The organism is Streptomyces sp. NPDC107521, from assembly GCF_055598485.1.
This window is the reverse complement of record NZ_JBVKAT010000012.1, coordinates 1-57,671: the sequence shown is the minus strand read 5'-3', so window position 1 is coordinate 57,671 and position 57,671 is coordinate 1. Positions and strand designations below refer to the sequence as shown.

At 76.1% G+C, this 57,671-nt stretch carries 38 protein-coding genes and 2 riboswitches (1 of these 40 running past the window's edge); of the genes, 18 read left to right on the top strand and 20 right to left on the bottom strand.

What is annotated here, in order from left to right; genetic code table 11:
- From ACZ7LB_RS19140 to ACZ7LB_RS19115, 6 genes are all read right to left on the bottom strand, one after another.
- Nucleotides 1-237, bottom strand: partial view of an ABC transporter permease gene (locus ACZ7LB_RS19140; protein WP_161224756.1) — the 5' portion only. 771 nt of this gene lie to the left of the window's left edge; the window shows 237 of its 1,008 coding nt (coding positions 1-237); it begins with the start codon at nt 235-237; its stop codon lies off the left edge, out of view.
- 69 nt (nt 238-306) lie between these two features.
- The gene (locus ACZ7LB_RS19135; RefSeq protein WP_471469605.1) at nt 307-2,058 is read right to left on the bottom strand and encodes an ABC transporter substrate-binding protein; all 1,752 of its coding nucleotides are present in this window, start codon (nt 2,056-2,058) and stop codon (nt 307-309) included.
- Nucleotides 2,059-2,117: 59 nt separating this feature from the next.
- Nucleotides 2,118-3,116 (bottom strand): ABC transporter permease, encoded by a 999-nt coding sequence (locus ACZ7LB_RS19130; RefSeq protein WP_471469603.1) that lies wholly within the window; start codon nt 3,114-3,116, stop codon nt 2,118-2,120.
- A gap of 744 nt (nt 3,117-3,860) precedes the next feature.
- A complete protein-coding gene (locus ACZ7LB_RS19125; protein ID WP_471469601.1) occupies nt 3,861-4,643 on the bottom strand; it encodes an enhanced serine sensitivity protein SseB C-terminal domain-containing protein in 783 nt (260 codons plus the stop codon).
- Between the two features lie 94 nt (nt 4,644-4,737).
- Nucleotides 4,738-5,508 carry an enhanced serine sensitivity protein SseB gene (locus ACZ7LB_RS19120; RefSeq protein WP_471469600.1) on the bottom strand — a complete coding sequence of 257 codons (771 nt, stop codon included), beginning with the start codon at nt 5,506-5,508 and terminating at the stop codon, nt 4,738-4,740.
- A gap of 144 nt (nt 5,509-5,652) precedes the next feature.
- Nucleotides 5,653-6,333 (bottom strand): AAA family ATPase, encoded by a 681-nt coding sequence (locus ACZ7LB_RS19115; protein WP_471469599.1) that lies wholly within the window; start codon nt 6,331-6,333, stop codon nt 5,653-5,655.
- A gap of 787 nt (nt 6,334-7,120) precedes the next feature.
- Nucleotides 7,121-7,215, top strand: a riboswitch (glycine riboswitch).
- Nucleotides 7,216-7,327: riboswitch (glycine riboswitch) on the top strand.
- A gap of 39 nt (nt 7,328-7,366) precedes the next feature.
- Between ACZ7LB_RS19115 and gcvT the strand changes: the two genes are divergently transcribed.
- The 4 genes from gcvT to ACZ7LB_RS19095 all read left to right on the top strand — a co-directional run bounded on the left by gcvT (nt 7,367) and on the right by ACZ7LB_RS19095 (nt 11,770).
- Nucleotides 7,367-8,485, top strand: a complete 1,119-nt coding sequence (gene gcvT, locus ACZ7LB_RS19110) for a glycine cleavage system aminomethyltransferase GcvT (RefSeq protein WP_471469598.1) — start codon at nt 7,367-7,369, stop codon at nt 8,483-8,485.
- Nucleotides 8,486-8,626: 141 nt separating this feature from the next.
- Nucleotides 8,627-9,004: a glycine cleavage system protein GcvH gene (gcvH, locus tag ACZ7LB_RS19105; RefSeq protein WP_471469597.1), complete on the top strand. Its 378-nt coding sequence runs from the start codon at nt 8,627-8,629 to the stop codon at nt 9,002-9,004.
- A 32-nt stretch (nt 9,005-9,036) separates the two neighbouring features.
- Entirely contained in the window at nt 9,037-10,299 is a 1,263-nt protein-coding gene (gene glyA / locus ACZ7LB_RS19100) for a serine hydroxymethyltransferase (RefSeq protein WP_471469595.1), read from the top strand.
- A gap of 103 nt (nt 10,300-10,402) precedes the next feature.
- Entirely contained in the window at nt 10,403-11,770 is a 1,368-nt protein-coding gene (locus ACZ7LB_RS19095; protein ID WP_471469593.1) for an L-serine ammonia-lyase, read from the top strand.
- 268 nt (nt 11,771-12,038) lie between these two features.
- On the opposite strand, the gene ACZ7LB_RS19090 is transcribed toward ACZ7LB_RS19095, so the two are convergent.
- Complete coding sequence (locus ACZ7LB_RS19090) at nt 12,039-13,268, bottom strand: outer membrane protein assembly factor BamB family protein (protein ID WP_471469591.1); 1,230 nt, start codon at nt 13,266-13,268, stop codon at nt 12,039-12,041.
- A gap of 428 nt (nt 13,269-13,696) precedes the next feature.
- Here ACZ7LB_RS19090 and ACZ7LB_RS19085 point away from each other — a divergent pair, with 428 nt between their 5' ends.
- Both ACZ7LB_RS19085 and ACZ7LB_RS19080 read left to right on the top strand, forming a co-directional pair.
- A complete protein-coding gene (locus ACZ7LB_RS19085) occupies nt 13,697-13,861 on the top strand; it encodes a hypothetical protein (protein ID WP_161224729.1) in 165 nt (54 codons plus the stop codon).
- 448 nt (nt 13,862-14,309) lie between these two features.
- A complete protein-coding gene (locus ACZ7LB_RS19080; protein ID WP_471469588.1) occupies nt 14,310-14,864 on the top strand; it encodes a glycoside hydrolase family 25 protein in 555 nt (184 codons plus the stop codon).
- Nucleotides 14,865-14,925: 61 nt separating this feature from the next.
- On the opposite strand, the gene ACZ7LB_RS19075 is transcribed toward ACZ7LB_RS19080, so the two are convergent.
- From ACZ7LB_RS19075 to lanM, 8 genes are all read right to left on the bottom strand, one after another.
- A complete protein-coding gene (locus tag ACZ7LB_RS19075) occupies nt 14,926-15,576 on the bottom strand; it encodes an ADP-ribosyltransferase (RefSeq protein WP_471469587.1) in 651 nt (216 codons plus the stop codon).
- Between the two features lie 171 nt (nt 15,577-15,747).
- Complete coding sequence (locus tag ACZ7LB_RS19070) at nt 15,748-16,248, bottom strand: ATP-binding protein (RefSeq protein WP_471469585.1); 501 nt, start codon at nt 16,246-16,248, stop codon at nt 15,748-15,750.
- Nucleotides 16,249-16,518: 270 nt separating this feature from the next.
- The gene (locus ACZ7LB_RS19065; RefSeq protein WP_471469583.1) at nt 16,519-17,286 is read right to left on the bottom strand and encodes an enoyl-CoA hydratase/isomerase family protein; all 768 of its coding nucleotides are present in this window, start codon (nt 17,284-17,286) and stop codon (nt 16,519-16,521) included.
- A 106-nt stretch (nt 17,287-17,392) separates the two neighbouring features.
- Nucleotides 17,393-18,661, bottom strand: a complete 1,269-nt coding sequence (locus ACZ7LB_RS19060) for a L,D-transpeptidase (RefSeq protein WP_471469582.1) — start codon at nt 18,659-18,661, stop codon at nt 17,393-17,395.
- Between the two features lie 212 nt (nt 18,662-18,873).
- Nucleotides 18,874-20,097 (bottom strand): L,D-transpeptidase, encoded by a 1,224-nt coding sequence (locus ACZ7LB_RS19055; protein WP_471469580.1) that lies wholly within the window; start codon nt 20,095-20,097, stop codon nt 18,874-18,876.
- A 397-nt stretch (nt 20,098-20,494) separates the two neighbouring features.
- Nucleotides 20,495-23,524: a helix-turn-helix transcriptional regulator gene (locus ACZ7LB_RS19050; RefSeq protein ID WP_471469578.1), complete on the bottom strand. Its 3,030-nt coding sequence runs from the start codon at nt 23,522-23,524 to the stop codon at nt 20,495-20,497.
- A 62-nt stretch (nt 23,525-23,586) separates the two neighbouring features.
- Nucleotides 23,587-23,784, bottom strand: coding sequence for a hypothetical protein (locus tag ACZ7LB_RS19045; protein WP_161224721.1), 198 nt, complete (start codon nt 23,782-23,784; stop codon nt 23,587-23,589).
- Nucleotides 23,781-28,166 (bottom strand): type 2 lanthipeptide synthetase LanM, encoded by a 4,386-nt coding sequence (gene lanM / locus ACZ7LB_RS19040; protein ID WP_471469576.1) that lies wholly within the window; start codon nt 28,164-28,166, stop codon nt 23,781-23,783. Before lanM ends, ACZ7LB_RS19045 begins: the two co-directional genes overlap by 4 nt.
- A 478-nt stretch (nt 28,167-28,644) precedes the next feature.
- Between lanM and ACZ7LB_RS19035 the strand changes: the two genes are divergently transcribed.
- Nucleotides 28,645-30,426 (top strand): AfsR/SARP family transcriptional regulator, encoded by a 1,782-nt coding sequence (locus ACZ7LB_RS19035; RefSeq protein WP_471469801.1) that lies wholly within the window; start codon nt 28,645-28,647, stop codon nt 30,424-30,426.
- A gap of 369 nt (nt 30,427-30,795) precedes the next feature.
- On the opposite strand, the gene ACZ7LB_RS19030 is transcribed toward ACZ7LB_RS19035, so the two are convergent.
- From ACZ7LB_RS19030 to ACZ7LB_RS19015, 4 genes are all read right to left on the bottom strand, one after another.
- Nucleotides 30,796-31,350, bottom strand: coding sequence for a flavin reductase family protein (locus ACZ7LB_RS19030; RefSeq protein WP_471469575.1), 555 nt, complete (start codon nt 31,348-31,350; stop codon nt 30,796-30,798).
- Nucleotides 31,351-31,807: 457 nt separating this feature from the next.
- Nucleotides 31,808-33,097, bottom strand: a complete 1,290-nt coding sequence (locus ACZ7LB_RS19025; protein WP_471469573.1) for an MFS transporter — start codon at nt 33,095-33,097, stop codon at nt 31,808-31,810.
- The gene (locus ACZ7LB_RS19020; protein WP_471469571.1) at nt 33,094-35,937 is read right to left on the bottom strand and encodes a class III lanthionine synthetase LanKC N-terminal domain-containing protein; all 2,844 of its coding nucleotides are present in this window, start codon (nt 35,935-35,937) and stop codon (nt 33,094-33,096) included. Before ACZ7LB_RS19020 ends, ACZ7LB_RS19025 begins: the two co-directional genes overlap by 4 nt.
- 104 nt (nt 35,938-36,041) lie before the next feature.
- Complete coding sequence (locus ACZ7LB_RS19015; protein WP_471469570.1) at nt 36,042-36,227, bottom strand: hypothetical protein; 186 nt, start codon at nt 36,225-36,227, stop codon at nt 36,042-36,044.
- A gap of 301 nt (nt 36,228-36,528) precedes the next feature.
- On the opposite strand from ACZ7LB_RS19015, the gene ACZ7LB_RS19010 reads away from it, so the two are divergent.
- The 11 genes from ACZ7LB_RS19010 (at nt 36,529) to ACZ7LB_RS18960 (ending at nt 53,510) form a co-directional block, all read left to right on the top strand.
- Nucleotides 36,529-37,605 (top strand): radical SAM protein, encoded by a 1,077-nt coding sequence (locus ACZ7LB_RS19010; protein ID WP_471469569.1) that lies wholly within the window; start codon nt 36,529-36,531, stop codon nt 37,603-37,605.
- 443 nt (nt 37,606-38,048) lie between these two features.
- Nucleotides 38,049-38,756: an iron-containing redox enzyme family protein gene (locus ACZ7LB_RS19005; protein WP_471469567.1), complete on the top strand. Its 708-nt coding sequence runs from the start codon at nt 38,049-38,051 to the stop codon at nt 38,754-38,756.
- Entirely contained in the window at nt 38,753-38,956 is a 204-nt protein-coding gene (locus tag ACZ7LB_RS19000) for an aroma-sacti cluster domain-containing protein (RefSeq protein ID WP_161224712.1), read from the top strand. The genes ACZ7LB_RS19005 and ACZ7LB_RS19000 overlap by 4 nt, the downstream gene beginning before the upstream one ends.
- 84 nt (nt 38,957-39,040) lie before the next feature.
- Nucleotides 39,041-42,874, top strand: coding sequence for an adenylate/guanylate cyclase domain-containing protein (locus ACZ7LB_RS18995; RefSeq protein ID WP_471469565.1), 3,834 nt, complete (start codon nt 39,041-39,043; stop codon nt 42,872-42,874).
- Complete coding sequence (locus ACZ7LB_RS18990) at nt 42,871-43,725, top strand: S8 family peptidase (protein ID WP_471469563.1); 855 nt, start codon at nt 42,871-42,873, stop codon at nt 43,723-43,725. Before ACZ7LB_RS18995 ends, ACZ7LB_RS18990 begins: the two co-directional genes overlap by 4 nt.
- The gene (locus ACZ7LB_RS18985) at nt 43,722-44,324 is read left to right on the top strand and encodes a GAF domain-containing protein (protein ID WP_471469562.1); all 603 of its coding nucleotides are present in this window, start codon (nt 43,722-43,724) and stop codon (nt 44,322-44,324) included. The genes ACZ7LB_RS18990 and ACZ7LB_RS18985 overlap by 4 nt, the downstream gene beginning before the upstream one ends.
- 218 nt (nt 44,325-44,542) lie before the next feature.
- A complete protein-coding gene (locus ACZ7LB_RS18980) occupies nt 44,543-46,501 on the top strand; it encodes an ABC transporter ATP-binding protein (RefSeq protein WP_471469560.1) in 1,959 nt (652 codons plus the stop codon).
- The gene (locus tag ACZ7LB_RS18975; protein ID WP_471469558.1) at nt 46,498-48,366 is read left to right on the top strand and encodes an ABC transporter ATP-binding protein; all 1,869 of its coding nucleotides are present in this window, start codon (nt 46,498-46,500) and stop codon (nt 48,364-48,366) included. Before ACZ7LB_RS18980 ends, ACZ7LB_RS18975 begins: the two co-directional genes overlap by 4 nt.
- Nucleotides 48,367-48,874: 508 nt before the next feature.
- A complete protein-coding gene (locus ACZ7LB_RS18970; protein ID WP_471469557.1) occupies nt 48,875-50,926 on the top strand; it encodes a M4 family metallopeptidase in 2,052 nt (683 codons plus the stop codon).
- Nucleotides 50,927-51,225: 299 nt separating this feature from the next.
- Nucleotides 51,226-52,878 carry a M4 family metallopeptidase gene (locus ACZ7LB_RS18965; RefSeq protein WP_471469555.1) on the top strand — a complete coding sequence of 551 codons (1,653 nt, stop codon included), beginning with the start codon at nt 51,226-51,228 and terminating at the stop codon, nt 52,876-52,878.
- Between the two features lie 122 nt (nt 52,879-53,000).
- Nucleotides 53,001-53,510 carry a DUF1990 family protein gene (locus tag ACZ7LB_RS18960; RefSeq protein ID WP_471469554.1) on the top strand — a complete coding sequence of 170 codons (510 nt, stop codon included), beginning with the start codon at nt 53,001-53,003 and terminating at the stop codon, nt 53,508-53,510.
- 224 nt (nt 53,511-53,734) lie between these two features.
- On the opposite strand, the gene ACZ7LB_RS18955 is transcribed toward ACZ7LB_RS18960, so the two are convergent.
- Nucleotides 53,735-56,359 (bottom strand): glycosyltransferase family 1 protein, encoded by a 2,625-nt coding sequence (locus tag ACZ7LB_RS18955; RefSeq protein WP_471469552.1) that lies wholly within the window; start codon nt 56,357-56,359, stop codon nt 53,735-53,737.
- Nucleotides 56,360-57,671 lie beyond the last annotated feature (1,312 nt).

Below are 57,671 nucleotides of genomic sequence, written 5' to 3'. Positions count from 1 at the left end.
GATCCCCTTGATGAAGTGCCAGTACTGGACGTAGAGGGGCTGGTCCAGGCCGAGGTTCTGCTTGACCGCGGCGATGTCGGCCTTCGTCGGACTCTTTCCGATGTACTGCTGGGCGAGCTGGTCGGCGCTCTGGCCGACGAGCCGCGGCAGCAGGAAGAAGATCGCGAAGGTGACCGCGGTGACGACCAGCAGCAGGATCACTGCCGCGAACGTCCGACGGAGGATGTACGAGATCACGGGGACCGGCGCTGGTGCCCGCGGGCCGCGAAGCCCGCGGGCACCAATGCCTTCACCTGCCTTCCGGGGCTACTTCTTGGTCGTGCCGATGTTGAGGTAGTCGTACTGACCGCTGAAGGCCGCCGTGGACACCAGGTTGGTGAAGGTGGTCGGGCGGTACAGCAGGACCTTGAAGTAGGTCAGCGGGACGAGCGCGGCCTGCTCCATCGCGCGCTTGTCGATCTCGGCGTAGAGCGAGTTGCGCTCGGTCTCGTCCTCGGTGGCGATGGCCTTGCCGAGCAGCTCGTTGATCTGCTTGTCGTCGATGTACGACAGGTTGGTGTTGCCCGAGGTGCCGATCGCGCCGCCGTTCAGGATCTGCTGCAGGAAGCCGTAGCCGGAGGGCCAGTCGGCACCCCACTGCATCAGGTGCAGACCGATGTTCTGCTTCTTGGTGAACGTGGGCACACCGGCGTAGTCGGTGAAGTACTTGCCCGACGGGTACTGCTTCAGGCTGGCGTTGATGCCGACCTTCTTCAGCGAGGCGATGATCGCGGTGGCCGCGTCGATCTCCTGCGGGCGGTCGCTGCGGGCGGAGATGTTGGTGGTGATGGTCTTCTTGCCGCAGGCCTCGAGCTGCTCCTTGGCCTTGGCCACGTCGCCCTTGTTGCCCTCGGTGGCGTAGACGTCCGCCTTGCCGTAGCCGACGACGTCCGGCGGCAGGACGGTGGTGGCGACCTCACCGCGGATCGGGCCGCCGAGGGCCGTCTGCACGGAGACCTTGTCGATGGCGTACTCGACGGCCTTGCGGCACTCGACCTTGTCGAACGGGGCGACCTGGTTGTTGATCGCCATGTAGACCAGACGGCCACCGTAGGTGTTGTCCGTGTTGGCCTTCAGCTTGGCGTCGTTGACGACCTTGGCCTGCGTCGCGGCCTGGACGCCGGTGCCGCCGAAGTCGATGGCGGTGCCGGACTGCACGTCCTGGTCGATCGTCTCGGCGTTGACCTTGAGCTTGACGACGATCTTGTCCGGGTACTGCTTGCGCAGCGGGTCGGTCTTCGGGTCCCAGTTCTCGTTGCGGACGAGGACGACCTGCTTGCCCTCCTCGTAGCTCTGGAACTTGTAGGAGCCGGACGACACGATGTTCTTGACGTAGTCGATGCCGGTGTCCTTGGCCTGCGGCACCGGCGCCGTCTGCGGCGTCGCGACCAGGTAGTCGAACTCCTGGAACGGGCGGTCGAGGTGGAAGACGACGGTGGTGTCGTCCGGCGTCTCGATCGCCTTCAGGCCCTCGGGGCTCTTGTCCTTGTACGGGCCCTTGTACTTGGCGCCGTCCTTGAGGAACTGCTGGAAGTAGTTCGGGCCCAGGGAGATCACGTCACGCGCGAAGTTGGAGCGCTCGACGGCGTACTTGACGTCCTTCGAGGTGATCGGCGTGCCGTCCTGGTACTTCAGGCCCGCACGCAGCTTGTACGTCCAGGTCTTGCCGCCGTCGCTCGGCTGGCCCTTGCTCTCGGCCAGGTCGGGGACGAGGTTGTTGCCCTTCTCGCCCGGACCGGGCGCGAAGGTCATCAGCGGACGGGCGTAGAGCCGGCTGAAGTTGTACATGTACGCGTAGTACGTGTTGCCGGGGTCGAAGGAGTCCGGCACGTCCGAGTACTCGTACGTGACCGTCCCGCCCTTCTGGGTGGAGGCGTTGACGACGCTCGTGGTCGCTGCGTTGGCCTCAGCCGACGTGTTGCCCTTGTTCTCCGAGTTGTCGTCGGCCTTGCTGCACGCCGAGAGCAGCAAGCTCGCACTGCCGACGGCCGCGATAGCGGCCAGCGTTGACCTTCGCATGATGGTCTGCTTCCCCTCCATTGGTGGTAAATCTGTAGGACTCTCTGCGCAGGCGCCGCTCAGCGGCTGCGCGGGTCGAGAGCGTCACGGAGACCGTCGCCGAGCAGGTTGAACGCCAGGACGGTCACGAAGATGGCAAGACCGGGAACGATCATGAACTGGGGATCGACCTGGTAGAAGTCGACCGCCTGGTTCAGCATGCCGCCCCACGAGGCCTGCGGCGGCTGGATGCCCACGCCGAGGAAGCTCAGGGACGCCTCGAAGAGGATGTTGGTCGGGATCAGCAGCGTCGAGTAGACGATGATCGGACCCACGAGGTTCGGCAGCAGCTCCCGGAAGAGGATGTACGGGCCCTTGGCCCCCATCCCCCGGGAGGCGTCGACGAACTCGCGCTCCCTCAGGGCCAGTGTCTGGCCCCGGACGATGCGGCCCAGATAGGGCCAGTTGAAGAAGCCGATGACGAAGACCAGCACCACGATGTGGAGCGGCAGTCCCTCCAGCCCGAAGGCACCGCCCTGCAGCGTCGCCGAGATGGCGATGGCGAACAGCAGGAGGGGGAAGGCGAGGAAGGTGTCCATCAGCCGGCTGATGATCGTGTCGACGCGTCCGCCGTAGTAACCGGCGACCACGCCGAGGACGGCGCCGATGGTGTTCGACAGGATCGTGGCGCCGAAGGCGACGACCAGCGAGACCCAGGAGCCCTCCAGGATACGGGTGGCGATGTCCCGCCCGAACTTCGGCTCCACACCGAGCGGGTGCTCCATGCTCATGCCGCCGAAGTCGCCCTTCGGCAGCGAGGTGTTGGGGTCGATCAGGTCCTGGTTGAGGGCGTTGGGGTCCAGGCCGAACATCGCCTGGATGGGACGGGACAGGATCGCGATGAGGACCAGCAGGATCACCACGACCCCGCCGGCGACGGCGACCTTGTCCTTCTTGAAGCGGGACCAGGCGATCTGGCCCAGGGAACGGCCCTCGATCTGCCCCTTATCGGCGCCGACCAGGACAGCCTCGGGCTGTGCCTCGGCTTGCGCCCCGGTGGTCTCGATCGGTGCGGTCACAGTGACCCGACCCCTCTCGCCGGTGGTGACCGGCCTTTGCCCGCCGTTGTCGGCGACTTGTTCCGTTTGCTTGCTGCCCGGCGGACGCGGTGTGACTCGGCCGTCCGCCGTCCGGCCTCCGGCGCACCTCATGGGCGCTCACTCACCGGACCGGCGGCCTTCCCCCGTGGAGGGGAGTCTTCAACGCCCCGGCGATCACGCGCCAGATCTGACGGGGAAAGTATGCGCAACCGTGACGCCGACCGCTGAGTTCCGTTATCCGAACGGCAGACAACTCATGCCGGACAGTGGCCTGTCCATCATGTCCGGTGAAATCAGGACAGAGCCCCTCGCCCCCCGAAAGCCTCGATCCCGGACACAGTGGCACAGGGGCGCGGAGCCCGTGCGGGGACCCCATCTCTTCACCCGGCCGACCGTACTCGCCGGTACCTTACGCGTCCGCGCAGGCCACGGGGCGGGGACGCGGGGCGGGCCCGTCGCGGGCGGGGGGCGGCGCCGGGCTCCGGACGGCCGGGAGGGCGGGGTGCCGGGGGCGCTCGGGGCGGGTGGCGGACGCGTGGCGGGCGCGCTCCGGGCGGGTGACGGGCTCCGGAGGCCGCGGGTGACCGCGGATGCCGGGGCGGCCCGGTGGGTTCCGCGCCGGGGGATGCCGGGTGGTGCCGGGCCGGCGGGGCGCCGGGCATGGAAGCGCGGGCGGGACCGGGGATTCGGACTCGGGACCGGGGCTCGGGACCGGGGCTCGGGTCAGTACGCGCCGCGCGGCGGGTAACCGTAGCCGGGGCCCGGGGCGGGCGCGTGGGCCTCGCGGTCGTAGAACGGACGGGCGTTGGCCCGCAGCCACATGGCGACCGGGTCGTGCGCGTCGGTCATGGCGACGGTGGAGACCGGCAGCCCCTCCGGGACCGCGCCCACCGACTGCTGCATCATGCCGCGCACCGCGTCCACGGCGGGCGGGGAGACGTCGTACACGTCCAGGCCGATGGCCAGGTACGGGGAGCCCAGGGCCGGCTGCACCCAGGCCCGGCGCAGGGCGCGGACGGCGGGGGTGCGGTGGGCGTTGCGCGCGAGCAGGGCGTAGAACTGGGGGATCTCGATGGCCGGGTCGGACAGGCTCAGCGGACCGGCGGGCTGACGGTCCAGTCCGGAGGCGATCCGGCGCAGATCGAGCCAGGGCACGCCGAGGCCGCCGCCGGGGGCGTGCGGGTTGAGCCAGAGGCCGAAGTGGTCCGGGTACAGGGAGCGGGCCACCTCCAGGACGTCGACGACCTCGTACGACCGGTTCCAGCCGCTGGCGGACAGCTCCTGGGCGGAGGTGACGCAGGGCGCGTAGCCGTGTCCGTCGACCTCCATGTTCCCGTACTGGGCGTCGGGGGAACCGGCCTGGCCGTGCCACAGCAGCATCCAGACCTGGCCGGACGTGGGGGCGGCGAGCGCGCGCAGAAGGGCCTCGTAGGCGTCGTAGCCCCCGGGCGTGACCTGGCGCAGCATGTGCTCGACCTGCCCGGTCGCGGTGCCGCTGGCGCTCACGTGTATCGCCCCTTCGAGAAGTTCCCCGGTAGTGCGACCAGCTTACGGCTCCCCGCGCAAGGGGAGCCCGAGTCCCGGCAGAGGTCTTTTCCGGTCAACGGTCCTGCTGGTAGAAGGGCCGCACCCGGTCGCGGAGCCAGTCGCAGACCGGGTCCTGGGCGGCCTCCAGGAGGACCAGGTTGACCGGCCACGGCGCCGGGGCGCGGCCGAGCGCGCGGCCGAGCGCGTCGAGGGGCCGGGTGGCGGCGTCGCCCTCCCAGTGGGCCAGTTCCACGCCGACGAACATGACCGGCTCGGCGGTCTCGACGGCGGCCAGGCAGCGGCGGGCGGTGCGGACCACGCCGGTGGCGTCGAACTCGGCGGAGGCGGCGGCCAGGAAGTCCACCGGGTCGTCCTGCCAGTCCGGTTCGAAGAGGCGGACCCGGCCGCCGGAGGCGGGGCCGTCCAGCGGGGTGAGGCCGGTCCGGCAGAGTTCGGCGACGGCGGCCGGGGGCAACGGGAGGCCGACGGCGCCGTCCGGGTTCACGGCGAGGCCGATCTGCGGGGGCAGGCCCCGGGCGAACTCGGCGGCGGGGGCGACGGTGTACCCCAGGTGGCCGCCGGTGGCGAGGCGGAGCTGCTCCTCGGAGCTGAAGACCGGGACGTAGGCCTGGCCGTCCAGCTCGACCGCGGGCAGGTCGAGGGCGCCGCTGTCCGGGCCGCCGCCGTTGGGCAGCGGTATCCAGAGGGAGCTGCGGCCGAGCACCTCCAGGAGCCGGGCCTCGGCGCCGGGCACGCCGAGGGAGGCGGACAACACCTCCTCCAGCTCGTTGCCGGGCCAGCCGCCGCCGGGCGGCCGGGACTGCTCCTGGGCCGGAATCTCCATCTGCCTACCGCCTGCCTCGTACCGCTCGTGTGCCGCCACAGGCTACCCGTCCGCACCGCCGGGCCCCAGGGGCCGACGGAATCGGGGCAACGGGCTTGCGGGCGGGGCCCGTCGGCCGTCACCGGGCGCCGGCGCGGGCCCGGCTCAGGCGGTGAAGGCGAGGGTGCGCAGGGCGGTGGCGGCGGGGCGGTCGAGGAGGGTGGCGGAGGCGCAGCCCGGGGGCGGTCCGCCGGCCAGGGAGCGCAGGAGGCGGGCGGTCGCCGCCCGGTGCCGGTGGAAGGCGTAGCGGGAGACGCCCCGGCCGCGGGCGCGCTGCCCGGCGAGGGCGGTGCCCGCGGCCACGTCGAGGACGACGAGGTGCAGGGCACCGCCCCGGCGGCGGGCCCAGCGGGCCAGCCAGCCGCGCACCCAGGGCTGGGTGCCGCAGTCGTGCACGACGACGCCCTCGCCGGAGCGCAGGGCGCGGCGCAGCCCGGCGTAGTGGGAGAGCCGGACCAGCGGGCGGTAGACGGCGTAGGGCAGGGCGCGCGGCACCCGGCGCTCCCAGCGGTCGCGGGCGTCCTGGGAGTCGATCCGCCGCCCCCGGACGGCGCGGCGCATCAGTGTGGACTTGCCGCTGCCGGGCAGCCCGGCGACCACGACCACGTCCCGGGGCCCGAAGCGGAGGGTGAACGGGGCGGGACGGCCGCCGGTGCGGAGGTCCCGGACGCGGGACGGGGCGGACGGCGGAGCGGGCGGGCGCGGGGCCGGGGTGGCGGCCGGGGTGCCCTCCGTCGGGACGGACGGGAGGGGAGCGCTCGGGTCCGGCGCGGGCGGGCCCGCCACGGCGGCCGGGGGCGCGGGCGGGCGCGGGGCCGGGGTGTCCCCCAGGGGGACGGACGGGAGGGGGACACGCGCGTCCCGCGCGGGCGGGGGCCTGCGGTCCGCGGCGCGGCGCGCTCCGGCGGCGTCTAACGGCCGGGGCGCGGGACCCGTGGCTTCCGGGGGGCCGCCGGGTTGGGGGTGCGGGGTTCCGGGGACGCCGGGGGTTCCAGGGGCTCCAGGTGTTCCGGGGACGCCCGGGGTTCCGGGAGCACCTGGGGTTGCGGGGACGCCCAGGGGCGCGGGCGTCGCCGCGGCGTCCGCTTCCGGTCGGCGCCCGGCACCCCCCTCGCGGGCGCCGGGCGGTTCCGCCCCGCCCGCGCCACCGGCTCCGTCCGCGCCGCCCCCGGGCGCGGCCCCCGGACCTCCGTGGCCGGCCCCCGGGGCACCGGGGCCCTTACCCCCGGGCCCCGGGAACGCCGGGTGCTCGCCCGCCGCCCCCGCCCCGTCCTCCCCGGGGCGCGCTCCCCCGCCGCTCCCTCTCTCCCCGCCGGCCGCGCCGCCGTCCGCGCGGGGCTTCGGCGGCAGCGCGGTGCCGGAGGTCGTGGCGCACGCCGTGGGCCTGTTCACCGTGGTCGTCCTCCCCCTGGGGCGTTTCACGCGTCCCCCTACCCCGCCGAGTGTAAAGAGAAGGTAATGCGGCAGTCTCGCGTTTCCGTGCGCGCGGTGCCACAGGTCGGTTACGGATCACGGTCTGCCACCAGTGCGCCCGGCGTGCGATGATGGCGACGCCAACTGCATACCGGCCGTTTGAATCCGCGCGGGAGAGTCCCCGGCCGTCGCCGGGGCGCCGAAGGAGCAAGTCCCTCCCTTGAATCTCTCAGGCACCGTTACCGCGCGGGCGAGGCACATCTGAAAAGCGGGCCGCCCCGGCGGCCCCACCCAAGGTGCAAGCCCTGATCGCCGCGTTCCGGTGGTCCCGGCGAACCTCTCAGGTTCCGATGACAGATGGGGAGGACCACCTCGCCCGTGCCGTCCTGTACCTGGGAGACGACCGATGAGCAGTACCGAACTCCGCCGCACCGCGCTCGATGCCACGCATCGCGCGCTGGGCGCCACGATGACCGACTTCGCGGGCTGGGACATGCCCCTGCGCTACGGCTCCGAGCGCGACGAGCACATCGCGGTGCGCACCAGGGCCGGCCTGTTCGACCTCTCCCACATGGGTGAGATCGCGGTCACCGGCCCGCAGGCGGCGGCCCTCCTGGACCACGCCCTGGTCGGCAACATCAGCAGCGTGAAGCCGGGCCGCGCCCGCTACACGATGATCTGCCGCGAGGACGGCGGCATCCTGGACGACCTGATCGTCTACCGCCTGGGCGGGACCGACTACCTGGTCGTCGCCAACGCCTCCAACGCCGGGGCCGTGCTGGAGGCCCTCACCGCCCGCGCCGCCGGCTTCGACGCCGAGGTCCGCGACGACGGCGACGCCCACGCGCTGCTCGCCGTGCAGGGCCCCGAGTCCGCGGGCATCCTGGGCGGCCTCACCGACGCCGACCTGGACGGCCTGAAGTACTACGCCGGGCTCCCCGGCACCGTCGCCGGCGTCCCCGCGCTGATCGCCCGCACCGGCTACACCGGCGAGGACGGCTTCGAGCTGTTCGTGCGGCCGGAGCACGCCGCGCGGGTGTGGGAGGCGCTCACCGAGGCCGGGAAGGACGCCGGACTCGTCCCCTGCGGGCTGTCCTGCCGCGACACGCTCCGCCTGGAGGCGGGCATGCCGCTGTACGGCCACGAGCTGAGCACCGCGCTGACCCCCTTCGACGCCGGGCTCGGCCGGGTGGTCAAGTTCGAGAAGGAGGGCGACTTCGTCGGGCGCGCCGCGCTGGCCGAGGCCGCCGAGCGGGCGGCCGCCGAGCCGCCCCGGGTCCTGGTCGGCCTGGTCGCCGAGGGCCGCCGGGTCCCGCGCGCCGGGTACGCGGTCGTCGTCGGCGGCGAGACCGTCGGCGAGGTCACCTCCGGCGCGCCGTCCCCGACGCTGGGCCGGCCGATCGCCATGGCGTACGTCGACGCGGCGCACGCGGCCCCGGGCACGCCCGGCGTCGGCGTGGACATCCGGGGCACCCACGAGCCGTACGAGGTCGTGGCGCTCCCGTTCTACCAGCGTCAGAAGTAGCCACCCGCCGGCCCGCGGCGGGCACCCCGGGCGTGCGGTCCGCCGCCCGCCGTGCCCGCGCGCGCCCGCGCCGCCCGGGGACATACCCGGTCGGGTCACCCCGTTCACCAGCACTCTTCCGCGTACAGGAGAATTCAGGCCATGAGCAACCCCCAGCAGCTTCGCTACAGCAAGGAGCACGAGTGGCTGTCGGCCGCCGAGGACGGCGTCTCGACGGTCGGCATCACGGAGCACGCGGCCAACGCGCTCGGTGACGTCGTGTTCGTCCAGCTCCCGGCGGTCGGCGACTCGGTGACCGCGGGCGAGACCTGCGGCGAGCTGGAGTCGACCAAGTCCGTCTCCGACCTGTACTCCCCCGTCTCCGGTGAGATCACCGAGATCAACGAGGACGTCGTCGGCGACCCCTCGCTGGTGAACTCGGCCCCCTTCGAGGGCGGCTGGCTGTTCAAGGTGCGCGTCACGGACGAGCCGGGCGACCTGCTCTCCGCCGACGAGTACGCCGCGTTCGCGGGCGCCTGACCGGTCCCGAGGTCCTGAGAGGTCACCCACGCATGTCGCTTCTGAACACCCCCCTGCACGAGCTGGACCCCGACGTCGCGGCGGCCGTCGACGCCGAGCTGCGCCGCCAGCAGTCCACCCTGGAGATGATCGCCTCCGAGAACTTCGCCCCGGTCGCGGTGATGGAGGCCCAGGGGTCGGTCCTGACCAACAAGTACGCCGAGGGCTACCCCGGCCGCCGCTACTACGGCGGCTGCGAGCACGTCGACGTGGTCGAGCAGATCGCCATCGACCGGGTCAAGGAGCTGTTCGGCGCCGAGCACGCCAACGTGCAGCCGCACTCCGGCGCCCAGGCCAACGCCGCCGCGATGTTCGCCCTGCTCAAGCCGGGCGACACCATCATGGGCCTGAACCTCGCCCACGGCGGGCACCTGACCCACGGCATGAAGATCAACTTCTCCGGCAAGCTCTACGACGTCGTCGCCTACCACGTCGGCGACGACGGCCGGGTCGACATGGCCGAGGTGGAGCGGCTGGCCGAGGAGCACCGGCCGAAGCTGATCGTCGCCGGCTGGTCGGCCTACCCCCGGCAGCTCGACTTCGCGGCGTTCCGCAAGGTCGCGGACGCGGTCGGCGCGTACCTCATGGTCGACATGGCGCACTTCGCCGGTCTGGTCGCGGCCGGGCTGCACCCCAGCCCGGTGCCGCACGCCCATGTGGTCACCACCACCACCCACAAGACGCTGGGCGGCCCGCGCGGCGGTGTGATCCTCTCCACGGCCGAGCTGGCCAAGAAGATCAACTCCGCCGTCTTCCCCGGTCAGCAGGGCGGTCCGCTGGAGCACGTGGTGGCCGCCAAGGCCGTCGCGTTCAAGGTCGCCGCGAGCGAGGAGTTCCGGGACCGCCAGCGCCGTACGCTGGAGGGTGCCCGCATCCTGGCCGAGCGCCTGGTGCGGGACGACGCGCGGGCGGCCGGCGTCTCCGTGCTGAGCGGGGGCACGGACGTGCACCTGGTCCTGGTGGACCTGCGCGACTCGGAGCTGGACGGCCAACAGGCCGAGGACCGCCTCCACGAGGTGGGCATCACCGTCAACCGCAACGCCGTCCCGAACGACCCCCGCCCGCCGATGGTCACCTCGGGCCTGCGCATCGGCACCCCGGCCCTGGCGACCCGCGGCTTCACCGCCGAGGACTTCGCCGAGGTCGCCGACGTGATCGCGGAGGCCCTCAAGCCGTCCTGCGACGTGACGGCGCTGAAGGCCCGGGTCACCGCCCTGGCCGACAAGCACCCGCTCTACCCCGGGCTGAGCGGCTGACCACCGCCGCACAGCACACGGCGCGGGGCGCCGGGCCCGTCACGAGCGGGCCCGGCGCCCCGTGCCCTCCCCTCCGCACCACCCCCGCTTCAGAGGAGTCCCCGTGGCCATCTCGGTCTTCGACCTGTTCTCGATCGGCATCGGCCCGTCGAGCTCCCACACGGTCGGCCCGATGCGGGCGGCCCGCATGTTCGCCCGGCGGCTGCGCAACGAGGGGCTGCTGGGCTCCGTCACCACCGTCCGCGCCGAGTTGTACGGCTCGCTCGGCGCCACCGGCCACGGACACGGCACGCCCAAGGCGGTACTGCTCGGGCTGGAGGGCGAGTCGCCGCGCACCGTGGACGTGGAGCGGGCCGACGAGCGGGTCGACGCGATCCGCGACTCGGGGCGCCTGCGGCTCCTGGGCGAGCGCGCCATCGCCTTCTCCTACGACGACGACATGGTGCTGCACCGCCGCAAGGCCCTGCCCTACCACGCCAACGGCATGACGATGCGGGCGTACGGCGCCGGGGGCGAGGAGGTCCTCGCCAAGACCTACTACTCGGTCGGCGGCGGCTTCGTCGTCGACGAGGACGCGGTCGGCGCGGACCGGATCAAGCTCGACGACACCGTGCTCAAGCACCCCTTCCGCACCGGTGACGAACTGCTGCGGCGCGCCGGGGAGACCGGGCTGTCGATCTCCGCGCTGATGCTGGAGAACGAGCGGGCCTGGCGCGACGAGGACGAGATCCGCGAGGGCCTGCTGGAGATCTGGCGCGTGATGCGGGAGTGCGTGGCGCGCGGCATGTCCCGCGAGGGCATCCTGCCGGGCGGCCTCAAGGTCCGCCGCCGCGCCGCGACCACCGCGCGCAAGCTGCGCTCCGAGGGCGACCCGCAGGCCCTGGCGATGGAGTGGATCACCCTCTACGCGATGGCCGTGAACGAGGAGAACGCGGCCGGCGGCCGGGTCGTCACCGCCCCCACCAACGGCGCCGCCGGGATCATCCCCGCCGTCCTGCACTACTACGTCAACTTCGTGCCCGGCGCCGACGAGGACGGCGTGGTCCGCTTCCTGCTGGCGGCCGGCGCGATCGGCATGCTGTTCAAGGAGAACGCCTCCATCTCCGGCGCCGAGGTCGGCTGCCAGGGCGAGGTGGGCTCCGCCTGCTCGATGGCGGCGGGCGCGCTGGCGGAGGTGCTGGGCGGCTCGCCGGAGCAGGTGGAGAACGCGGCCGAGATCGGCATGGAGCACAACCTCGGCCTGACCTGCGACCCGGTCGGCGGCCTGGTACAGATCCCGTGCATCGAGCGCAACGGCATGGCCGCCGTCAAGGCGGTCACCGCGGCCCGCATGGCGATGCGCGGCGACGGCTCGCACAAGGTGTCCCTGGACAAGGTCATCAAGACGATGAAGGAGACGGGCGCGGACATGTCCGTCAAGTACAAGGAGACCGCGCGGGGCGGGCTGGCGGTGAACATCATCGAGTGCTGAGCGCGGGGTGACGGGCGGGTCCGGCCGCGTGGTGCGCGCCGATGCCCTCCCGGGCGGGACGGGGTGGCGTGCACGTGGCCGCGGCTGCGGCTGCGGCTCCGGCTCCGGCTCCGGCTCCGGCTCCGGCTCCGGCTCCGGCGGGCACGGTGGTCACGGCGTCGCCGTGTGCACGCCACTGCCGTCCTCGCGCGCGGGGCCGAATCCTTCTCGTGGCGAGGGTCCTTGGGTTCGGGGGCCGGGGTTCGGGGGCCGGGGTCCGGGCGGGGTGTCAGACGGCCGGGAGGGCGTGGAGGCGGCGGCCGTGCAGTGCGGCGAGCCGCTCGCCCTCGCTCGCCACGTACCAGCGCTGGAGGTCACCGGACCCGTCGTTGTACGTCCAGCGCAGTTCGCCCGTCGCGGCGTCGAAGGCGTGGACCCCGCCGTCGTCGTCCAGTTGGCTCGCCCCGTACACCGTGTCGCCGACCTTCGTGAACTGCCAGGCGTAGGCCGCCCTCTCCAGCAGGTCCCGGTTGTGCCAGAGCGTCTTCCCGGACTCCGGGTCCACCGCCCGCATGCCGCGCAGCCGGTCGGAGACGTAGAGCACGCCGTCGAGGACCTGCGGGCCGTTGAAGAAGGTGTGGTCCCCGGAGTCGAGCGACCAGCGCTCCGCGCCGTCGGCCAGGGCCAGCGCGCGCAGCCGCCGTCCGTCGGCCACGATCACCAGGCCCTTGTGGACGGCGAACTGCTCCCAGTTGGCGTTCCCGATCTTCTTCGTCCACACCTGGCGGCCGGTGGCGGTGTCGCGGACGGTGACGTTCTTGCGGAAGTCCGTGTAGACGAGGCGGTCCCCGGCCACCCGGGCGGTGATGCCGTGCTCCTCGGTCCCCGCGTCGCGCCGCTCGCGCCAGGCCACCTTGCCCGAGGCGGTGTCGATCGCCGCGATCACGTTGTTCGGCGTCGAGAAGTCCTTCTCCAGGATGCCCGCCAGGACGTAGACATGGCGGTCGTCGGCGGCCGTGGGGCGCGGCTGGGCGTACTCGTCGCCGATCGCGCTGCGCCAGGTCTCCTTGCCCGTCGCCGGGTCGAGGCCGACCACGTCGCCGTCGTACTCCGCACTGGCCAGGTACAACGTCCCGCCACCGATGAGGAGTTGGGCCCCGGGAGTGGTGACGCCCCTGCGGGACCACTTCTCGCGTCCGCTGACGAGGTCACGGGCGACGAGCGGATCGCCGGCCACCAGGACGAGGCCGCCGCCGACCGCGAGGGCGCCGTTGCCGCTCAGGGTGGTGTTCGCGGTGTCGGCCGACCACAGCGGCTTCGGGGCTCCGCCGGGCGGTGGGGTGGTGGCGGGATCGACGTCCTTCGCGCCGCCGGGGGTCGCGCCGCCCCCGGCGGTTCCCGGGTCGTCCTCCGGCGAGCAGCCCCAGGCGCCCGCGCCCAGCAGGGCGAGGCCCAGTCCGGTACCGGCCAGCCGGAGCGCCCGCCGTCGCGAGACCGTCCCTGCGTCGTGTGCGCCCATGTCGTCCCCTGCCCCGTTCCGTGTGCGGTCGTCGGCGCCCCCGGTGGGCGCCGTGCCGCGCTCACGCTAACCGCCGGTTTTCGGCCGGTCGGAGGGTGGGGCCCAAACATGACAAGGCCGTGAACGACCCGCGACAACAGGCGCCGGACCGGAACCGGAGCGTGCCTCGACCGAGACCGCCGACGCCCGGGACTCGTATCCTTCAGCGGGAACCCGGGAACCCGGGAGCGCCGAATGCCCGAGACGCGCCAAGGGCCGGAATCAGAGGAAGTGGGTGAAATCCGCTCCCTTCCGAGACGAACCCGCAGCTCACGTCCTGGTAGTCCCCGCGCGTGCGGGGCTGGTCCCGCGAGCTACCCGGTCGGCATCCTCGTATTCGCCTATGCGGGGAAGCGCATGACAGCCCGTCCGAGACATCCAGGAGAGGCATGATGCATCCGTTCGTCCAGTACAGCGACGTGGTCAGTGTCGGCGCGGCGGGGACCGCCTTCGCCTTCGCCGGCGCATCCATGGGCGTCTGGGTCTTCTGGGGGGTCTGCGTCGCGATGGTCGCCGCCTCGCAGCTCTACCGCGCCCGTCTCAAGCGGCGTTGAGGCGATCCGTCACGGGGGTGGGACCGCCGCATCCGCACGCGTCCCGGCTCGGTCCACGGCGCGTGCGAACGGCCCGGCGGCAAGGACCGGTGCGCGGGGGCTGGACCGCCCCTTCCCCGACCGCCCCGCAGAACCGATGAACTCCGCCCCGGCGAAGGTTCCTTGGGTGCTTCCTCCCCGTGCCCCGGAGAGCCTCCGTCCACGCCGTCGCCACGCCACGCGCCCCCGTCCGCGGCTCGCGCCGGGTCCGTCGCCGGGGTGCGCGGGAGTCATGGGAGGGCGCTGTCCGGCCAACCTCCTCGCCCCGTACCCCTCTTGCGCGACCTCCGCGCGGAGGTGTGCTTCCGGACAACCCGAACGAGTGTCTGAAGTGCCGATTCCGCGTACTCCCTGGACGGGGAGGGCATGAACTAGCCACGTCCCCCGAGGCTCCACAAAGGGAGGCCCCATGCTGCGCGGCATCGACGTGAGCGCGTACCAGTCCTCCTCCTACGGCACCGACGGACTCTCCTTCGTCTTCGTCAAGGCGACGGAGGGCCGCACCTACGTCAACCCTCGGCTCGCGGCCCAGACGAAACGGGCCCGTGACGCCGGACTCGTCGTCGGCTTCTACCACTTCCTCTGGCCGGGCAACCTCACGGCCCAGGCCGAGTACTTCCTCGCCAAGGCCCCCGAGCGGCGGGGCGACATCCTCGCCGTCGACTGGGAGAGCACCGGTGACGGCACCCACGCCACCAACGCCGAGAAGGACCGTTTCCTCCGCAAGCTGAAGGAACTCCGCCCGCACCACCGGGTCGTTCTCTACTGCAACCGCCACTTCTGGCTGAACGTCGACACCACCTCGTACGCCGGGGACGGGCTCTGGATCGCGGACTACGTGACCGCGGGCAAGCCCCGCATCCAGGCCGGGTGGCGCTTCCACCAGTACACCGACCGTCCGCTGGACACCAACGTGGCCGACTTCGCCGGCCGCGCCGCGCTGCGGACCTGGGCCGCCGGGTAACACCACCCGCGGCCCCGGTGCCGCCCCCGGGGCCGGGCCTCCTGGAGCGGCACCGTGAATGTCAGTGCCAGGGCACGTAGTTCGGGTTGCCCTCGCACTCGCTCATGATCTCGGTCTTGGTCTGCTTGTCGACCGGGCAGACCCCGATGACGTACTGGCGCTTGATGCCGCCGGGGAAGGCGACCTCCACCTGGTCCGCCCACTTGTGGGTGCTGCCGATGGTCCTGTTGACGTCGACGCCGCCGGGGGCGTCGATGTAGTAGTTGTAGCCGGACTTGTACCAGGTCTTGTAGAGGTCGTGGTCGTAGGTCGTCGACACGTACGGCGAGGGCTGGTTGACCAGGACGTACTGCTCGATGTCGTACTGCCCGGTGACCACGTCCCTGGCGTGGAAGCCCTCCTCGAAGATCACCGCGGGGCCGCGGCTGTCGCTGCGGTAGAGGGTGCCGCAGGTGGTGCGCCAGGCCGGCTCGGGCGTGATGCGGTCGATGTCGACGTCCCGGTCGGCGGCGGCCTTGATCCGGTCGCGGAACTGGGGGCAGGCGGGCGCCGCCTTCGCGGCGGCGGGGGCGGCCGGTACGGCACCGGCCGCGGCGGCCGGGGACACCGACGCCCGGGCCGGGCCCGGCAACGCGGCGGCCGAGGTGGCGAGGACGGCGGACAGGGAGAACACGGCGACGGCGGTACGGCGCCGCACACGGGCAATGATCATGGCGGTACGATCCCCGCCGCGCACCGGCCGGACGGGGACCGTCACCCGTGGGCGGCGTGTTGCCCGAACGGGCTTGCGTCCATGGGCACATGGGCGCGCCGGCGGAGCTGCGGGGCCGGGGCGAGGCACCGGAACGGGGCGAGGCACCGGGACGGGGCGAGGCACCGGGGGTCAGCGGTCCGAGACGCGCATCTCGAACCACGTCGTCTTGCCCATCGGCAGCAGATCGACCCCCCACCGGTCGGAGAGCTTGTCGACGAGGAAGAGGCCCCGCCCGCTGATGTCCGTCTCCTGCACCGGCAGCAGACAGGGCAGCCCCCGGGAGGGGTCGCGGACCATGACCCGGATCCGTCCGGAGCCCTTGCGCAGATGGAGGCCGAAGCAGCGGGCCCCGGTGTGCCGCACGGCGTTGCCCACCAGCTCGGAGACGAGCAGCACCGTGTCCTCGGTGACCCGGGGGCCCAGCTTCCAGCGCAGGGCGACGATCTGGGCCAGCCGCCGCGCGGTGGCGGCGGATTCGGGAAGGGACCGCAGGCGCACCTCGCGCTCCGAGGGGTCGCCGAAGGACTCCAGCGCACGCAGCCCGTGCTCGTCCTCGACCGCCGGCGACCAGCGCGACGCGGTCGCACCTCCGGTTCCCCGCGGCTGATCCGTACCCTCCAGCCCCGACATGCCCCCATCATGGCCGTCCGGCGCGCACTCCGGGGCGGTTCCCGCGAATGCGCCGGTGCGAAGCCCCGGCACGGGACCACCCGTACGGCATGTGCCAGCGGCACCGCGTGACGGCGCACAACCTTCCTGACCTGCGGGAGGGGAGGGTTCGGCGGAACCCGGCGGATTCCCCCGGCGCGGCGCGCTCGAAACCGCCTCGGTGCGGACCCGAACCGCCCCATCGGGGGACGCGTGCGACACCGTCTCAACCGCGCCCGGCGCGCGCGGGGTTCACCGGAAGACCGCCTTGCCGGGGCCCTCCTCCACGAAGCTGCGCATCCCCGTCTCGCGGTCCTCGGTGGCGAACAGCCCGGCGAACCAGTTCCGTTCGATGGCGAGGCCGGTCCCGATGTCCGTCTCCAGACCCGCGTCGACGCACTCCTTGGCGGCGCGCAGCGCGATGGCCGGGCCCTTGGCGAGCCGGGCGGCCCAGGCGTGCGCCTGCTCGTAGACCTCGGCCGCGGGCACCACCCGGTCCACCAGGCCGATGGCCAGCGCCTCGTCGGCCCTGACCTGGCGCCCGGTGAAGATGAGGTCCTTGGCCCGGGAGGGGCCGACGAGGCGGGCGAGGCGCTGGGTGCCGCCGGCGCCCGGGATCAGGCCGAGCAGGATCTCGGGCTGGCCCAGCTTGGCGTTCTCCCCGGCGACGCGGATGTCGGCGCAGAGCGCGAGTTCGCAGCCACCGCCCAGCGCGTAGCCGGTGACGGCGGCTACGACGGGCTTGGGGATGCGGGCCACGGCGGTGAAGGAGTCCTGGAGGGCGCGGGCCCGCAGCACCATCGCCGCGTGGTCCATGGCCTGCATCTCCTTGATGTCCGCGCCCGCCGCGAACACCTTCTCGCCGCCGTGGATGACCACGGCGCGCACGTCCTCGCGGCGGGTGACCTCCTCGGCCAGTTCCCTGAGCCGGTCCTGGGTGGCGACGTCCAGCGCGTTCATGGGCGGGCGGTCCAGGCGCAGCGTGCCGACGCCGTCCGCGACTTCGAGATGTACGGTCATGCCCAGCAGGTTAACGGGGATTAACGGCGGGCGGCCCGGTGCGGTCGGTCACACCGGGCCGCCGTCCGCCCACGCGGACGGGAACAGGGTCGGGGTCGGGGTCGGCTCAGGCGGTCCACTCGTCCCAGGACATGTTCCAGCCGTTGAGGCCGTTGTCCGGGGCGATGGTCCCGTCCTGGGAGTTCTCGACCACGACCACGTCGCCGACGAGGGAGTTCTCGAAGAACCAGCGGCCGGGGGCCTCCTCGTCCCAGCCGCCCTGCACGTCGCGCAGCCCCACGCAGCCGTGGCTGGCGTTGCGGTTGCCGAAGGCGTCGCCACCCCAGTAGTTGCCGTGGATGAAGGTGCCGGAGGTGGAGAGCCGCATGGCGTGCGGGACGTCCTTGATGTCGTACTCGCCGCCGTAGCCGACGGTGTCGCCGTTCATCCGGGTCTCCCGGAGCTTCTCGGTGATGACCATCCGGCCGTTCCACGTGGCGTAGCCGGGCGCGCCGGTGGTGACGGGGATGGTCCTGACGGTCCGTCCCTCCCGGGTGACCTTCATGGTGTGGGCGGCGGCGTCCACGACGGAGACCTGGTCGCGGCCGATGGTGAAGGAGACGGTGCGGTTCTGCTTGCCGTAGACGCCCTCGCGGCCCTCGACGCCGTCGAGGTTCAGGGCGACGGTGACCTTGGTGCCGGCCTTCCAGTAGTGCTCGGGGCGGAAGTCCAGGCGGTCGTTGCCGAACCAGTGGCCGGCCACCTCGACGGCCGGTTCGGTGGTGATGGTGATGGCCCGTTCGACGGCCTCGGGACGGGTGATGCCCCGGGTGAAACGGAGGGAGAACGACATCCCGACGCCGACCTCGGAGCCGTCCTCGGGGGTGAAGGTGCCGAGGAAGGTCTGCTGCGGGGTGAGGGTGGTGAAGCGGGAGTCGCGGGTCACGGCGCGGCCCTCGGCGTCCTCGGCGACCGCGCGGACGGTGTAGGTGGTGGCGGCGGCGAGATGGGTGGACGGCGTCCAGACGGTGCCGTTCGCGGAGGTCCGCCCGGCGATCCGGCCGCCGTCGGGGTTCTTGACGACGACCTCGGTGAGCCTGCCGCCGGAGGCGCCGACCCGGAGGGCGCCGCTGGTGGTGACGGCGGTGGCGCCGTCCCCGGGGGCGATGGTGACGGCGGCCCGGGAGGGGCCCGTCGCCGTGGCGGAGGGGCCGGCCTCCTTGCCGCCGCCCACCGCGGCGGTGCCGGCGCCCGTGCCCGCGCCGTTGCCGGCACAGGCGGTGAGGACCAGCGCCAGCGCCCCGGCGAGCAGAGCGGGCAGCCCTCCGCGCACGCCTCTGCGGCTCCGTCCGCGGATGTTCTCCGACAGCGCCCCCGATATCGGACCCACGTTCACGTCGACTCCCCTCGCCGGACCTGCTCCGGCCCGCGCCCCGGCGCGCCCGCGCGCGCTTCGGCGCATCGTAACCGCAGGCCAGCGGGGACGGGCACGGGGGATTGTCACCGTTCCGTACCGAGTGCCGGGCCGGGGGCGCGGGGGGCTCGGAACAGGGGGCGCGCGGGGCGCGGAACGGGTGTCCACGGGAGCGCGGGAGGTGGCCCGCGGGGTCAGTGGACCGCGCTGCCCGCCGTCCATCGCCGCCACGGCATGTTCCAGCCGCCGAGCCCGTTGTCCGCGTCGACCGTGCGGTCGGCGCTGTGGACGACCTCGACGACGTCGCCGACCAGGCTGCGGTCGAAGAACCAGCCCGCCGGGGTGTCGGCGCCGCCGCCCCGGACGTCGCGCAGGCCCACGCAGCCGTGGCTGACGTTGGCCCGGCCGAAGGTGTCCCCGGGGGACCAGTAGTTGCCGTGCAGGAAGGTGCCGGAGGCGGTCAGCCGGATGGCGTGCGGCACGTCGGGGATGTCGTACTCGCCGCCGAAGCCGACCGTGCGGCTGTCCATGCGGGTGACGTCGAGCATCTCGCTGATCACCATGCGGCCGTTGTAGGTGGGGGTGGCGGACGCCCCCGCGGTGACCGGCAGGGTGGCCACGACGGTGCCGTCCCGGCTGACCCGCATGGTGCGTTCGGCGGCGTCGACCACGGAGACCTGGCTGCGGCCGACGGTGAAGGAGAACGTCCTGCGCTGCATCCCGTACACGCCCGGCGCCCCCTCCACGTCGCGCAGGTCCAGGGCGACGGTGACCTCGGTGCCGGGCGTCCAGTACGTCTCGGGGCGGAAGTCCAGTCGGTCGCCGCCGAACCAGTGCGGGCGGATCTCGACGGCGGGCTCGGCGGTCACGCTGACGCCGCGTTCGACGGCGGCGCGGTCGGTCAGCGCCCGGCTGAACTCCAGCGAGACGATCATCCCGGTGCCGACGACGGCGCGGTCCTCGGGGACGACGTGGCCGATGAACCGCTCGTCGGGGACCCGGGTGGTGAAGGTGGTGCGGCGGGCGGAGCGGCGTCCCAGCCCGTCCACGGCGACGGCGTCGACGGTGTACCTCGCGGCCGGGGCGAGCCGGTCGTCGGCGGGCCGCCAGCCCAGGCCGTCGGCGGAGACGCGGCCCGGCACCTCGCGCTCCCCGGCGTCCTGGGAGACCGTCACCCGCACCGACTCCAGCCGCCCGTCCGGCACCCGCACGGACAGCCGGCCGCCCGGCGGGACGTCCGCGGCGCCGTCGCCGGGGGTGACGCGGATGACCTCCCGGGCGGCGGGCGGCTTGCCGAACACCTCCCCGAAGCCGACGCCTCCGGAGCAGCCGGCGGTGCCCAGCAGGAGTCCCGTCCATGTCAGTACGGCGGCCAGAGCGGCCCCCGCGCGCCGCGCGCGCCCTTGTCGGTGTCTCATATCCCCCCGTAACGACCGCCCGGCCCCGGGGAAACGTGCGTGCGAGCCGTCCGGCGGTCGCCGGCCGGCCGGGGTTCCGGGGGACGGGGAGACGGCGGGCGGGGCGGGCGGCAGCGGGCGCGGTGGGTGGGGACGGCAGGGCGTGGGAGGGGGCGCGCGGGACGGGGGCGCGTCCGAACAGGCACCGTGAGGATGGCGGCGCACGGGAACGGGGGCCATGGGGACGGCGGCCCGCGGGGACGGGGCGCGGGGCCGGGGGCGCGCGACGCCAGGGGCGCGGGGAACGGCGGGGCGTGAGCGGCGGGGCGGGTGGCCGACCCCGGCGGCGTACGGCTCCGGCTCCGGCTCCGGCTCCGGCTCCGGCGGCGTACGGTCCCCGCGGCGTACGGCCCCGGGGTCAGCGGGGTCCGGCCGGGCCGGTCGCCTCGGCGGCGTAGTCGCACAGCGCCGACCGGTGGGGACTGCCGGTCTTCGCCAGCAGGCTCGCCACGTGCTTCTCGACGGTGCGGGCGGAGATGTACAGCCGCTCCGCTATGTCCTTGTTGCCGAGCCTCGGCACCAGGAGCAGGAAGACCTCGTACTCCCGGGGGGTGAGCCCGATGCGGCGCAGCGCGGCGGGGATGCCGGAGGCGCCGCGGCGGCGCTGGCGGACCGTCGCGCCCGCCCGGCGCAGCAGTTCCCGGCAGGCGCCCGCGACGGCCGGGACGGACGCCTCGTGGAAGTACTCCTCCGCCTCCCGGGCCCAGGCGACCGGGTCGCCCCAGCCGTCGGCCAGGGCCGCCTGGGCGACCAGCCGCAGGCCGATCCGGCGGCCCATCGGGAAGGGGCCGCCCGCCCGGACCGCCTGCTCCACCGCTCCCCCGGCCCGCAGGGCGTGCCCGGCCCGGCCCTCGTGGACGGCCAGGGCGAGGCGCTCGAACTGGCGGTTCCACGGCAGGGCGGCGGCGGGGTGGGCGGCCGCCGCCGCGTGCTCGGCGGGGTCGGCGCGCCCGGTCAGGGCCCGCAGCAGGGGGCGCAGGCCGTAGCGGCCGTTGAGGTAGAAGACGGACGGGTGGCGCTTCTCCCAGACGAGCGACCGGTCGAGTTCGCGCAGCGCCTGCTCGTGGTCCTCCTCCAGCAGCGCGCAGACGGCCCGGCTGCCGAACAGCACGGGCAGTTGCAGGGAGGTGTCCCCGTCCCAGCGGCGGAACTCGGCCAGCTCCCGCTCCATCTCACGGCGGTTGCCCCGGTGGGCGGCGAGCGTGGCGCGGGTGAGCAGCACGAACTGGTGGTTGTCGGTGTTGCGCAGCCGGGCGGTGGCCAGCACACAGCGGTCGGCCAGCTCCCGGGCGGCGGCGTAGCGGCCGGTGAGGACGGCCTGCATGGCGAGGCTGGCCTCGGCGTTGTGCATCAGCACCAGCGCGCCGTGGTCGACGGCGGCCCGGTGGGCGCGCTCCAGCAGGGCGGAGGAGCCGCCGCGCATGAAGTCGTTGCTGCCGAGCCGGAGCAGGGCGTCGATCTGGAGGGTGGTCAGTCCGTGCTCGGTGGCCAGCGCGAGGCCGCGCTCCAGACAGGCGTCGGCCCGGTCGAACCCGTGCCGGCGTTCCAGCATGGCCAGCAACTGCCATGCCTGACAGGCGACTTCGGGCAGTCCGGTGCGCTCCGCCTCCTCCGCCGCGCGGCGCGCGAGGCGTTCGGCCCGGTCGGCCCGGTCGGCTCCGGCCTCCGTCCCGGCCGCCGCCGTGTCCGTACCGGCCCCGCCCGCCCCGGGCGCGCCGGAGGGACCGGTGTCGGCGAGCGCGAGGTGGGCCTCGACCACGTCCACGGCGGGCGCGGGGCCGTCCCCGAGGCGGGCGAAGAGGCGGCGGGCGTGGTGGGCCTGGGCGGCGGCGTCGGCGTAGCGGGCGGCGGTGACGGTGGCCCAGGCGAGGCGGGCCCGCAGGGCGGCGGCGCGGGCGGTGTCCAGGGCGCCGGGGCCGGTGACGGGCAGGGTGTCGACGAGGGCGAGGGCGCGGTCCAGCCGCCCCGACTCCATCAGGGTGTACAGCAGTTGCTCGACGACGGGGGCGCGCTCGGTGGCGGGCAGCAGCTCCTGGGCGCGCTCCAGGAACGATACGGCGGAGTCGACGGCGCCCTCCCGGCGCGCGGCCTCCCCGGCCTCCGCGTACCGCCGGGCCGCGGCCGCGGTGTCCCCGGCGGTGAGGCGGAGCCCGGCGACGCGGGGGCACCATTCGCCGGGCAGTCCGGGGTGCGCCTGCTCGATGGCGTCGGCGGCCCGGCGGGCGAGGGCGGCGCGCTCGGTCGGGAGCAGCCCGCTGAGCAGGGCCTCGGCGGTCAGCGCGTGCCGGAACTCGTACCAGTCGGCCACCGGGCCGCTGGAGGAGATGAGCTGGGCGTCGATACCGGCCCGCAGATGGACCAGCAGGTCGCGGTCGCCCAGCCCGGTGATCCGCTGGAGCACGGACAGGGGGAAGCGGCGGCCGAGGACGGCGGCGCTGTCCAGCAGGGTCCGCCCGGCGGGGCTGAGCCGGTCGGCCCGGCGGATGACGCTGTGCACCACGGTCCGGGGGACGTCGATGCCGAGGTCGCCGCAGACCTCCCAGTCACCGGCGGGGCCGCGGCGCAGCACCCCGGCGGTGATCATGCCGCTGAGCAGTTCCTCGACGACGAAGGGGTTGCCCTCGGCGTCCCGGGCCAGTCGCTCGGCCACCGGTCCGGGCAGCGGCGGCGGGTCGGCGCCGGGCAGCGGGCGGGTGGCGTCCGCGGCGAGGGCGGCCCCGGCCATGGCGGTGACCTGCTCGGCGCTGAGCGGCAGCAGTTCGGTGAGGTCGGCGCTGCGGCTCCGGGCGGCCTCCCGGACCAGGGTGCCGGCGGCGCCCGCCTCCGACCGCAGGGTGCCCAGCAGGAAGACCGGCAGGCCGGCGAGGTTGCCGCAGAGGTACTCGACGACCGCGAGCGTCTCGGCGTCGGCGTCGTGCAGGTCCTCCAGGATCAACAGGCAGCCCGGGCGCGGATGGGACTCGCGGTCCCGGGCGACGGCGAGCAGCACCCGCAGCACCGCCTCGGCCGTCTCGATCAGCGAGGTCGGCTCGGCCGGGGTGCCGCCCTCGCGCCATTCGGGCAGGATGCCGGCGAGCGCGGAGCGGTAGGGCACGAGTTCGGGGGCGCGGGGCGGCCCGCTGACCCGGAAGAGGGAGAGCAGCGCCTCGGCGATGGGCCGGAAGGGGGCGGCGGCGCCCGCGCCGGGACCGGAGCGGCCCCGCAGCACGGCCAGGCCGCCGGTGACCGCCCGGTAGGCGCACTCACCGGCGAGCCGCGACTTGCCGATCCCCGCCTCCCCCAGCAGGAACACCGCGCGGCCCCGGCCCGCGCCGACGGCGGCGAGTCCGGCGTCGAGCAGTCCGAGTTGCTCCGCACGGCCGACCACCACCGGCGATGTCACCAACATGGCCAGATGCTAACCGCCGGTGGCGGGTGCCGAACAGGGCGTCAATTCGCCCTGGAATCGGATCAGATGATGCTGAGGCTGAAAGTGGTCTGGATGATGGTGCTCGGCTCGTTGTACTCGGTCATCCCGGCCAGGAGTCTGGCGCGCTGCCCGGCCGCCGGGGCCGCGGGCAACCGGATCTCCCCGGCCGGGTTCCCGGCGGGGGTGGCGGAGGTGTCCTCCGCGTCGTTCCAGCGCGTGGTGCGTACGCCATGGCTCATCGGACGTCTCCTTGGAGGGTGCGGTGAATGGGACGCGGTGCGGTGGTGCGGTCGTGTTCCCCCGCCGGAGCGGGGTGCCCGGCCCGCGGGTGCGGGCCGGCGGCGCGGGCGGACCCGGGGGTCGCGAGCAGGGTGACGGACGGGACGAGGGCCCCGCAGGCGGTCCTGAGCAGGGCGTACCCGATGCCGGCGAGTCCGGTCAGCAGCCCGGGGGTGCTGACCGCGTCGGGGGTGGCGCAGCGCGGGCCGAGCCGGTCGAGGGTGCTCAGCAGGGCCCCGGCGCGGGTGAGGACGGCGCCGGGGGCGGCGCGCCCGGCGGCGGTGGCGGTGAGCAGCAGGTCGAGGGCGCCCGCCTCGCCGTGGCAGAGGCTGTGGTCGGCCGTCGGGGCGGTGGCGGCGACGGACACGGCGCGGTCCAGCAGGGCGGCCGGGCCGGGGTCGAGGACCGCGCGGGGGCTGTCGGCGACGGCCAGGGCGGTCCCGGCGGCGCCGTCGCACCAGCCGGTGCCGACGGGGGCGGCGGCGTACCGGGCGGCGGCGGTGCGCAGGGCGGCGAGCCCGGGGGCGGTGTACCGGTCGTCGCCGGTGGCCCGGGCGTAGCGCAGCAGGGCCCAGCCGATCCCGGCCGCGCCCCTGTCGAGGCCGCCCGCGGGCAGGTGGCCGGGGTCCAGCGCGGCGAGCCGGACGGCGCAGCGGCGGGCGGTGTCGGCGGCGCGGGCGGAGCCCGTGGTGGACCGCACGGCGAGCATCGCGGCCAGCAGCCCCGCGTCGCCCTCCCGTACCCCGGGGTCCCCGTCGCCCGGGGCGGTGGCGGCGGCGAGGGCGGCGGCGGTGTCGGCCAGGTCCGCGAGGGCGGCGTCGTCGAGGAGGACGGCGAGCCGGGCGAGGGCGTAGGCGATCCCGCCGAGCCCGGCGAAGCCGGTGCCGATGACGGCGGCGTCGGCGGGCCGCCCGGCGAGGGCGGTGAGCAGTCCGGGCACGGCGGTGAGCGCCCGCCGGGCGCCGGTGGCGTAGCGGGCGGTGCCGGTGAGGCGGGCGAGCTGGGCGAGGAAGAGGGCGGTGCCGAGGTAGCCGTGGGCGAGCCCGGCGCCCTGCGGCAGGATCGCCCACACCCGGCCGTCCAGGGGTTCCAGACCGAGCCAGTTGACCCGTCGGCCGTCGTCCTGCGCGGCGGCCAGGACGCGGTCGGCGATGGCCCCGGCGGCGGCCAGCAGCCGCTCCTCGTCGGGCGCCCCGGCGGAAAGCGGCCCGTACGGGGTGGCCGCCGGGCCGGGCGCCGGGAACGGGAGCCGGTACGGCCCCGGTTCCCTCCCCGGGGGAGCGGCGGGCGGGACGGGGGGACCCGGCGGGGACGCGGCGGGGCCCGGGCCGGTGGGACCGGCTCCGGCGGGGCCCGGTCCGAGGGCACCCGGTCCGACGGGGCCGGTCCGGGGCTCGACGGGAAGGGGTCCCGTGGGGCCCGCTCCGGGCGCGCCGGGAGCGGGGGCGGGGGTGACGTGCGCCGTTCCGGACGCGGCCATCCCCGCATCGTACGGGCCGACGGCCGGACCGGACAGGGCGTCACCCGGGGCGGGCGGAGGGCCGGGCGGGTCGGCGGCCGCATCCGGCGGGACCGCCGACCGGGCGCCCCCGGGCGGGGGGGACGCGGTGTGCGCGGCGGGCGGGGTAGGCGGCGCGAGCACGACGGGCGCCTCGGGTACGGCGGGCGGGGCGGGTACGGCGGGCAGGGTGGGCGCCTCGGGCGCGCAGGGCTGCCAAGGGGCGGGCGACTCCGGCCCGGCGGGCGTGCAGGCTGACCAAGAGGCGGTCGCCTCCTGCGTGGTGGCCGCACCGGACGACGAAGAGGCGGGCGACTCAGGCTCGGTGGCCGCACCGGACGACGAAGGGGCTGGCGACTCAGGCCCGGTGACCGCACCGCACGGCCAAGAGCCGGGCGACTCCGGCCCGGTGGGCACGCGGGACGGCGAAGAGGCGGGCGAGTACGGCGCGGTGAGCGCACCGGACGGCCAAGAGGCGGGCGACTCAGGCCCGGTGGCCGCACCGGACGACGAAGAGGCGGGCAACTCAGGCCCGGTGACCGCACCGCACGGCCAAGAGCCGGGCGACTCAGGCCCGGTGGGCGCGCGGGACGGCGAAGAGGCGGGCGAGTACGGCGCGGTGAGCGCACCGGACGGCCAAGAGGCGGGCGACTCAGGCCCGGTGGGCGCACCGCACGGCGAAGAGACCGGCGACTCAGGCCCGGTGGGCGAGCCGGGCGGCCAAGATCCGGGCGGCTCCTGTGTGGTGGCCGCACCGCACGGCGAAGGATCAGGCGACTTGGGCCCGGTGGGCGCGCAGGACGGCGAAGCGGCAGACGCCTCCGGCAAGGCGCCCGCACCGGACGGCGAGGGAGCGGGGGGCTTCGGCGGGCCGGGCCGGGCGGTGTCCGGGGGCGGGGGGACTCCGCAGGGGGCGTGGGCGCGGCGGGTGGCGAGGGCGGCGCGGATCACCCACTCCTGGTCGAGCCGGTCGGTCGGGCTCATCGCCGCGATCCGGCGCTCCGCCTCCGCCAGGCCGGACCGGGCGACCAGGCCGCCCGCCGTCAGACGGCCCACCGTCAGGTCCCGGTCCGCCGGCCGGTAGCCGACCAGCGGGACGTCGCCCTCCCAGAGCCCGGCCAGTTCGGCGTCGGCCAGCGGGCCCAGTACGGGATCGGCGGCGGACTCCCGCCGCACCAGGCCGAGCAGCCGGTCCCGGTCGGCCGCGTCGCGCAGCACGTCGGGGTGGGTGGACTCGTCCAGCAGGGTGGCGTACCAGTGGGTGTTGCGCAGGACGACCCGGGTGCCGTCCCCGGCGAAGCGGGCCAGCAGCCCGCCGGGGCCGAGGAGTTCGCCCCGGTGGGCGGTGATCGCGTCGTAGGCCCGCCGGAAGCCGTCGAGCAGGTCGTCGGCGTACGGGCCGGGGTCGGCGTCCTCGCCGTCCAGCCGGGGCCGGTTCGCGGCGCCCGCGAAGACGCCGGTGGTGCGGATCAGGCGCATCTCGTCGGTGCCCGGCGCGGACCAGCCGGGGACCGCGTCGGGCAGCGGGGCGTCCCGGTCGCCGCCGAGCGCGGACACGTCCAGCGCGCCCCGCTCGCCGACGAGGAGGGCCGGGAGCAGCGCGGTGCGGTGGACGGAGGAGTCCAGGGCGCGCATCGCCGGATCGTCGGTGGCCGGGCGGGCCAGACGCGGCTGGAGGAGGGTCTCCACGTCCACCGGCACCGGCTGGTCGGCGCAGGCGATGAGGTTCTCCGCGTGCAGGTCGGTGGTGCCGAGCGCCTGGAACAGCGCCAGCAGCGCGCCCGTCCGCCGGTAGAAGCGGGCGACGTGGTCCCGGTCCGGGCAGGGCCCGGCCTCGGCGTACTCGACCCAGCCGTGGCCCGGCCGCTCCAGCACCCGCAGGGTCCGCAGGCCGAGGCCCGGCACGCGGGCGCCGAGCCAGTGGACGGCGTCGTTGAAGTGCCGGTGGACGGTGACGGGCCGGGGCTTGAGCACCGCCCGGGTGCCGTCCTCGAAGCGCAGCACCGCCACCGAGCGGCCCCGCTCGTGCCGGTCGCCCGCGCCCGTGCGCACCTCGGCCAGCCGCCCCGGGTCGTGGCCCGCGAACACGGCGGCGACCAGGTCGGCGCGGTCGGCGGCGAGCCGTTCGAGGATCTCCGCCCAGGCGGCGACGGCCTGTTCGGCGGTCCGTGCCAGCAGCCGGGCCAGGACCGGGTAGCGGGTGAGCAGGGCGCGCAGCGCGGGCCGGGCGGCGGCGCGCCCCGCGAAGTCGGCGAACCGCTGCTCGGGGGTGGCGCCGCGCAGCCGTCCCGCGGCGCGCGCGGTGTGGAGTTCCAGGACCAGGGTGCGCCGGGCGAGGGTCACGAGGTCCCGGCCGAGCCGGTCGGTGAAGCAGTCCCGTACGGCGGCGAGGTCGGCGACCGCGTCGGCGCCGTTCCGGCGGGCCGCGTCGAGGAGGCGGTCGGCTGCGTGCCCGGTGAACGGCGCGAGGACCGCCGCGAACGCCTCCCGCCAGTCGGCTCCGGCCGGTGGCGGGACCCCCTCGGCGGGGGCGCGGGCCAGCGCCTCCTCCACCGTGGCGGCCCAGGAGGGGCGGGCCGCCCGGACCGCGGACGCCCCGGGCGGCCCGGACGGTCCGGACGCCCCGGACGCCCCGGACGCCCCGGACGGCGGGGTGCCCGGGGCGTCCCCGTGTGGACCGAGCCGCGCCCGGGACCCCCCGGCGCGCGGGTGGTCCCGGTGCCGGGCGTCGCGGGACGGCGCCGTCGTCGGGCCGCCGCGCACCGCATCCCCCGGCCGGTGCCCGGCAGCCGTCCGCTCGGCCGGTGTCACGCCTCTGCTCCACCAGGCCTCGGCTTCGGTCATGGCCGTCAGAATGCCAGCGGGGGACCCGCCGCGATATGGGGGCCCGCCCCCGGATTCCCGGCGGCCGGGGACGGCCGGGCGGTACGGGGGGCGGAATGCGGGGGCACGCGCCCATGGGCGGCCGGGCCCGCGCCGCGCACGCTGGACGCATGACCCCCTACGGCGCGACGACAGCGATGGACGAGATGCGCACCATGGTCCCGGGGGTGCACGGGGCCGCCCCGGACGTCCGGCCGGCGGGAGCCGCCGGGTACGGGCGGGGCACCCCCCGGGGGAGAACCCCCGGACGCGGACCCCTCGCCGCCCGCCCGGACCGCTCCCGCCGGACGGAGGGGTGTCGGTGACCGCGACGGACGTCCGGCCGGCCCGGCACGCGCGCACCGGCCCCGGACGGGACGCCCGGCCCGCACCGGGCGGGGTCCCGGCGGCCGGGGCGGCGGAGGCCGGTGAGCCGGAGGACGGGGGGCTCCGCTTCTCCGTGCTCGGCCCGCTCGCCCTGGCCGTCGACGGCCGGCCCCGCCCGCTGGGGCCGCTCAAGCAGCGGCTGGTCCTCGCGGTGCTGCTCTGCCACGCCAACCAGCCCGTGACGGTGGACCGGCTGACCGACGCCGTGTGGGAGGACGAGCCGCCCCGGACCGCCCGCAAGAACCTCCAGGTCTACGTCTCGGCGCTGCGCAAGCTGCTGGACGGGCCCGCCGCCGGGCGGCTGGTGTGCCAGGACAGCGGCTACACGCTGCGGGTCGAGTCCGGGGAGCTGGACTCCCTGCGGTTCGCGGCGCTCGCCCGGCAGGGCCGGGCGGCCGGTCTCCGCGGCGAACAGGCCCTCTGCGCGGGGCTGCTGGGCCGGGCGCTCGGCCTCTGGCGGGGCGAGCCGCTGGCCGAGCTGCGGTGCTCGCCGCAGGTCCGGGAGGCGGTGCGGCGGCTCGACGCGGACCGGGCGGGGGTGTTCGAGGACTGGGCCGAGGCCGAGCTGGCGTCGGGCCACGCGGAGGCGGTCGCCGACGGGCTCCGGGCCGCGGCCGAGCGGCACCCGCTCAGGGAGCGGCTGCAGGCCGCCCGGATGAGCGCCCTGCACCTGTCCGGCCGCCGGACCGAGGCCCTCGCGGTCTACGACGAGGTGCGGCAGCGACTGGCCCGGGAACTGGGGCTGCCGCCGGGCTCCCGGCTGGCGGCCCTGCACCGCACGGTCCTCGGCGACGGGGACGGCGGCGGGCGCGGGGCCCCGGCCGCGCCCGCCGCCCCCGGGCCGGGTCCCGGCTGCCTGCTGCCGCCGGGCCTCGCGGACTTCACCGGGCGCGAGGATCCGCTGCGGGAGCTGGAGGGCGCGGTGCGGCGGGGCCGGGACGTGCTGGTCACCGGGGCGGCGGGCGCGGGCAAGACGGTGCTCGCGGTGCACGCCGCCCGGCGGCTGGCCGGGCGCTTCCCGGACGGGCTGCTGCTGGTGGGCCTGCGCACCGCGGCCGGCCATCCCCGGCCCCCGGCCTCGGTCGTCGGGGAGGTCGCCCGGCTGGCGGGGCTGGACCGGGCCGCGGCCGACCCCGGGCGGACGGCGGCGCTGTGCCGGGGCTGGCTCTCCCGGCACCGGGTCCTGCTCGTCCTGGACGACGCCGCCGACGAGGCGACGGCGCGGATGCTGCTGCCCGGCGAGGGCCACGGCCGGGTGCTGGTCACCGCGCGGGCGCAACTGGCCGGGCTGGCCGGGGTCACCCGGGTCGCCCTGCCCGCGTACACCGAGGCGGAGGCCCTGGAGCTGCTGGCCCGCACCGCCGGGGCCGAGCGGCTCGCCCGGGACCCTGCCGCCGCCCGGCGCATCGTCGCCGCCGGGGGGCTGCTGCCGCTGGCGGTGCGGGTGAGCGGCAACCGGCTCGCCGTCCTGCGCCATGTGCCGCTGGCCGAGTACGCGGCGCGGCTGGCCGATCCGGCGGCGGCGCTGGGCGAACTGGCGGCGGGCGACGTGGCGGTCCGCCCCCGGCTGGAGGCGAGCTGGCGGGACCTGTCCGAGGAGGGGCGCGGGGCGCTGCTGCGCATCGCGCGGCTGCCGGTCGGGGTGCCGTTCACCCTCGGGGAGTCCGCCGAGGCCCTGGGCTGCGGCACGGACGAGGCGCTGCGCAGGCTGGAGCGGCTGATCGAGGCGGGCGCGGTGGGCTGCCCCGGGGAGGAGGTGTCGGCCCACTCGGCCCGGTACACCGTGCCGCGGCTGCTCCAGTCGTACGTCCGCGAGCACGCGGCGGCGGACGGCGGGGGCGGGACCGGCGACTGACCGGGGCGGGGGTTCGGGGACCCGGGGGTTCGGACGGTTCGGACGGTGCGAGCGGTGCGAGCGGTGCCAGTGGTGCCAGTGGTGCCAGTGGTGCCAGTGGTGCCAGTGGTCCCGGTGATGGGGGTGGTCAAGTGTTCCGGGTAGTACAGGTGGTACGGGTGGTGCTGCCGTACGGGTGTGCGGCGTCCCGGGGAGGCACGGCACCGCCACCGGCTCCCGGCCCCGGTCCCGTCCCTTCCACGGGCCTCCCGGCCCTGCGGCACCGGCACCCACCATGCCCGCGTCCCGGGCCTCCGCCCCGAACCCGGCACGGCCCGGGGCAGCGCGGGGCTCGGCGTCGGCGCGGGGGCCCGGCACCGGACCCGGGGGTCAGCGTGGGCCCCCGGGTCCGGGGGCGCGGCCGAGGGTGCGGAAGGCACCGGCGAAGTGGACCAGCGGGTCGCCCGGCGGCCCCGTCGTGAGGTGGAGGACCGAGCCGAGGAAGACGGAGTGGTCGCCGCCGTCGTGCACATCGGTGAGCGCGCACTCCAGCCAGGCGAGCGCGCCGTTGAGGAGCGGGGCGCCGGTGCGCCGGCCCCGGAAGGTGTCGACGCCCTCGAACTCCTGGCGGCCCCGGGGCCGGTGGCGTTCCGCGAACCGCGCGGCCACCGCGTGCTGCCGTCCGGAGAGGACGGAGACGGCGAACTCCCGGTCCCGCTCCACGGTGGCGTGGACGCTCGCCGCGCGGGGGACGCTCACCACCACCAGCGGCGGGTCCGTCGGAACGGCGGTGAGGGAGTTGACGGTGGCCCCGTGCGGGATCAGGCGGCCCGCGGTCAGCACGGCGACGCCGGACGCGAACCGGCCGAGCGCCGCCCGGGGTTCGGGGTGACCGGCCGGTGGCGCCCAGGGCGGTGCGGGGCGCAGCGGGAACGGTCGTGTCATCGCCGCCGCCCCTCGCTCCGGGGGCCCCGGCGGCCCCCTCCGGGCGGCGGGGGCTCCCCCGTCTCCACCCGCCGGGCCGCACCCGGGTGCGCGGAAGACCGGTACGCCTCCGGACCCACGGCAGACCGGTACGGCCCCGGGCGCCGGTACGACCGGGAAGCCTCCGGGTGCGCGGCGGGCCGGGGAACCTCCGGGCGCCCGGAGAGGGACCGGTACGCCCCCCGGCGGACGGGCGACCGGTACGGCCCCGGGCGCGGAGAGGACCGGGACCCCTCCGGGCGCGCCGGGGACAGGGGCACGCCCCGGCGCCCGGGGGCCCGGGACACCCCCGGGCACGCGAGGGACCGGAACGCCCCCCGCCGCCCGGCGGGCTGGCCCCGCGCGGCGGACGGGTGCCGCCGGGCGGGGCCGGACGCGGAGGGTGCCGGGCGGACGGGACCGGTGTCTCCGGAGGGGGTCATCGTTCCTCCCCGGCCGGGGCGTCCGGCGCGGTGCGGGTCAGGTCGGGCAGGGCGGGCGCGACCACGGCGAGCACGGCGAACAGGACGCCGAGGACCGCCGCGGTGCCGGGCAGGGACAGGTTCAGCAGCAGCAGCCCGGCCGCCATGGGACCGGCGCACTGCGGCAGTTGGGCGAGGAGCGAGAGGCTGGAGCTGACCCGGCCGTAGACCTCCTCGGGCACGGAGGTCGCCATGATGGTGGAGAACACCACCCCGACGACCGGCGTCAGCAGGCACAGCGCCGAGAACCCGGCGGCGACGGCCACGGTGCTCCCGGTCCGCCAGGCGGCGAGCAGCAGCAGCGCGGAGGCCGCGGGCCCGGCCGTGATCAGCACGGGCATCCGCAGCAGCCGATGCGCCCGGGGGGCGATCAGCGAACCGCACAGCCCGGCCAGGGCCGCCGTGCTCATCGCGGCGCCCACCGCGGTGGCGCCGCCGGAGCCGCCGCCCACGCCGAGGATCAGCACGTAACCGAAGGCGGAGAAGCCCAGGTTGACGCCGCTGAAGTACAACGCCAGGTACAGCAGGGGGCGGTGGTCGCCGAGGTAGCGGAACCCGGCCGTGAGCCGCGGCCGGAACCGCTCGGCCGGGCGGCCGGGTGCGGCGGCCCCCGCCCCGCCCTCCGGGAGGCGGGCGGCGACGGCCCGCCGTACGCCGGGGGCGGCGGCCACGCACAGCGCCGAGACCCCGAAGGTGACGGCGTCGACGGCGAACGGGAGGGCCCGGCCCAGGCCGAGGAGGAACCCGGCGACGGCGGGCGCGGCGATCTCCGCCCCGTACGAGCGGGCCTGGTTGAGCGAGATCGCCGCGGGGAGCTGGTCGCGGTCGACGATCCAGCGCAGCACCTTCTGCTGGGACGGGCGGAACACCTCGACGGCCGTGACGGAGACGACCACCGCGGCCAGCGCCAGCCAGAGCGGCAGCGGACGCACCAGCAGGCACAGGGCCAGGACCCCGGCGGCCAGCAGCCGCGCCAGGTCGCAGCCGACCATGAGGACCCGCTGGTCGCGGTGGTCGCTGAGGTATCCGGCGGGGATGCGGACCACCAGGCCGACGACGAGCATCGCGGTGCCGATCACCGCCGCCTCGGCGCTGGAGGAGCCGCCCGCCAGCAGGACCAGGGGCAGGGCCATGGCGGACATCGACGAGCCGAAGTCCGACAGGGCCTGCGCCGTCCAGAGGAGCTGGAAGGTCCGGTTGTGCCGCAGCCCCGGCGCGGGCGCGGTCCGGGGCCCGGTCCCGGTCACCGGTCCGCCCGCCGCTCGCCCGGCGGGCGCCGGGGGTCGGCCAGCAGGTCGTCCAGGAGGAAGTTGCGGTTGGTGCGGGCGCCCGGGGCGGTGTACTCGAACCGGGACAGGAACAGCGCGATCCCGGCGGAGCCGGTGGCCAGGTCGGCGCTCTCGCGCAGGGTCTGCTCGCCGGGGAAGACGATCCCCTCCGGTCTGCGCACCGCCCAGCGGAGCACGGCCCGCGCGGCCCGTTCGGCGTCGCCGAGCAGTTCGGGGTCGCCCAGGAACTCGTAGGCGTCCAGCAGGGCGTCGCCCAGGCCGCTGATGCCGTGGAAGAGCTGGGGGAAGACGGTGTACTTGCGCCGCACGTCCGGCAGCAGCCGGTCGACCTGCTTGCGCAGGCGCTCGTCGCCGGTCCTCCACCAGTAGCGGAGCAGGGTGGTGAGGATGCCCGCGGTGCCCTCGTCCCAGTAGTGGCGCAGGATGGTCCGCGCGTCGCGGTCGTCGGCGTACGCCTGGAAGGACAGCAGTCCGCCGGGGGCGTACTCGGCGCGGGACAGGTCGTGTTCGAGGGCCGCGCGCCCCAGGGCGAGGGTGTCCGGGTCGCCGGTGACCGCGTGCAGGGCCAGCAGGAACATCGCCACGCCGCTGGGACCGTGGCCGTAGCCGACGGGCCGCCGTCCCTCGGTGTCCGGCCAGTGGGCGCGGTCCTCCTCGCGGCGGGCGGTGCGGGCGAGGCCGTCGGCGAGGGCGCGGGCGCGGTCCAGGAACTCGGGTTCCCCGGTGTCCTGCCAGAGCCTGAGGCAGGCCATGCCGTGGCCCGCGGTGCCGGTCAGCACGCCGGTGTCGGCCTCGTCGGCCAGCAGGGGGTGCCCCGCCGTGTCGCGCAGGACGCGGGCGGCCCCGGCGGGGTGGCCCATCGCGGACAGGGCCCAGGCGACCCCGGCGGAGCCGTAGTAGAGGCCGGGGGGCATCGCGGTGTGGCCGGTGGAGTGGCGCAGGGCCCAGGCGAGCAGTTCCCCGGGGACCTCTCCGTGGACGGTGTGCAGGGCGTAGAGGCTGCCGTAGGCGCCGTGGGCGAGGGAGAGCGGGTTGGTCTCGAAGACCAGCAGGTCGGCGGGGAGGAGCCGGTCGTCGCGGGTGGTGTCGGCGGCGCCGTGCGCGTAGTCGCGGACGCCCCGCAGGACGTCGCGTATCCGGCGGCGCAGCGCGGCGCCGTCCTCCGGGGCGGGCGCGGCGCGGCGGACCAGCGGCGGGGGCTGCCGCCAGGCGGTGGCGAAGGGCAGCCCGGCGATGCGGCCCCGGAGCACGTCGGGGTCGGGCAGCGGGGCGTCCTCGTCGTAGAGGTCGCGGACGAGGGCGGTGAACTCGGCGGGCAGGTCCAGGTCGGCCGCGAGTTCGTCGAGCAGCCCGAGCGGCACCGTGTGCTCGACGACGTCGCTGAGCTGGCAGGCGAGGACGCCGCTGAGCAGGACGGCGCCGAGGGCGTAGTAGTCGGCGCGGCGGTCGGCGGTGCCGGTGGCCGCCCGGCGGGGCGCCATGCCCGGGGTGCCGAGCCCGGCGCCGCGGTCGACGCCCTCGTGGCAGGCGGACTCCAGGTCGATGATCCGCACCCGGTCCTCGGGGGTGACGAGGATGTTGGTGAGGGACAGGTCCCCGAGGACGATGCCCCGTTCGTGACAGACGGCGATGGCGTCCGCGACCTGGAGCCAGAGGGCGCGGAGCCGTTCGTAGTAGGCGGTCAGCCGGGCGGGCGTCAGATCCAGGTCGTAAAGGGGGTTCTCGCCGATGCTCAGCCGGCCCAGGTGGACGCCTTCGATGAACTCCTCTACGAGGAAGGAGTGTTCCCAGGCGGTGAAGAGGCCGGCCGGGCGGACGAAGAGGCCGGTGTCGGCGAGTTCGGTGAGCAGCCGGTGCTCGTGGTGGAGCAGGGCGACGGCCTCGGTGCGGTGCAGGCCGACCTCCACGGCCGGGCGGGCCTCGCGCAGCACCACGTCGGCGCCGGTCCGGGTGTCCACGGCGCGGTAGACGCCGCCGCGGTTGCCGAGGGCCAGTGTCCCGGTGACGGAGTACCGGCCGTCGAGCAGCGGTGCGGGGGGCTCCTCGGCCGGGGCGGGCTCCTCCCGCGCGGCGGGGGCCGCCGGGCCGGTGGCCGGGGACGCGGTGGAGGGGGGCGCGGCGGAGGGGGGCGCGGCGGAGGACGCCGTGGTGGGGGCGGGGCCGTCGAAGGGGTCGCCGGCCCAGTCGGGCGCGCCCCAGTAAGGGGTGCGCACGTCGGGCACCCAGGACCCGTCCGGGGCCTGGATGAGCAGCTCCTTGATCCCGTTGGCCCGCAGCCGGAAGTGCGAGGTGAAGGCGCCGTAGCGGTAGAAGACGATCCGGGAGCCGGGGTAGCGGCGGTCGGAGAGGATGTACGGGCCGTCGCAGCCGTCGAGGGCCTCGGTGAGCGCGCGGGCGATCCGGTGGAAGCGGTCGGGGTCGGGCGGGTAGACGGTGATGAACTTGCCGCTCGAACCCCGGGGGGCGCTCTTGCCGTTCACCTCGGCCACCGCCGCCGGGTCCATCAGGAACTTGAACCGCACCCCCGCGTCGCGCAGCACCGGCAGGGCGCGGCGCAGGATCTCCTCGCTGCTCCGGGAGGTGGCGCTGACGTGCAGCTTCCAGCCCTGCTCGACGCGGTCGGCGCCCGGCGGCTCACTGATCATCCAGTAGCCCCGGCGCCGCAGGCCCCAGGAGGCCGGGACGGCCGCCCGGTACTCCCGCAGATGGACGGCGTCCGGCGGCCGCCGGGTGACGTCCTCGAACCACCGGCGGTGGTTCCCCAGGTAGAACACCACCGTTTCCCACGACAGGCGCATGTCCGCCCAGCCCCTCTCCTGTCATCGACGTCTCGTCGGCCGAACGGTCGCGTCGGCCGGACCGGCGGTGGGACCGCCGGGCCGGCCGACGCCGGAGCGATGGGTCAGCAGCTCGCGGCCACGCAGGAGGAACAGCTCATCGCGGGGGAGGTGATGGCCTCCCCCTCGAGGCCGCCGGCCTGGAGTCCGAGCACCGCGTTCTTGACCGCGTCCTTCGACAGGTGGGCCTCGACCTCGGGGCTGTCGTTCTCGGGGGTGCTGTCCTCGGTGGGCTCGATGGCGTCGGCCATGGGTTCACTCCTCACGGACGGGGACTCCGGGCGGCGGTCGCCGGCCGGTGGAACAGGACGCTAGGCAGCGGCGGTTCCGCGCCGGTCAAGAGCCGGTATGCGAGCGGTATGGGCGCTGCTCGGGCCGGGTCGCCGGCCGCCCGGCCCGGCCCCCGGGGCTCCTCGGCGCCGCCCGGCACCCGTCCGGCCTGCCGGTTTACCGGTACCCAGGCGGCGCCGAACCGCCCGTTGACCGCCCGTCGGGACGCTGGGTGGCCACGGCCGCCCACCGGCCGGGGCGACGAGACAGGGAGGTGCGCCCGTGCGTCTGTCCGACCTGCTGCGGCTGCGGCCCGTCCCGGGCGCGGGACTGCTGCTGACCCTCACCCGGCGCTGCCCGCTGAGCTGCGCCCACTGCTCCACCGCCTCCACGATGTCCGGCGAGGAGCCGGACGGGGGGCATCTGCTGCGCTTCGTCCGCTCGTTCGGCGCCGAGGACCGCCCCGAGGTGCTCCTGCTGACCGGGGGCGAGCCGCTGCTGCGGCCGGAGCTGACCGCCGCGCTCGCGGTCGCGGCCCGCGCGGCGGGCACCCGCAGCGCGGTGCTGAGCGGCATGTTCTTCGCCCGCTCCGGCCGGGTCCCCGGGCGGATCATGCGCGCGGTCACCGCCGTCGACCATTTCTCCGCGAGCCTGGACGCGCACCACGAGCGCGAGGTGCCCCGCGCCGACGTGCTGCGGGCGGTGCGCGAGATCCGCGACGCGGGCGTGCCGGTCAGCTTCCACCTCACCGGGAGCGGCCCCGGGGACCCCTATCTGGCCGAGGTGACGGCCGAGGTCCGCCGGGAGTTCGCCGACCGGGTGCCGATGCTGGTCACCCCGGTCCGCCCGCTGGGCCGGGCCGCCGCCTGGGCGGGCGCCGCCCGCGTCCTCCCGGACGGCGACCGGCCGCTGCCCTGCGCGATGGCGGCCTGGCCGGTGGTGGCCTTCGACGGCACCGTCCTCGCCTGCTGCAACCAGCGCGCCGTCGACGCCCGCCCGGCCCCGGCGCACCTGCGCCTCGGCCACATCGCCGAGGACGGCTGGCCCGCCGTGCGGCGCCGCTCGGGCGCCTCCCCCGTGCTGCGGATGATCCGCGCCGCCGGCCCCGCCCATCTGTACGCCCGCCACGGCGACGGGGGCGCGGACGGCGAGGGCGGCTACTGCGCCTCCTGCCACCGTCTGGAGCGGCACCCAGGGGTGCTCGCCGGAGCCGCCCGCGACGGCGCCGGACCGGTGGGGGAGCTCCTCGACGCGGAGGCCGCCCGGCGCCAGACGGCCGCCGGCCCGGTCGCCCTCGTACGGCGGCACGGCTGCGCCCCGTACGCGGATCTGGTCGCGCTGGACGGGGACCCGCGGTGAGGGTCGCGGTGGGCGGCCCGGCGGGGGACGTCGCGGGCTGCGCCGTACGGGGTGCGGCGGGCGGTGCGGCGGGGGACGTGGGCGGTGCGCCACCGGGTACGAGGGGTGGACCGGCGGGGGCCCCGGACGGTGCGGCACGCGGTGCGGTGAGCCCTCGGGCGCGAGGGGCCGCGGGCGACGCGCGGGGGGCCGCGGGCGACGCGCGGGGTACGGCGGGCCGCCCGGCAGCGGCTTCTGACGGCGCGGGGGGCGCGCAGGGCGGACCGGCGCGGGCCGGGGACGTCGGGTCGGCCGCGGAGGGGCACCCGGCGGGGGAGGTGGGTGGCGCTGCCGGGGCCGCCGCGGGGGGAGCGGCGGGGGGCGGCACCCCGCGGGCCGCCGTGGGGGGACCCGGGGGCGGCGCTGCCGGACGGGCGGCGGGGGGAGCGGCCGGGGGCGGTGCGGTGGGGGCCGCGCCGTTCTCCCGGGTGCTGCGGACCAAGCTGTCGCTGGCCGAGCCCGCCGTGCACGCCGCCGCCGCCCTGCTGTGGCGGCCGGACGGGCTGCGCCCGCGCTACCTCGCCTACCTGGGCGCCATGCACGCCCTGGTCCGCGCCTCCGTACCGCTGATGGAACGCGCCGTCGCCCGCTGCGAGGCCGCGCCGCCCGGCGATCCGGTGGCCCGCCCGCTCGCCCGGTACCTGCGCCGGCACATCGAGGAGGAGCGCGGCCACGACGACTGGCTGCTCGCCGACCTGGCCCTGGCCGGGGGCGACGCCGCCGCCGTGCGCGCGGCGCTGCCGCCCACCGCCGTGGCGGTGCTGACCGGCGCCCCGTACTACTGGGTCGAGCACCACCATCCCGCCGTCCTCCTCGGCTACATGGCCGCCCTGGAGGGGAACGCCCCCGCCGGGTGGCTGGCGGAGCGCCTCGCCGCCGGGACCGGCCTGCCCGACGCGGCCTTCCGCACCCTGCGCGCGCACGCGGCGCTGGACTCCGCCCACATGGCCGCCCTGGACCGGGTCCTCGACCGGCTGCCGCTGACCGGGCCCCAGCGCACCGCCGTCTCGGTCGGCGCCCTGCACACCGTGTCGGGCCTGGCCCGGCTGCTGTCCGAACTCGCCGCCCGGCCCGCGGAGACGGCCGCGGCCCCGTCAGGAGGTCACCGATGAGCGACGACCGCACCGCCCGCTTCGCCCGGCTGGCCGCGGCGGGCTTCCCCCTCGACGCGCTCACCGACGAACAGGTGGAGGTGCTGCTGTCGATGACCGAGCAGGAGGTCGCCCTCCTCATCGACATCGGGCGGCGGCTCGGCGAGGTGGGCCCCGAGGTGCAGGCCCACAGCGAGGTCGCCGGCGGCGCGCTGTTCTGAGCGGCGCTGTTCCGAGCGGCGCGCGCTTCGGAGCGGCGCCCCTCCCCCGTCCACCCGACCGGCCACCGCGACGAGGTCCCCGCCATGAGCTGCACGAACTGCCGGGCCGCCCTGCCGGGCGGGGCCCGCTTCTGCCCGTCCTGCGGCACCCCCTGCCGTCCGCCGGACCCGCGCCCCGCCCCCTCCGGGGGGCCGGGGCCGGAGTTCCCGCCCGGGCCAGTCGAGGCCCGCAAGGTCGTCACCGTGCTCTTCTGCGACCTGGTGGGCTCCACGGCGCTCTCCGAGGCACTCGACCCGGAGATCCTCCGCGCCGTCACCCTGCGCTACTTCGCGCTGATGCGCGGCCAGGTGGAGGAGCACGGGGGCACCCTGGAGAAGTTCATCGGGGACGCCGTGATGGCCGTCTTCGGGGTACCCTCGGTGCGCGAGGACGACGCCCGCCGCGCCCTCGGCGCCGCGCTCGGCATGCTCGACGCGCTGGACCGGCTCAACGCCGACCTCGAACAGGCCCTGGGGATCGGGCTGGAGGTGCGCATCGGGGTGAACACCGGCCCCGTGGTGGCGGCTTCGGACGCCTCCGCACGGCAGGCCCTCGTCTCCGGGGAGACCGTCAACGTCGCGGCCCGGCTGGAGCAGCACGCCGACGCCGGGAGCATCCTGCTCGGCCCGCAGACCCGTCTCGCGGCGGGCCCCACGGTCCGCGTCGAGGAGGTCGGCCCGCTGCGCCTCAAGGGCAAGTCGGTGCCGGTGACGGCGTACCGCCTGCTGGGGCTGGGCGGCGACGAGCCGGACCAACTGCGGCGCTTCGACATCCCGTTCGTGGGACGCGACGCCGAACTCGACGCGCTGGACGCGGCGCTGGCCCGTGCGGCGGGCACGACGGGAGCCGGGCGGACGGCCGGGGCACCGGGTGCGCCCGGCGGCGCGCGGACCGCGAACGGCGCTCGGGCGTACGACGGTCGGGCCGTCACGGCCGCCCGGGACCGGGAGGACGACGCCGATCCCGGCCCCGGCATCGACGCCGCCGCGGGGGTCGAACGGGACACCTTCCCGGGCCCGGCCCACATACACGACAACACCGCCCGCCTCGCCGACGGCCCCCACCACACGGCCCACGACACCCGCCCGACCCCGACCACCCCCCAGAACACAACCACCCGGCATTCCGTGAACAACCCACCCACAAGTGTTCACGCCGACACGACCACCCACCGGAACACCTCCCCCGACCCGGCCGCCGGCCCCCGCACGGTCCGGGGCACCGCGGACGAAGTGTCCTGGAGTGGCGAGGCCCCGGACGGCCGGGGCACCGACGTGGCGGACGAGGGGAGCCCTTCCGTCGGTCCGCCGGGGAGCCGTGCCGCCGGGACCGGCGCCGCGGGTCCTCCCCCCGTCCGGCACCGGCTGCTGGTGCACGGGGAGGCCGGGCTGGGCAAGACCCGGCTGGTCCGGCAGTGGCTGGCGACCCGGGCCGGGCCCCGGGTGGCCCACGGCGCCGGCCGCTGCCGCCCCTACGGCGACCGGGGCACCCTCTGGCCGCTGGCCGACGCCCTCACCTCGCTGCTGGCCGCCGGCCGTTCCGGGGCCGCGGAACGGGACGCGGCGGACGCCCTGGCCGTGCTGGCGGGCGGCCTGCTCGCGGACGGCACCCCCAGCCCCTCGCCGGACGACACCTGCGCCGCGCTGCTCCAGGTGCTGACCGCCGCCACCACCGGCGGCCCCGTGGTGCTGGTCCTCGACGACTGCCACTGGGCCGCCCCGGCCCTGCTGGACCTGGTGGACCGGCTCGACCGGGAACTCGGCGACGCCCCCGTCCTGCTGCTCTGCCTGGCCCGGCCCGAGCTGCTGGACTCCCACGCCGCGCCGCCCGGCACCACGCTGGCCCTTCCGGGGCTGCCGGAGGCCGACGCGCGGCTGCTGGCGGAGGGCCTCGCCCGGACCACCGCCCGCATCACCACCCGGATCACCACCCGGGGCGGCGCGGCCGACGGCCGGTCACCCCGCGTCGGCGCGCCCGGCGCGGGCCCCGGCGGCGGCGCGCACCAGGGCGGCACCCCCGAGGGCGCCGTCGCGCCCGGCGGCGGCGCGCCCCTCGTCGGCCCGGCCGGCCGCACCCCCGGCGCCCCGTCGGGCGACCCCGGCACCCCGTCCGGTCTCCCCGACCGGCTGCTGGAGCGCGCCGGGGGCAACCCCCTGCACCTGGAGCAACTGCTGCTGCCGCTGCCCCGCGGCGCCCGGGCCGACGACCCGCCGCCCACCGTGCAGGCGCTGCTGGGCGCCCGGATCGACGCCCTGGCCGGCACCGAGCGGGTCACCCTGGACCTCGCCGCCGTGCTGGGCGGCCGGTTCGACGCCGGAGAGCTGGCCGAACTGGCCCGCGGCACCCGGCGCGGCACCGTCGAGGCGCTGCTGGCGCTGGGCCGCCACCGCATGGTCGAGCCGGCCGCCGACGGGCGCGGCTACCGGTTCGCCAGCGGACTGGTCCAGGAGGTGGCGTACGGCTGCATGTCCAAACGGGCCCGCGCCGAACGGCACGAGCGGGCCGCCGACCTGCCCGGGGTCCGGGCACGCGGCGACGGCGCGGTCGGCGGCCATCTGGAGCGGGCCTACCGCTACCGGCGCGAACTGGGCGTGGTGACCGAGGAGCTGGGGACGCTGCGGCTGCGGGCGGCCGGCGCCCTCGGCCGTGCCGGGGCGCAGGCGCTGGCCCGCTCCGACCTGCCGTGGGCCGACGACCTGCTGAGCCGGTCCACCGCCCTGTACGGGCCCGGCGACCCGTCCGCCGCGGGGGCGCTGCGCCGCCTCGGCGAGGTCCGGCTGGCGCTGGGCCGGGTGGCGGAGGCGCGGGAGCTGCTGCGGCGCACCGCCGCGGCCCCGGCCGACCCGCTGGAGCTGGCGCACGCCCGGCTGAGCCTGGCGGTGGCCGGGGTGCCGGACGGCGACTCCCCGGCCGAGGCCGCCCGGGGGACGCTGCCCGTCTTCGAGGCGGCCGGCGATCCGCTCGGGCAGGCCAGGGCGTGTCTGCGGCTCGGCCAGCACCGGCAGGCGCAGGGCCGGCACGGCGAGGCGGACGCCCTGCTCACCCGGGCCCTGGCGCACGCGGTGGCCGCCGACGCCGAGCCGGAGCGGGCCGCCGCGCTCGGTGCCGTCGGCGTCTCGCTGTGGCGCGGCCCGGAGCCGCTGCCGACGGCGCTGGACCGCTGCCGGGCGCTGCTCGCCGAGCACGGGCGGCGCCCCACCGTGCGGGTGACGCTGAACTGTCCGCTCGCCGTCATGCTGGCGCTGCGCGCCCGGCCGGCCGAGGCGCGCGCCCGGCTGGCGGAGGCGGAGCGGCTCGCGGAGCGGCTCGGCTACGCGGAGGCGCGGGTGTTCCTGCCCCTGTTCGGCGCGCTGGTCGACACCCTGGCGGGCCGGGGCGGCCGGGCGCTGGGCGCGCTGGACCGGGCGGCCCGCGAGGCCCGGTCGCTGGGCGCCGACGCGCTGCGGGACACGGTGGCCCTGGAGTCGGCCCGGGTCCTGCTGGACCAGGGGCGGTGGCGGGAGGCGGCGGCGGCGCTCGCCCCGCTGTCCGGGCGGCCCGGCCGCCCCCCGGCCGAGGCGGTGGACCTGGACGGGCTGAACGGCCGGCTGGCCGCGGCCCGGGGCCGGGACGGGGAGGCGCGGGAGCTGGCGGCCCGCGCGGTCCGGGCGGCGGCGGACACCGACTCCCCGCTGGTCCGGGCGCAGGCCTCGCTGGACCTGGCGCACACCCTGCGGACCCTGGGAAGCGACCGGGAGGCCGTCCCGGCGGCCCGGGCCGCCGAGGAGTCGTTCACGGCCAAGGGCCATCTGCCCGGCGTCGGCTGGGCGCGGGCCGTGCGGCTCGCGAGCCCGGCGCGGCGGCGGCCGGCCCCGCGAGGAGAGGAGAGTTCCGCATGACGACCGCGACGGCGGGCCCCGGCGACGGGCTGACCTGGAGCCTGCGCGGCCGGGGACCCGGGGACATCCCCGTCCTGGCCGACCGGGGCCCCGAACCGGCCGAACGGCCCCTGCCCGGCGGCTCCGGCGCCGGTGTCCGGGTGTGCGTGGTGGACTCGGGGGTGGAGCGGGACCACCCGCTGGTGGGCCCGGTCGCCGGGTCCCGGGTGGTGGTCCGGGACGACGACGGGACCGTCTCCGTACGGGAGACGGACACCGGCGACGTCTGCGGCCACGGCACCGCCTGCGCGGGGATCATCCGCCGCACGGCGCCGGAGTGCGAGCTGCACAGCGTGCGGGTCCTCGGGGAGCGGTTCTCCGGGACGGGCGACATGCTGATCGCGGGGCTGCGCTGGGCCGTCCGGCAGCGCTTCGACGTGATCAACCTCAGTCTGTCCACCACGCGGGCGCGGTTCGCGGAGGAGCTGCACGCCCTCGCCGACGAGGCGTACTTCAACCGGACGGTGATCACCGCCTCGGCGCACAACACGCCGGTGGAGAGCTTCCCGTGGCGGTTCGCCTCGGTCGTCTCGGTCGGCAGCCACCAGGAGGACGACCCCGGGCTGCACCTGTACAACCCGGACCCGCCGGTCGAGTTCTTCGCCCCCGGGCAGAACGTCGAGGTGGCCTGGCTCGGCGGGGCCAGCATCCGCACCACCGGCAACAGCTTCGCCACCCCGTTCGTCGCCGGGCTGTGCGCCCGGCTGCTGTCCGCGCATCCCCGGATGACGACCTTCCAGCTCAAGAACGCCCTCTTTCTCTCGGCGGCCAACGTGCAGGTCGCCCGACCCGGCAGCAGAGGTGCCCCATGACTCTTCCGATCGGGCCCGCGACGGCCCCCACCCCCGACGGTCCGGGCGAGGACGCCTCGGTCCGGGAACTCCTCCAGTCGGTCGTCGACGTGGCACGGGCCATCTTCGGCGCCGGGGCCAGCTCGGTCCTGCTGCTCGACGACGGCACGCAGGAGCTGGTGTTCCAGGCGGTGTCCGGGCAGGGGGAGGAGTTCCTGACCGGGCGGCGCTTCCCGGCCGGGCGGGGCATCGCCGGGTGGGTGGCGATGTCCGGGGAGTCCGTGATCGTGGACGACCTCGCCCGGGACTCCTCCTTCGACCGGGCGCTGGCGGAGTCCACGGCGTACGTGCCGGACGCGCTGATGGCGGCGCCGCTGCTGCACGACGACCGGGTCCTCGGCGTGCTGGAGGTGCTCGACCCGGCCCCGCAGGCCCGCTCAAGCCTCAGCGAGCTGGATCTGCTGTCGCTGTTCGCGCGGCAGGCCGCGGCGGCGCTGCGGATCGCCATCGACCGCCGGCCGCGGGCGCCCCGGCGGGGCGGGCTCGCCGATGACCAGCGGGCCGCGGCGGTGCGGCTGATGACGGAGCTGGAGCGGCTGCTGGCGGACGCCGACACATAGGGACGGCGGGACGCCGGCACACGGGGACGCCGGAGACGGGGACGCCGGAAAGGGGAGCGGGAGCGGACGCCGGGGCGGCGGGCCGGGGACGGCACCCGGCGAGGCCGTACCGGCGCCCCGGGCGGGGCCCGTTCCGCCCACGGTCCGCCCCCGGGGCGGGCCCGGCCGTGCGGAAACCCACTGGGCAGTGTCAGTGGTGAACCGTAGGCTCGGTCCTGATGCCCACCACACCTGCCTCCGCCGAGGAATCCGCCCCGGACCGCTCCGCCGTGCGCGCGCTGCTGCGGCTGTGGCCGTATGTGCGGCCCGTGCGGGCCCGGCTGTCCTTCGCCGCCCTCATCGCGGTCGTCGCCTCCTGCACGGGGCTGGTGATCCCGCTCGTCCTGAAGTGGATGGTGGACGGCCCGGTCGCGGACGGGGACACGGCCGGGGTGTGGCTCGGCGCCCTGTTCCTGCTGCTCCTGGGGGTGGGCGAGGCGCTGCTGTTCGGGCTGCGGCGGTGGCTGGTGGCCCGGCCGCTGTCGCGGATCGAGGCGCGGATGCGGGCCGACCTCTACCGGCACGTGCAGCGGCTCCCGGTCGCCTCCCACGACCGGTGGGCGTCGGGACAGCTCCTCTCGCGCGGCACCACCGATCTGATGCTGCTGCGCATGTTCCTGGCGTTCCCCCTGACCTTCCTGCTGGTCAACGGGGTGACGATCCTGGTCGGCGTGGTCATCATGCTGATGCAGGACTGGCTGCTGGGGCTGGTGATCCTCGGGCCCGCCGTGCCCGTGGTGGCCACCCTGGCGGCGTTCGAGAAGAAGTACTCGGCGGTGACGCGGCTCGCCCAGGACCAGGTGGGCGATCTGACGACCGTGGTCGAGGAGAGCGTGCTCGGCATCCGGATCATCAAGGGCTTCGGGCGCCACCGCAGCCAGGCGCGGGCCTTCCGGGAGCTGTCCGGGGCCCTGCGGGGGACGGAGCTGCGCAAGGCGCGGCTGCTGGCGGGCATCTGGGCGGTCATCGTGACCCTGCCCGAGGTGGCCGTCGGCGCGGCGCTGGTGGTGGGCGTGGTCCAGGTGGCCGACGGGGCGCTGTCGGCGGGGACGCTGGTGGCCTTCCTGTCCACGGCGCTTGCGTTGCGCTGGCCCGTGGAGTCCATCGGCTTCCTGCTGGCGATGAGCCAGGAGGCGGCCACCGCGACCGACCGGTACTTCGAGGTGATGGACGCCGAGGAGGAGGGCGGCACGGCGTCCGCCCCGCCCGCCGCCGGGCGGCGCGTCCGGGTCACCCACCGCCCGTCCGCCCCGGTCCCGGACGCCCCACACCCGGCGGCCGGGGCCTCCCCCGGACCCACCGGGGCGGGGACCCCGGACGCCACGGTCGCCGCGGCCCCGGCGGCCGCCGCCGGGACCCCGGGCACCGGACACCCGGGCACCGCCGGGCTCCGCTTCGAGAACGTCCGCTTCCGCTACCCCGACGCGCCCCCCGGCTCCCCTCCCCTGCTCGACCGCGTCGACCTGCACGTCCGCCCCGGCGAGTCGATGGCCCTGGTCGGCGCCACCGGCAGCGGCAAGACGACGCTCACCGCGCTGATCCCCCGGCTGCACGAGGTGACCTCCGGCCGGATCACCCTGGACGGGGTGGACATCACCGCCCTGCCCCGCGAGGAGCTGCGCGCGCTGGTGGCCGTCGCCTTCGAGGAGCCCACCCTGTTCTCGGCCACCGTCGGGGAGAACGTCCTCATGGGCGCCGGTCCCGGCGCGGGCGACGACGAGCTGGTCCGGGCCCTGGCCATCGCCCAGGCCGACTTCGCGCACGCGCTGCCGCAGGGCACCGGCACCCCCGTCGGCGAGCAGGGGCTCAGCCTGTCCGGCGGGCAGCGCCAGCGCCTCGCCCTGGCGCGGGCCGTGGTCGGCAGGCCGCGGTTCCTCGTCCTGGACGACCCGCTGTCCGCGCTGGACGTGCACACCGAGGCGGCCGTCGAGGCCGCGCTGCGCCGGGTGCTCGCGGACACCACCGCGCTGATCGTGGCGCACCGTCCCTCCACGGTCCTGCTCGCGGACCGGGTGGCGCTGCTCTCCGGCGGCCGGATCGCCGCCGTCGGCAGCCACCAGGAGCTGCTGCGCACCCACACCGAGTACGCCCATCTGATGGCGGGACACGAGGAGCACGAGGAAGGGGACGCCCGATGACGGCGCCCACGGCCACCGCGCCGGACCGCGAACGGCCCGACGGCGAGGACCCCGCGAGGGGTCCCGGCCCCGTCGTCGACCCCGTCGACCAGGATCTGCCGGCGGGCCCGCCCGGGGCGACCGCCGCCCTGCTGCGGTCCCTGCTGGCGCCGCTGCGGGCCCGGGTGGCCGCGGCGGCGCTGCTCCTGCTGCTCCAGCAGGCGGCGGTGCAGGCGGGCCCGCTGCTGGTGGCGTACGCCATCGACCGCGCGGTGCCGGCCCTGCGGGCCGGCGACAGCGGGCCGCTGATCGCGGTGGCCGTCGGCTATCTGCTCTGCTCGGTGGCCGGGGGCGCCCTGCAGTACGGCTTCATCATCCTCTCGGCGCGGGTCAACCAGGACGTGCTGCTGGAGCTGCGGGGCCGGATCTTCCGGCACGCGCAGGCGCTGAGCGTCGACTTCCACGAGCGCTACACGTCGGGGCGGCTGATCTCCCGGTCCACCACGGACGTGGAGTCGCTGCGGGAACTGCTCGGCGAAGGGCTCCAGGAACTCGTCACGGTCGTGCTCTCGTTCGTCTCCATCTCGCTGATGCTGCTCTGGCTGGACCTGGGTCTCGGGGCGGTCGCGGTGGGGTCGTTCGTGCCGCTGTGCCTGCTGATCCGGTCCTACCGGCGGCGCGCGGGCCGGGTCTACGCGGAGCGGTCGACGGCGATGGCGGCGGTCATCGTGAAGTTCGTGGAGACGCTGAACGGCATCCGCCCGGTGCGGGCCTTCCGCCGGGAGGCCGCCAACGACGCCGACTTCGCGGTGCTCAACGCCCGCCACGAGCGGACCAACGGGGACGCGCTGCTGGAGATGGCCCGCTATGTGGTCGGTTCCCGGCTGGTCGCCAACACCGCCGTCGCGGGGATCGTGCTCTGGGGCGCGTACCGGGTGGCGGAGGGCACGCTGGCACTCGGGGTGCTGGCGGCGGCCGTGCTGTACCTGCGGCGCCTGTACGACCCGATCGACCGGCTCGGCATGTTCCTCAACTCCTACCAGTCCGCGGGGGCCTCGCTGGAGAAGATCGCCGGGCTGCTGGCGCAGACCCCTTCGGTGCCGGAGCCGGCCGCGCCCGGTGAGCTGCCGCCCCTGGCGTCGGAGCACCCCGGGCGCGAGGTGGTCTTCGACGCGGTGAGCTTCGGCTACCGCACCGGCGGCGAGGTGCTGCCCCGCTTCGACCTGACCCTCCCGGCCGGGCAGACCGTCGCGGTGGTGGGCTCGACCGGGGCGGGCAAGTCGACGCTGGCCAAGCTGCTCGCCCGGTTCTACGACCCCTCGGCCGGGCGGGTGCTGCTGGACGGCACGGACCTGCGCGAGCTGGCCGTGCCCGAACTGCGGCGCGGGGTGGTGATGGTGACGCAGGAGGCGTTCCTGTTCTCCGGCACGGTCGCGGAGAACATCGCCATCGGGCGCCCCTCGGCCAACCGGGAGGAGATCGAGCGGGCGGCGCGGGCCATCGGCGCCCACGACTTCATCGCGGCCCTGCCGGACGGCTACGACACCGACGTCCGCAAGCGGGGCGGGCGGATCTCCGCCGGGCAGCGGCAACTGGTGGCGTTCGCGCGGGCGCTGCTGGCCGACCCGGCGGTGCTGATCCTGGACGAGGCGACCAGTTCGCTGGACGTCCCCGGGGAGCGGGCGGTGCAGCGGGCGATGGCGACGGTGCTGCGCGGCCGTACGGCGGTGGTGATCGCACACCGGCTGTCGACGGTGGGGATCGCGGACCGGGTGCTGGTGATGGAGGGCGGCCGGATCGTGGAGGACGGCCCCCCGGCCGAACTGATCGCCGGCACGGGCCGCTTCGCCCGTCTGCACCGCGCCTGGCGCGACAGCCTGTCCTGAGCCGCGCCGGGGCGGCACGGGCACCCGACCCCGGGAGGGTGCGCGGCGGCCCCGGGACGGACGGCGGCGCCCCGCCCGGAAGCGGCACCCGCGGCGGACGGGGCCCCGCGCCCGGCCGGGCGCGCGGTGACCCCGGGCGGACACGCGGCGGCCCCGGTGTGGGCGGCGGCCCCTCCCCGGGGCCGGGGCTCCGGCTCCTCCCGGAGCGCGGGCGGGCCGCGGAGACCGCGCCCCGTGAAAGATCCGTATATCGAACGTGAACACCCGGACAACGAACGACTTTCGGCCAACCTACTGACGCGCTCCTGACAAGAACCACGTTCTCCTGCGACTCTTCCGACGGCCGTTCCGCAGCGCCCCCGCAACCGGCGTTCCAGCGCCGCGCGCCGGCCCGCTCCACGCGTCCGCACACCACATCTGCGTATCTCCCGCACCGCCCGGCCGGCCCACCCGCCGGCCGGTCTCCCCCAGGCCGCGCGATCCGCGGCCCGCGCAGAAGGAGTCAGTGTTGAGCAGCAGCTCTCCCCACAGAGACACCTCCCCCACCCCGCCCCACCGCAGGACCCAGCTCCGCTCCGCCGCCGTCGCCCTGGCCGGCGTCGCCGCGCTGGTGGCGGCGGCCGTCCAGTCCGGCCCTGCCACCGCCGCCCCGACGGCGCCCCCCGCCAAGGGCGCCGGACTCGTCTCGCTCTCCCCCGCCCAGCGCGCCGGACTGATACGCGACGCCGGTGCCGCCACCGCCCGGACCGCCGCCGAACTCGGCCTGGGCGCCAAGGAGAAGCTGGTCGTCCGCGACGTCGTCAAGGACCGCGACGGCACTCTGCACACCCGCTACGAGCGCACCTACGACGGACTGCCCGTCCTGGGCGGCGACTTCGTCGTCGAGAGCCTCCCCGGAGGGGCCGCGAGGACCGCCACCGTCACCCGCGCCGTCACCCCGGCCACCGTGACGCCGAAGATCTCCGCCGCCGGGGCCGAGACCCGGGCCGTCGCCGCCGCCAGGGCGGCCGGCGCCGAGAAGCCGGACGCCGAACGCGCCCCGCGCAAGGTGGTCTGGGCGGCGCAGGGCACCCCCGTCCTCGCCTACGAGACCGTCGTGGGCGGCCTCCAGGAGGACGGCACCCCGAGCAGCCTCCACGTCGTCACCGACGCCGCCACCGGCGCCGAGCTGTACCAGTACCAGGCCGTCCACAAGGGCACCGGCAACACCCTGTACAGCGGCACCGTGACGCTGGGCACCGCGCAGTCCGGGTCGTCGTACACGCTGACCGACACCGCCCGCGGCGGCCACAAGACGTACAACCTCAACCGCGGCAGCTCCGGCACCGGCACCCTCTACTCGGGCGCCGACGACGTCTGGGGCAACGGCACCGCCGCCGACAGCGAGACCGCCGCCGCCGACGCCCACTACGGCGCCGCGCTGACCTGGGACTACTACAAGCAGGTGCACGGCCGCTCGGGCATCCGGGGCGACGGCGTGGGCGCCTACTCCCGGGTCCACTACGGCAACGCGTACGTCAACGCCTTCTGGGACGACAGCTGCTTCTGCATGACCTACGGCGACGGCACGGGCAACAGCCGCCCGCTCACCGCCATCGACGTGGCGGGGCACGAGATGACCCACGGCGTCACCTCCAACACCGCGGGCCTCGTCTACAGCGGTGAGTCCGGCGGCCTCAACGAGGCCACCTCGGACATCTTCGGCACCTCCGTCGAGTTCTTCGCCGCCAACGCCTCCGACGTCGGCGACTACCTCATCGGCGAGAAGATCAACATCAACGGCAACGGCACCCCGCTGCGCTACATGGACAAGCCCAGCAGGGACGGCGCCTCCAAGGACTCCTGGTACTCCGGCATCGGCGGTATCGACGTCCACTACTCCTCCGGACCCGCCAACCACTTCTTCTACCTGCTGAGCGAGGGCAGCGGCGCCAAGACCATCAACGGCGTCAGCTACGACTCGCCCACCGCGGACGGCCTCGCGGTCACCGGCATCGGCCGCGCCAAGGCGGAGCAGATCTGGTTCCGGGCCCTGGCCACGAAGTTCACCTCGTCCACCAACTACGCGGGCGCCCGCACGGGCACCCTCGCGGCGGCCGGCGAGCTGTACGGGGCGACGGGCACCGAGTACGCGGCGGTGCAGGACGCGTGGGCGGCCGTCGGCGTCGGCGCCCGCTCCGGGGGCGGCGGCCCGACCGACCCGCCCGGTGACGGCTCCACCTTCGAGAACACCGCCGACGTGCAGATCCCGGACTACGGCGCGGCGGTCACCTCGCCGATCACGGTCACCGGCCGCACCGGCAACGCCCCGGCCGACCTCCAGGTCTCGGTCGACATCGTGCACTCCTGGCGCGGCGACCTCCAGATCGACCTGGTCGCCCCGAACGGGGCGACGGCCCGCCTGAAGAGCAGCGGCTACGACCCGGCACCCGACGTCCACCAGACGTGGACGGTCAACGCCTCCTCGGTCGCGGCCAACGGCGTCTGGAAGCTGCGCGTCCAGGACAAGGGCCCCGGTGACACGGGCTACATCGACGGATGGAAGATCACCTTCCCCTAGACCACCCGGCTCCCGAGGGGTCCGCGCGGGGCCGGTTTCCGGCCACCGCGGACCGCGCCGCCCGCGCCCCGGAGCGGCGTCCCGACCGGGGTGCCGCCCCCGGAGGCCCCGTTCCCGGGGGCGGCACCCCGCCCAAGATCACTCCATTCCGGCCGGAGCGATTCGGCCAACACCTCTCGACCCTGGTGACATGTACACGTCGAAGGTGTCAGTGTTCTCCCCACCCGCCGCACAACTTCGCAGTCAGCAACGGCCGGACACCCCACTTGCCGGCCGGACCCCCCACCCAAGGAGTCTGTGTGTCCTCCCTCTTCTCGCGCCACAAGCGCACCACGCTCGCCGTCGCCACCGCCGTCGCCGCCGGAGCCCTGCTCACCACCGGCCTGACCGCCCAGACCGCCGCCGCCGGCAGCACCCCCGCGCCGCGCACCCCCGGCGCCGCCCCCGTCGCCCTGTCGAGCACGGCCCGCGCCGCGCTGATCCAGCAGGAGCAGGGCAGCGCCGCCGCCACCGCCGGGGAGATCGGCCTCGGCGCCAAGGAGAAGCTGGTCGTCCGCGACGTCGTCAAGGACGCCGACGGCAGTGTCCACACCCGCTACGAGCGCACCTACGGCGGACTGCCCGTCCTCGGCGGCGACCTCGTCGTCCACAAGAGCGCCGCCGGCGTCACCCGGAGCGTGACCCGGGCGACCGAGGCCACCATCAAGGTCCCGACCCTCACCCCGAAGGTGTCCGCCACCGCCGCCCGCAAGCAGGCGCTCGGCGCCGCCGACGCCGCCGGGGCCACCGGGGCGTCCGCCGACTCCACGCCCCGCAAGGTCGTCTGGGTGGCCGAGGGCACCCCCGTCCTCGCCTACGAGACCGTCGTCGGCGGCCTCCAGGAGGACGGCACCCCGAACGAGCTGCACGTCGTCACCGACGCCGTCACCGGCGCCCGGCTCAGCGAGTGGCAGGGCGTCGAGACCGGCACCGGCAAGACCCTGTACTCGGGCACGGTCAGCCTGACCACCACCCTGTCGGGCTCGACGTACCAGCTCTACGACACCACGCGCGGCGGCCACAAGACCTACAACCTGGCCCGCGGCACCTCCGGCACCGGCAGCCTGTTCACCGACGCCGACGACGTCTGGGGCACCGGCGCCGCCTCCAGTTCCTCCGCCGACCAGACCGCCGCCGCGGACGCCGCCTACGGAGCCCAGACCACCTGGGACTTCTACAAGAACACCTTCGGCCGCAACGGCATCCGCAACGACGGCCGGGCCGCGTACTCCCGCGTCCACTACGGCAACGCCTACGTCAACGCCTTCTGGCAGGACAGCTGCTTCTGCATGACGTACGGCGACGGCTACAGCAACACCAGCCCGCTCACCTCGCTGGACGTCGCCGGTCACGAGATGACCCACGGCGTCACCGCCAACACCGCCGGCCTCGTCTACAGCGGCGAGTCCGGCGGCCTCAACGAGGCCACCAGCGACATACTCGGCACCGGCGTGGAGTACTACGCCAACAACGCCTCCGACAAGGGCGACTACCTCATCGGCGAGAAGATCAACATCAACGGCAACGGCACCCCGCTGCGCTACATGGACAAGCCCAGCAAGGACGGCGCCTCCAAGGACTACTGGTACTCCGGCATCGGCGGCGTCGACGTCCACTACTCCTCCGGCCCCGCCAACCACTTCTTCTTCCTGCTGGCCGAGGGCAGCGGGGCGCGGACCGTGGACGGGGTGAGCTACAACTCCCCGACGTACAACAACTCCACCATCACCGGCATCGGCCGCGCCAAGGCGCTGCAGATCTGGTACAAGGCGCTCACCACCTACATGACGTCCACGACCAACTACAAGGGCGCCCGCACGGCGACCCTGAACGCGGCGTCGGCCCTGTACGGCGCCTCCAGCACCGAGTACCAGACGGTCGCGGCGGCCTGGACCGCCATCAACGTGACCTGACCCGTCCCGCACCACGACGGGCGGTGCCCGGGGACCCTCGGTTCCCGGGCACCCGCCCACGGGCTGCCCCGCCGCCCCGGCCCCCGCCGGGCGCCACGGGGCAGCCCTTACGCTTGGTCCCCATGTCCTTCACGTACGACGACGTCGGCGCGACCCGCGAGCGGGGCCCCTGCCCGCCCGGCTTCCGCCCCCTGCACGTACGCACCCGCCTCGGCGAGGGCGAGCAGGTCTTCCGGCGGGCGGCCGAGGCCGTGCTCACCTGGGAGATGCACCGCGAGGCGGGCATCGGCATCGAGACCGGGGCCCTGCGGGCCGCGCCCGGCGTCGACGTCACCGTCACCCTCGCCGGTCTGCTCCGGGCGCCCTGCCGGGTGGTGTGGACGACGGAGGAGTACCGCAGGGCGGGCTGGGCCTACGGCACCCTGCCCGGCCACCCCGAGTCCGGCGAGGAGGCCTTCGTCGTGGACCGCACCGGCGACGGCACCGTCTGGCTGACCGTCACCGGCTTCAGCCGCCCCGCCCGCTGGTACGCGCGGGCCGGGGGCCCGGCCACCCGGGGCTTCCAGCACGCCTACGCCCGGCGGTGCGGCACCGTGCTGCGGCGGCTGAGCGGGGGCGACGAGCAGGACTGACACCCACCGGGCGGTGCCGGGCACCGGGTCCGGCGACCGGATGCGGCGGCCGGGTCCGGCGGACGGCTGCGGGCCGTCCGGGGCACCGGGCCCGCCGCCGTCCCGGTCCGGCGACGGCTCAGGGGTGCGGCGGCCCCGGTTCCGGCGGCGCCTCCGGCCCTCGCCGCGTCAGCACCCCGGCGCCCCGGCGCCCCGGCATCGCGCCGCGTCGCCGCCCCGGCGCATCAGCGCATCAGTGGTGCCGCCGTACCGGCCGGCTCGTCGGTCGGCACGGCCACCAGGCCCGTGTCGGCGCCGGAGGCCAGCAGCGGATGGGACGGCAGCACCCGCACCGTGTAGCCGAACGGACCGGTGCGGTCCAGCGCGAGCGGCCCCTCGTAGAGCCAGCGGCCCTCCAGGTCCGGCCCGCCCACCGGCTTCAGCGCCAGGGCCGCCGCGCCGGTGATGCGGTCCCCGGAGTCGACCCGCCCCGAGACCGCCTGCACCTCCACGTCGTCCGGGACGAGGTCCCCGAGGCCCACCCGCACCCGCAGCCCCAGCGTGCTGCCGAGTTCGGCGGTCGCGGTGGCCGCCGACGCCTCCACGTGCCCGACCCGCACCCCCGGCCAGCCCGCCCGCACCCGCGCCTTCCACTCGGCCAGCCCGCGCGCCGCGTCCGGCTCCATCGCCCGGTGCGCCTCGGCCGCCGGGGTGTACAGCCGCTCCACGTACTCCCGGACCATCCGGCCCGCCAGCACCCGCGGCCCCAGCAGGCTCAGGGTCCGGCGCACCATCTCGATCCAGCGGTCGGGCAGACCGCTCCGCCCCCGCTCGTAGAAGGGCGGCGTCACCCGCTGCTCCAGCAGCTCGTAGAGGGCCGCCGCCTCCATCGCGTCGCGCCGCTCCGGATCGGTCGCGGCGCCGTCGGCGGTGGGGATCGCCCAGCCGAAGTCCGGCTGGTACCACTCGTCCCACCAGCCGTCCAGCACCGACAGGTTGAGACAGCCGTTGAGCGCCGCCTTCATCCCGCTGGTCCCGCACGCCTCCAGCGGCCGGAGCGGGTTGTTCAGCCAGACGTCGCAGCCCGGGTAGAGCTTCTGCGCCATCCCCATGCCGTAGTCGGGCAGGAACACGATCCGGTGCCGCACCCGCGGATCGTCCGCGAACCGCACCAGTTCCTGCACCAGCCGCTTGCCGCCGTCGTCCGCCGGGTGCGCCTTGCCCGCGACCACGATCTGCACCGGCCGCTCGGGGTGCAGCAGCAGCCCGGTCAGCCGCTCGCGGTCCTCCAGCATCAGCGTCAGCCGCTTGTACGAGGGGACGCGCCGCGCGAAGCCGATGGTCAGCACGTCGGGGTCGAGGACGCCGTCGATCCAGCCCAGCTCGGCCTCGCCCGCGCCGCGCTCCCGCCAGGAGGCCCGCAGCCGCTCGCGCACCTCGGCGACGAGCTGTCCGCGCAGGGTGCGGCGCAGCTCCCAGAGGTCCTCGTCGGGGATGTCGGTGACGGAGTCCCAGCGGTCCGGTCCGCCGACGGTCAGCGCCTCCTCGGCCCGCTCGGCGCCGATCGCGCGGGCGCCCAGCCGGAGCACCTCGGGGGCCACCCAGGTCGGGGCGTGCACCCCGTTGGTGACGGAGGTGATCGGCACCTCGTCGGCGTCGAAGCCCGGCCACAGCCCGGCGAACATCTCGCGGCTGACCCCGCCGTGCAGCAGCGAGACGCCGTTGGCGCGCTGGGCGAGGCGCAGGCCCATCACGGCCATGTTGAAGACCCCGGGCTCACCGCCCGGGTAGCTCTCCCCGCCCAGCCGCAGCACGCGTTCGGCGCCGATGCCGGGGAGTTCGGCGCCGGGGCCGAAGTGGCGGGCGATCAGGTCCCGGTCGAAGCGGTCGATGCCGGCCGGCACGGGGGTGTGGGTGGTGAAGACGGTCCCGGCCCGGACCGCCTCCAGCGCCGAGTCGAAGTCCAGCCCCCCGTCGCAGAGTTCCGCGATCCGCTCGACGCCGAGGAAGCCGGCGTGGCCCTCGTTGGTGTGGAACACCTCCGGCGGGGCGTGGCCGGTGATCCGGCAGTAGGCCCGCACCGCCCGGACGCCGCCCATCCCCAGCAGCATCTCCTGGAGCAGCCGGTGGTCGCTGCCGCCGCCGTAGAGCCGGTCGGTGACGCCGCGCTCCCCGAGGTCGTTCTCCTCCACGTCCGAGTCGAGCAGCAGCAGCGGGACGCGGCCCACCTGGGCGAGCCAGATCCGGGCGCGCAGCTCCCGGCCGCCGGGCAGGGCGAGGGCGACGCGGGCGGGGGTGCCGTCCGGCTCCTCCAGCAGGGCCAGGGGCAGGGCGCCCGGGTCGAGGACCGGGTAGTGCTCCTGCTGCCAGCCGTCGCGGGAGAGGGACTGGCGGAAGTAGCCGTGGCGGTAGAGCAGGCCGACGCCGACCAGCGGCACCCCGAGGTCGCTGGCCGCCTTCAGGTGGTCGCCGGCCAGGATGCCGAGCCCGCCGGAGTACTGGGGCAGGGCGGCGGTGATCCCGAACTCGGGCGAGAAGTAGGCGACGGCGGCGGGGAGCCGGGCGGACCGCTCCCGGCCCTGGTACCAGCGGTCACCGGTCATGTAGCGGTCGAGGTCGGCGGCGGCACCGGCCAGCCGGCGCAGGAACTCCCCGTCCCCGGCCAGCTCGGCCAGACGCGCGGGCGGGACCGTGCCGAGCAGCCGCACCGGGTCGCCCCCGGCCTCGGCCCAGCACCCGGGGTCGACGGACCGGAACAGGTCGCGCGTCCCCTCGTGCCAGGACCAGCGCAGATTGCGGGCCAGGTCGCTGAGCGGCCGGAGGGGGTCGGGGAGAACGGGACGGACGGTCAGACGGCGGATCGCCTTCACACTCCACCTCTACGCATTCGCTCGGTCGGACGGCGGGCCTTCCTCGGCGCCGACGACGTTACGGCGCCGCTCCGTCCCCCGCCGGGTGGTTCACCCCGTTGACGGGTGATTCCTCGCGGAATGCGGTGGTCCTGGGCGCCGGACGGGCTAACGGCGCGACCCGCCCCCGGGGGGCGTGGTCGTCCGCCGCCGGCGGGGGGTGGGGGCCGCCCCGGACGAGGGTGGGGGCCGCCCCGGCGGGCCCCGGCGAGGGGGTCCGCCCGGCGACGGGGGTCCGCCCGGCGAGGGTGGAGTCCGCCCCGGCGAGGGGGAGACGGGGCCCGGCGGTGGGTCCGGGGCGGAGCCACGGCGGCGGCCCCGGGGCCGGGACGGTGGGCCCGGGGCGGTGGGTCCAGGGTGGAGCCACGGCGGCGGGAGCCCTGGGGACGGGAGCCCTGGGGGCACGAGCCCTGGGAGCGGAGCCCCTGGGGCAGGAGGCCGATGGTGGGGCCACGGGGTGCCAAGGGGGTGGGGCGGGCGTGCCGTTCCCGCCTCCGGTCCCACCGCGTGTCTACTCCACCTGAAGGACCGCCGCCGGGCGACCGGCGCAGTGCCCCACCGGACGCCCGGAGGACGGCGCCTCCCGCATCCGGCCCATCTCCACCGCCGCACCCGCCCGTCCCCCGGCCGCTCCCGGTGTCCTCGCCCTCCCCCGCCGACGGCCCGTCCACCGACGGCGGAGCCACCCGGAGCCCGGGCCCTCCTCCCCCGCACGGCCGCACCGCCGCGCCGCGCGAGCCTCCCGGCCCCCTCCGGCGGGACCGGGCGCCCCCGGGGGAACCGCCAGCTCACCCCCGCCGCCCACCGGAAGACGTTCCCCGGCCGCGCCCTCCCCGGCACGTACCCCCGGTCACCGGGAACGGCCCCGCGCCCCGCCGCCCGTCCCCCTCCCGGGCCGGGCAGGCCCCCGTACACCCCGGGCGGCGGGCACCGGACGGCGGCGCCGCCGCCGGGCGGCCGACCTCGGCGCGCACCACAACCCGGAGGGACACGTTCTCGTTGGACAGGCCGCAACTCGGCTCGGAACGGCCCGAGTCGGTGCCGACGGGCGAGCGTCCCGCCGGCGGGACCAGTCACCCGGGGCAGGACCGGCATGCGCGTCACGGAACGGGCCGCACGGCCCCCGTACGTCCGCCCGGTCCTGCGACCGTCCACCCCGCAGACCGGAGGGTCACCCACCTCATGACCGTCAACGAGCCCGTACCGGACACCTTCGAGGACACCCCCGCGAGCGACCGCGACCCCGGCTGGTTCAAACGGGCCGTCTTCTACG

Coding starts and splice junctions, on each gene's coding strand:
- ACZ7LB_RS19135 (WP_471469605.1), bottom strand. CDS start 2,058: ATGCGAAGGTCAACGCTGGCCGCTATCGCGGCCGTCGGCAGTGCGAGC.
- ACZ7LB_RS19120 (WP_471469600.1), bottom strand. CDS start 5,508: ATGGAGATTCCGGCCCAGGAGCAGTCCCGGCCGCCCGGCGGCGGCTGG.
- gcvT (WP_471469598.1), top strand. CDS start 7,367: ATGAGCAGTACCGAACTCCGCCGCACCGCGCTCGATGCCACGCATCGC.
- gcvH (WP_471469597.1), top strand. CDS start 8,627: ATGAGCAACCCCCAGCAGCTTCGCTACAGCAAGGAGCACGAGTGGCTG.
- glyA (WP_471469595.1), top strand. CDS start 9,037: ATGTCGCTTCTGAACACCCCCCTGCACGAGCTGGACCCCGACGTCGCG.
- ACZ7LB_RS19090 (WP_471469591.1), bottom strand. CDS start 13,268: ATGGGCGCACACGACGCAGGGACGGTCTCGCGACGGCGGGCGCTCCGG.
- ACZ7LB_RS19085 (WP_161224729.1), top strand. CDS start 13,697: ATGATGCATCCGTTCGTCCAGTACAGCGACGTGGTCAGTGTCGGCGCG.
- ACZ7LB_RS19080 (WP_471469588.1), top strand. CDS start 14,310: ATGCTGCGCGGCATCGACGTGAGCGCGTACCAGTCCTCCTCCTACGGC.
- ACZ7LB_RS19075 (WP_471469587.1), bottom strand. CDS start 15,576: ATGATCATTGCCCGTGTGCGGCGCCGTACCGCCGTCGCCGTGTTCTCC.
- ACZ7LB_RS19070 (WP_471469585.1), bottom strand. CDS start 16,248: ATGTCGGGGCTGGAGGGTACGGATCAGCCGCGGGGAACCGGAGGTGCG.
- ACZ7LB_RS19065 (WP_471469583.1), bottom strand. CDS start 17,286: ATGACCGTACATCTCGAAGTCGCGGACGGCGTCGGCACGCTGCGCCTG.
- ACZ7LB_RS19055 (WP_471469580.1), bottom strand. CDS start 20,097: ATGAGACACCGACAAGGGCGCGCGCGGCGCGCGGGGGCCGCTCTGGCC.
- ACZ7LB_RS19050 (WP_471469578.1), bottom strand. CDS start 23,524: ATGTTGGTGACATCGCCGGTGGTGGTCGGCCGTGCGGAGCAACTCGGA.
- ACZ7LB_RS19045 (WP_161224721.1), bottom strand. CDS start 23,784: ATGAGCCATGGCGTACGCACCACGCGCTGGAACGACGCGGAGGACACC.
- lanM (WP_471469576.1), bottom strand. CDS start 28,166: ATGACCGAAGCCGAGGCCTGGTGGAGCAGAGGCGTGACACCGGCCGAG.
- ACZ7LB_RS19030 (WP_471469575.1), bottom strand. CDS start 31,350: ATGACACGACCGTTCCCGCTGCGCCCCGCACCGCCCTGGGCGCCACCG.
- ACZ7LB_RS19020 (WP_471469571.1), bottom strand. CDS start 35,937: ATGCGCCTGTCGTGGGAAACGGTGGTGTTCTACCTGGGGAACCACCGC.
- ACZ7LB_RS19015 (WP_471469570.1), bottom strand. CDS start 36,227: ATGGCCGACGCCATCGAGCCCACCGAGGACAGCACCCCCGAGAACGAC.
- ACZ7LB_RS19000 (WP_161224712.1), top strand. CDS start 38,753: ATGAGCGACGACCGCACCGCCCGCTTCGCCCGGCTGGCCGCGGCGGGC.
- ACZ7LB_RS18995 (WP_471469565.1), top strand. CDS start 39,041: ATGAGCTGCACGAACTGCCGGGCCGCCCTGCCGGGCGGGGCCCGCTTC.
- ACZ7LB_RS18990 (WP_471469563.1), top strand. CDS start 42,871: ATGACGACCGCGACGGCGGGCCCCGGCGACGGGCTGACCTGGAGCCTG.
- ACZ7LB_RS18985 (WP_471469562.1), top strand. CDS start 43,722: ATGACTCTTCCGATCGGGCCCGCGACGGCCCCCACCCCCGACGGTCCG.
- ACZ7LB_RS18980 (WP_471469560.1), top strand. CDS start 44,543: ATGCCCACCACACCTGCCTCCGCCGAGGAATCCGCCCCGGACCGCTCC.
- ACZ7LB_RS18975 (WP_471469558.1), top strand. CDS start 46,498: ATGACGGCGCCCACGGCCACCGCGCCGGACCGCGAACGGCCCGACGGC.
- ACZ7LB_RS18960 (WP_471469554.1), top strand. CDS start 53,001: ATGTCCTTCACGTACGACGACGTCGGCGCGACCCGCGAGCGGGGCCCC.